The following is a 57,373-nucleotide window of genomic DNA, read 5'->3' as shown; positions in this document are numbered from 1 at the left end:
AAAAAGGCACCATAGACGCCGCCGAGTGGGTGGGCCCCTACGACGACCAGAAGCTCGGCTTCAACCGGGTGGCGCCGTATTACTACTACCCTGGCTGGTGGGAGGGTGGGCCGAACGTGGACTTGTTCGTCAACCAAAAGGCCCTCGCGGCGCTGCCCGACGAATACAAGACCATCCTCGAGGCGGCTTCGCTGTATCTGCACACCAACGTGCAGGCCAAGTACGACGCCTCGAACCCGGCCGCGCTCAAGCAGCTCGTCGCGGCCAAAACCAAAGTGCTGCCGTTTTCGCAGGCCATCATGGAAGCCTCATACAAGGCCTCGATGGAGGTGTTTGCCGAAAACGACGCCAAGAGCCCCGAGTGGCGCAAGATCTACGCTGACATGCGCGCCTTCCAGCGCGACCAGGTGCTGTGGTTCCGCTTTGCCGAGGCCTCGTTCGACGGCTTCATGTTCCGGCAAAAGCTCTGAATAGACCGGGGACGGGGGTTCAGCGGCGCGCTGCGCCAGTCGCACCCGCGGCGCGGCGCGCAGCGCGCGTACACACGTAGATCCCCCCGACGACGAGTGCCGTGCCTGCGGCCATCCATGGCGTAAAGGGCTCATCCAGAAGCCACACACCCATGAAGATGGTGGACAGCGGCCCCACCATGCCGATCTGCGCTGCCGCGCTCGCGCCTATGCGCTCTATGGCCATCATCATGAGCAGGATGGGCGCCGCAGTGCACAGCGTGGCGTTGAGCAGCGACAGCCACAGCACGGGCGTCGCGACGACGGCAGCCGCGAGCGGCCGCGTCAGCGCAAAGTGCAGCAGGCAGCACAGGCAGGCCACGGTGCTCGCCAGGCCCACGAGGCGCAGCGCGCCCAGCTGGCGTACCAGCGCGTCGCTGTGCACCAGGTACACGGCATAGCTGAGCGCGCTCAGCAGCACGAGCAGCGTGCCCCAGGCCACGTGCGCGCCCTGCACATGGGTTTCGAGGCCGAACACCAGCACCACGCCGCAGTAGCTGATGGCCATGCCCAGCAGTTGCCCCCAGCGAATGCCGCGGCCATAGACGATGCGCCCGAGCAGCATCACCAGCGTGGGGTTGAGGTAGAGGATGAGCCGCTCCAGGCCGGCGCTGATGTAGCGCAGCCCCTCGAAGTCCAGCAGGCTTGCGAGGTAGTAGCCTGTCACGCCGAGCGCGAGCACGCCCAGGCGCTCGCGCCCCGTCAGCCGCGGCCGGCCCCGGCCCGCCCACCAGGCCATCAGCACGAACAAGGGCAGCGCGAACAGCATGCGGTACATCAGCAGCGTGACGGCGTCGGCGCCGTGGCGATACGCGAGCTTGACGATGATCGCCTTGGCGCTGAAGCCAACCGCGCCGAGCAGCGCGAAAACGAAGCCGGATGCTATTTTATCGCTAGCTGCTTGCGCTTGCTGTATCTGGGCTGAGGGCACTTTTTGCTTCAGAATCGAATGGGATCGAGGGCAGCCTCTCAGTCCTCGACGAAGGCTTCTTCTCGCTTGTGCTTCACGGCCGGCAGCAGCACGATCACCAGCAGCAGCGCAGCCACGGCGAGCAGGCCCGCGGAGATGGGCCGCGTGACGAACACGCCCCAGTCGCCGCGCGAGAGCAGCAGCGCGCGGCGCAGGTACTCTTCCATCATGGGGCCGAGGATGAAGCCCAGCAGCAGCGGCGCAGGCTCGGCGCCGAGCTTGTGAAAAATGTAGCCAATGAGCCCGAACGCGCCCACCATCCATACGTCCCAGGTGGTGTTGTTGGTCGAATACACGCCGATCGCGCAAAACAGCACGATCGCCGGGAACAGCCAGCGGTAGGGCACGGTGAGCAGCTTGATCCACATGCCGATGAGCGGCAGGTTCAGGATCACCAGCATCGCGTTGCCCAGCCACATCGAGGCGATCAGCCCCCAGAAGAGCTCGGGGTTGTTGCTCATCACCTGCGGGCCGGGCTGGATGTTGTGGATGGTCATCGCGCCCACCATCAGCGCCATCACGGCGTTGGGCGGAATGCCCAGCGTGAGCAAGGGGATGAACGAAGTCTGCGCGCCCGCGTTGTTGGCCGACTCGGGCGCCGCGACGCCGCGGATGTTGCCCTGGCCGAAGGGCACCTCGCCCGGGTGCACACGCGTTTTTTTCTCGACCGTGTAGGCGGCAAATGCGGCCAGCAGCGCGCCCCCGCCGGGCAATATGCCCAGGGCCGCGCCCAGCGAAGTGCCGCGCAGCACGGCGGGAATCATGCGCTTGAAGTCTTCCTTGGTCGGAAACAGGCCATGCACCTTGGCGGCGAAGATTTCTCGGCTGCCCTCGGGGTGCGCAAGGTTGGCGATGATCTCGCCGTAGCCGAACACGCCCATGGAAATTGCCACGAAGCCTATGCCGTCGGTGAGTTCGGGGATGTCGAAGCTGAAGCGCGCCACACCCGAGTTCACGTCGGTGCCCACCAAGCCCAAGAGCAGCCCGAGCACGATCATGCCAATGGCCTTGAGCAGCGAGCCCGAAGCCAGCACCACGGCGCCGATCAGGCCCACCACCATGAGCGAGAAATATTCGGCGGGGCCGAACTTGAAGGCCACTTCGGTGAGCGGCGGCGCGAAGGCCGCGAGAATCACCGTGCCCACGCAGCCCGCAAAGAACGAGCCCAGCCCCGCCGCCGCCAGCGCCGGCCCGGCGCGGCCCTTGCGCGCCATCCGGTAGCCATCGATCGCCGTGACCACGGACGAAGATTCGCCAGGCAGGTTCACGAGAATCGCCGTGGTCGAGCCGCCGTACTGCGCGCCGTAGTAAATGCCCCCGAGCATGATCAGCGCCGACACCGGCGGCAGCGCGTAGGTGGCGGGCAGCAGCATGGCGATGGTCGCCACCGGGCCTATGCCTGGCAGCACGCCGATCAGCGTGCCCAACAGACAGCCTATGAAGCAGTAAATCAGATTTTGCGCCGTGAACGCGACGCCAAAGCCGAGCGCGAGGTTGTGAAAGAGTTCCATGATGTCCCCTGTTCAACCCGCGATGAAGCTGGGCCAGACCTGAAATTGCAGCTTCAGCGCCCAAACAAAGGCCGCATAACTGCCCACAGCCAGAATCGTCGCGAGGATTGCCACTTCGAGCGGCTTGAACCGGTCGCCCGCGAGGCTCGCGATGAAGACCAGCGCGTAGATCGCGACGATCAACCCCATGGGCGGGATGCCCAGGCTGGGCAGGCCGCCGAGCAAAATGCCAAAGGCGAAATTGGCCGCAAGGATGAAGCACAGCGGCCTCCAGGCCCAGCGGCCGATTGGGTCGCCGTCCTCGGTTTCGACCACGGTGGCCTTGAAGGTCACGATCGCGCCTATGAGTGCGAGGAGCACGCCCAGCAGCAGCGGAAAGTACCCAGGCCCCATGCGTGCGCCCGTGCCGATCTGGTAATGGGTCGATCCCCAGGCGAATGCCACACCGACCGCCATGAACATGAGGCCGGCAAAAAAGTCCCTCTGGCTTTTGATTCCCATGGACGCCTCCTTTTGTCTTTTGAACAAGCGCTCGATTGTGACGTTTTTGCGAGCATATTCGCGCATGAATTCACGCATTGGCGCGTGGACGACTGCCAAAAATGCCCGTGCCCACACGCACCATGGTGCTGCCCGCGTGGATCGCGGCTTCGAGGTCGGCCGTCATGCCCAGCGACAAGATGTCAAAGTCCTCCAACCCTGCCACGCCCTGCGCGCGGATATGGTCGAAAAGGCGCTTTGCGCTTAGATGGACTGCCAGTTGCGCTTCGAAATCGGGAGCTTGCTCGGGGATGCTCATGAGCCCGCGCACGCGCAGCTGTGGCAACTGCGCGACAGCCTGCGCGAGCGCCAGGGCCTCCTCAGGAGGCACGCCAGCCTTGGTCTGGCCGCCGTCGACGTTGACTTGTAGGCATATTTGCAACGCTGGCAAATGCGCGGGCCGCTGCGCCGCCAAGCGTTCGGCGGTCTTGAGGCGATCTATCGTTTGCACCCAATCGAAATGCTCGGCCACGAGGCGGGTCTTGTTGCTTTGGACGGGGCCTATGCAGTGCCATTGCAGCGCATCCAGGCCTGCTGCGCGCAGTGCCAGCACCTTGCTCACCCCCTCTTGAATGTAGTTTTCGCCGAACGCTCGCTGGCCTGCGGCGGCAGCCTCGGCCACGGCTTGCGGGCCGAAGGTTTTGGAGACGGCAAGCAGCGAAACCGTTGCCGGATCGCGTCCCGCAGCGGCGCAGGCCTTGGCAATGCGTGCGCGCACCCGTTGGAGATTGTCTGCAATCGTGGTCATAATGATCGCCAAGCCTACCAAAGCCTAACCAACGAGACTGAGGGAACCGTGGACATCACCCAGCTGCTTGCATTCACCGTCAAGAACAAAGCCTCCGACCTGCACCTGTCGGCAGGCTTGCCGCCCATGATCCGTGTCAATGGCGACGTGCGGCGCCTCAACGTCGATCCGCTGGACCACAAGGCGGTGCACGCCATGGTCTACGACATCATGAACGATGCGCAGCGCAAGACCTACGAGGAGTTCCTGGAGGTCGATTTTTCCTTCGAGGTCGAGGGGCTGGCGCGTTTTCGTGTGAACGCCTTCAACCAGTACCGTGGCGCGGCCGCGGCCTTCCGTACCATTCCGAGCAAAATCCTCACGCTCGAGCAACTCAATGCCCCGAAGATTTTTGGCGATCTGGCGCTCAAGCCGCGCGGCCTGGTGCTCGTGACCGGTCCCACGGGTTCCGGCAAATCGACCACGCTCGCGGCCATGGTGAACCACCTCAATGAGGCCGAATACGGCCACATCCTGACGATCGAAGACCCGATCGAATTCGTGCACGAGTCGAAGAAATGCCTGATCAACCAGCGCGAGGTCGGGCCGATGACGCTCTCGTTCGCGGCCGCCTTGCGTTCGGCGCTGCGCGAAGACCCGGATGCGATCCTGGTGGGCGAAATGCGCGACCTCGAAACCATACGCCTGGCCATGACCGCAGCAGAGACGGGGCACCTGGTGTTCGCCACGCTGCACACCTCGAGTGCCGCCAAGACCATAGACCGGATCATCGACGTGTTCCCGGCCGAAGAAAAGGAAATGGTGCGCGCGATGCTGTCCGAGTCGCTGCAGGCAGTGATCTCGCAGACACTGTGCAAGCTCAAGGACGGCTCGGGCCGTATCGCTGCGCACGAAATCATGCTGGGCACGAGCGCCATCCGCAACCTGATCCGCGAAGCCAAGGTCGCGCAGATGTATTCCACCATCCAGACCGGCAACAGCGTGGGCATGCAGACGCTCGACCAGAACCTGGCCGACCTCGTGCGGCGCAACATCATCAGCCCCGCCGAGGCCCGCAGCAAGGCCAAGAGCCCGGAAAACTTCCCGGGCTGACAAGACGCAGATACCCACCAAGAAGAAAGAACAAAGGAGCACCCATGAAAGGCATTCTCGGTCTGCTGCGATCGAAGGTTCGCGCAGGCCAGCCACAGAGCGATGCGGCGGATTCGACCTTGTTTTCCACCGCCTTTGCGAGCCAGGGCGCGACCGGGGCGCAGCTGGTGCCTTGGGAGGCCCGGGCCGTGGAAGTGGGGGCGCAGCGCCTGCCGGCGCGCCGCGGCGGCACGCTGCTGCAGTCCCTGTGGGCGCGCGACAAATACATGGGTTTGCTGGGGCAGGAGGCCGTGGAGCGCATGGAGCGCTTTTTCACGTTTGCCGTGGTGCCGCCCAACCGCGACGTGATCCGCCAGGACGAATATGGCAATTTCATGTTGGTGGTGCTGACCGGCACTATGGCCATCGATCGCGTGCAGCCCTGGGGCGAGCGGCTGCGCCTCGCGGAGAGCCGGCCTGGGGAAATCCTGGGCGAAATGTCGCTGCTCGACGGCGGCATCCGGTTTTCCAGCTGCACGACCCTCACCGATTGCGAGATCGCCGTGCTCGACGCCGAAGGCATGGACGCGATGATGTCCAGCGATCCGCAGCTTGCTGCGAGTCTGGTAGCGCTGCTGGCGCGCAGGCTCTCGCAGCGCATGCGCGTGGTCAGCGCCCGTTTGAGCGAGGTCCAGCGGTGATGTATCTGTGGTGGGACTTCGCAGGAGCGATGCATGGAACGTGATCAGGCCGGTAAATTCATCAATGACCTGCTCAAGCTGATGGTCAGCCGCAACGGCAGCGACTTGTTCATCACGGCCGATTTTCCGCCGGCAATCAAGGTCGATGGCAAGGTGACCAAGGTGTCGGCACAGCCTCTGAGTGCGGTGCACACGCTCACGCTCACACGCTCCATCATGAGCGACAAGCAGGTCGCCGAGTTCGAGCGCACCAAGGAGTGCAACTTCGCCATTTCGCCCGCAGGCATAGGGCGCTTTCGCGTCAACGCCTTCGTGCAGCAGGGCAAAGTGGGCATGGTGCTGCGCACGATTCCGCTCACGCTGCCGACCATAGACGGTCTCGGCGTGCCGCAGGTGCTCAAAGAGGTGGCGATGACCAAGCGCGGCCTGTGCATCGTCGTGGGCGCGACGGGCTCGGGCAAATCGACCACGCTCGCGGCCATGGTCGATTGGCGCAACGAAAACTCCTTTGGCCACATCATCACGGTCGAGGACCCGGTCGAGTTCGTGCACGTGCACAAGAACTGCGTCGTGACGCAGCGCGAGGTCGGGCTGGACACCGACTCCTGGGAGGCCGCACTCAAGAACACGCTGCGCCAGGCGCCCGACGTGATCCTGATGGGCGAGATCCGCGACCGCGAAACCATGGAGCACGCGGTGGCATTTGCGGAAACAGGCCACTTGTGCCTGGCCACGCTGCACGCCAACAGTGCCAACCAGGCGCTCGATCGCATCATCAACTTTTTCCCCGAGGAGCGGCGTGCTCAGTTGCTCATGGACTTGTCGCTGAATCTGCGCGCCATGATTTCTCAGCGCCTGATCCCCCGCGAGGATGGCAAGGGGCGCGCGGCGGCGGTGGAAGTGCTGCTCAATACGCCCTTGATCGCCGACCTGATCTTCCGCGGCGAGGTGGCCGAGGTCAAGGAGATCATGAAAAAAAGCCGCAACCTGGGCATGCAGACCTTCGATCAGGCGCTCTTCGATGCCTACGAGGCGCATGTCATCAGCTACGAGGACGCGCTGCGCAATGCCGACTCGCTCAACGACCTGCGTCTGCAGATCAAGCTCAACAGCCAGCGTGCCAAGTCGCCCGATCTTGCTGCGGGCACCGAGCATTTCGCCATCGTTTGATGTTTCCGCGCTTCCTTCGCCTGCGTCGGGTCGGCTCAGGCGCTTGTTCATCCTGAAAGTTTTTTAGCCCAAAAGTTTTCGTATGCCCAGCAGCATCCATCCGCGCAGCTATGACAGCATCGCCCCACGCAAGCTCGCTTTCCTTGGGCTGGGCGTCATGGGTTACCCCATGGCGGGCCATCTCGCGCGCGCCGGCCATGCCGTGACCGTTTACAACCGCACCGCGGCCAAGGCCCAGGCATGGTGCGAGGAGTTCGCCGACGCGCCCAGCAAACCCCGGCACGCCGCCACGCCCGGCGAGGCCGTCGCCGGAGCGAGCCTCGTGTTTTGCTGCGTAGGTAACGACGACGATCTGCGCTCGGTCACGCTCGGCGAGCAGGGCGCCTTTGCGGGCATGGCGCCGGGCGCGGTCTTCGTCGATCACACCACGGCCTCGGCCGAGGTGGCACGCGAGCTCCACGCGCAAGCGCGCGCGCAGGGGCTGCAGTTCGTCGATGCGCCCGTGTCAGGCGGTCAGGCGGGCGCGCAAAACGGCCAGCTCACGGTGATGTGCGGTGGCGATCCAGCGGCTTTCGACGCAGCTTTGCCCGTCGTGATGGCGTACGCGCGCGCCTGCACTTTGCTCGGGCCCGCGGGCTCGGGGCAGCTCGCGAAGATGGTCAACCAGATCTGCATCGCGGGCATCCTGCAGGGTCTGGCCGAGGCCATTGCATTCGGGCAGAACGCCGAGCTCGACATGCAGCAGGTGCTCGACGTGATCAGTAAGGGCGCGGCGCAGAGCTGGCAGCTCGAAAACCGCGGCAAGACCATGGTCGAGGGCAAGTTCGACTTCGGCTTCGCCGTCGATTGGATGCGCAAGGACCTGGGGCTGGTGCTGCAGGAGGCGCGGCGCAACGGCTCGCGCCTGCCGCTCACGGCGCTGGTCGATCAGTTCTATGGCGACGTGCAAAAAATGGGCGGCAACCGCTGGGACACTTCGAGCCTGATCCAGCGGCTGCGTTGATTTTTTGCGGGGCGCTGGGCCGGCTCACCCGGCTCAGCCGCCCGCAGCTGGCGCCGCCGTAGCGGGATTGGGCTGCGGCGGGGGTACGAGGCGCCGCAGCTCATCTTCCGAGACGATCTCGAACACGCGCACCACCTTGGCGACGCCGGACACCCCGCGCGCAATGTCGGTCACGCGCGCTGCTTCGCGCTGCGTCACCAGCCCCATCAGATAGACCACGCTGCGTTCGGTCACGACCTTGAACGCGCTCGATGACAGGTCGCGCGCATCGACGATGCCGGCGCGCACCTGGCCGGTGATCCAGGCGTCGTTCGAGCGCTGGCCCAGGGAAGAGTTGGACATTACCGCCAGATCGTTGACCACGGCGCGCACGTTCTCGACCAGCGCCACGGCCTGCTCCACGCGCTGGCGGTCTTGCTCGGTGGGCACTTCGCCGGTGATGAGCACGCGCCGGTTGAAGCTCGTGACGTTCACGTGGCCGCGTTCGCCCAGCAGCTCGTTCAGGCGGTTCACGGCGCGCAGCTCTATGCCTTCGTCCTCGAGCTGTGCGCCCGAAGTGCGCCGATCGGCCGCCACCATGCCGCCCATGGCTGCGCCGCCCAGCACCACCGGGGCGCAAGCGCTCAGGCCGAGTGCGAAAACCAGGGTCAAAACCTGTAGGGGCCGCTTCGCGCGTGCCCACGCAGTGTTTTTTGCTCTCAAGATGATTCTTCCTCGCCCAGCAATTGGGCATCTATGCCGTCGCAGAGGCAGTGCAGCACCAGGGTGTGCACCTCGCGCACGCGCGCGGGGCGGTCGTGCGGTACGGCGATCAGAACGTCGGTTTCGCGCAGCCGGGCTGCGATTGCACCGCCACTGCGCCCCGTGAGCAGCAGCACCATCAGCTCGCGTTCGTGCGCGGCCTCCAGCGCGGCCAGCAAGGCGGGCTCGTCGCCCGTCACGGACAGCATCAGCAATACGTCACCCAGCTGGCCGAGCGCGCGCACCTGGCGGGCAAAAGCAGCCTGCGGCTGTGCAGCGAAAGCGCTTTCGGCGCTCAGCAAGCCGGCGCCGGCCCCGAGCGCGAGCGCGGCGAGCTCGGGGCGCTCGCGTTCGAAGCCGGCCACGCACAGCGCGGCAAGTTGCTGTGCCGCCGCTGCCGAAGCGCCCAGACCGCAGGCCAGCACCTTGCCGCCGCCCGTAAGGCACGCGACGACGGCCTGCACGGCCGCGGCGATGGGTGCCGCCAGCGCCTGCGCCGCCTGGTATTGCAAGTCTGCCGCGTCGATGAAATGCTGCTGAATGCGCTGTTCGAGCATGCGCCGATGATAGCGCCCGGGGCTGTCAATACACCTGCGGCACGATCATTTCGGGCGGAGTCGGGTGGCGGATGTAGTCGGGGTTGTGGATGCGTGCGGGCAAGGCGACGGATTCGTGCTCGATCTCGCCGTAAGGCACCTGGGTCAGCAGGTGGTGGATGCAATTGAGGCGCGCTTTTTTCTTGTCCACGGCCTCGACCACCCACCACGGCGCCTCGGAGATGTGCGTGCGCTCGAGCATTTCTTCCTTGGCCTTGGTGTAGTCTTCCCAGCGCCGGCGCGATTCCATGTCCATGGGCGAGAGCTTCCACTGCTTGAGCGGGTCGTGGATGCGCATCAGAAAGCGACGGTGCTGCTCGTCGTCGGTGATGGAAAACCAATACTTGACCAGAATCGTGCCCGAGCGGATCAGCATTTTTTCGAACTCGGGCACGCTGCGGAAAAACTCTTCGAGCTCTTCGGGCGAGCAAAAGCCCATGACGCGCTCCACGCCGGCGCGGTTGTACCAGCTGCGGTCGAACAGCACGATCTCGCCGCCCGCAGGCAGGTGCTGCACATAGCGCTGGAAGTACCACTGGCTGTGCTCGCGCTCGCTCGGTGCCGGCAGTGCGGCGACGCGGCACACGCGCGGGTTCAGGCGCTGGGTGATGCGCTTGATCACGCCGCCCTTGCCCGCGGCGTCGCGCCCTTCGAACAGCACCACCACCTTGAGCTTCTTGGCGACCACCCAGTCCTGCAGCTTGACGAGTTCACCTTGCAGACGCAGCAGCTCGCGGAAGTAGGCGCGGCGGTCTTCGTCGAATTCCGTGGTGGCGGCGTCGGCGGCCTCGCGGATCAAGCTGTCCATGCGCTCGTCGTCGATCTCCATCTCGAGCTCTTCGTCGACGCTGTCTATCATGTCGGCGTGCAGGCGCCGTTCGTATTCCTGCTGGGCGTTGGTCTTGTCCATGGGGTCCTCGTGTTGCTGGGTGCGCTCCAGTGCGGGTGGCGGAGCAGCCTAACTGCGTGCGGTGACAGTGGCATGAAAATGCCCCATCCTGAGGCGGGATTTAGTGCGCATCGAACGCGCCCTGCAGCCATTGCAGGCCCTGCGGCTCCAGCAGTACCACGTCGAAGCGGCAGGGCGGCGGCGCGGGCAGGCGCAGCAGGTAGTGGCGCGCAGCGAACACGATGCGCCGCTGTTTGGCGCTGCCTATGCTGGCCGCGGCGCCGCCGTGGCTGGCGCTCGCGCGGCTGCGCACCTCGACGAACACCAGTGTGCCGTCGGGCGCGCGCATCACGAGGTCGATCTCGCCGCCGCCGCGCCCCGGCGTTCGATAATTGCGCGTCACGAGGCGCAGGCCCGCGGCCTGCAGATGGGCCAGGGCGCGGTCTTCGGCCATGTTGCCTTGCTGCCGCGTCGTGGCTTGCCGCGTGCTTGCGGCGGCCTTGCTGGGCGCGGCGGGATTTTTTCGGGGGAATGGCATTGAGTGCATCTTTCGCATCGGCGCTGGGCGCGGCGCACGCGGCAGCGGCTGCGCAGCATTATCCGCAGGGGGCGCTGTACGTGGTCGCCACGCCCATAGGCAACCTGGCCGACATCACGCTGCGCGCGCTGCACGTGCTGCAGCTGGCCGACCGTATCGCCTGCGAAGACACACGCCACACGCAGGCGCTGCTGCGCGCCTACGGCATCGACAAGAAGCCGAGCCAGCTGCTCGCGCTGCACGAGCACAACGAGGCCGAAGCCGCGCAGGCGGTATTGGCGCAGCTGCGCGAAGGCGAGCGCGTGGCCTACGTGAGCGACGCGGGCACGCCCGGCGTGAGCGACCCGGGCGCAAGGCTGGTCGCCGCGGTGCGCGCTGCGGGCCTGCGCGTGCTGCCGCTGCCGGGCGCGAGCAGCGTGACTACGGCGCTGTGCGCCGCGGGGGCCGTGGCGCCCGGCGCGGCGCAGGAGGGTTTCGTGTTCGCAGGCTTTTTGCCGACCAAGCCGAGCGCGCGCGCTGCCGCCGTGCAGCAGCTCGCGCACGAGGCGCGCTGCGTGGTGCTGCTCGAGGCGCCGCACCGCATCCTCGAGCTGGCGCAGGCGTTCGCGGCGCTGGGCGAGCGCCCCGTGACCCTGGCGCGCGAGCTGACCAAGCAGTTCGAGGAGATCGCCACCGTGCCCGCGCAGGGCCTGCCCGCCTGGTTTGCCGCCGCGCCCGAGCGCGCGCGCGGCGAATTCGTCGTGCTGCTGCACCCCGTCGCGCCGGGCGCACACGACGCCGGCATGGAAGCAGGCCAGCGCGCGCTGCGCCTGTTGCTGCCCGAGCTGCCGCTCAAGACCGCGGTGCGCCTGGCCGCGCAGCTCAGCGGCGCGCCGCGCAACGCGCTCTATGCGCAGGCGCTCGAATGGCAGGGGATGGAGGATTAACCCCAATTGTCCATTGGGCGGAATTGCCGGTGCGCGCGAGGTATGCCCCGTCATTGCGAGGGCCGTCAGGCCCGCGGCAATCCATGCGGCCTTCGATGCGGCGCCTGTGCCCCTTGCGGGACTGGATTGCCGCGCCCCTGCGGGGCTCGCAATGACGGGTGTTTCATCCGCGACCCAACTGCCGCACCAGCCGCCGCGCCCTCATGAACCATCTGAGTTGAACCGTCTCTGCATCGCCGGAATTTGCATCAAAACAGCCTCTAAAGCTTATCCATCAAGCGCAAGCAGCTATCAATCAAGGAGTTACCCGGCGCTGCCCAGCGACAGCCCCGCGTGCTCGCGCAGCGGGTGGAAGTGGATTTTGGGAAAGCGCTCCTGCGCCAGGCGCACGTCGTAGGGGCTGGTGCACAGGTAGGCCAGCGCGCCCGCGGCGTCGTGCGCCATGCGCGTGGGGTAGGCGGCTTCGAATTCGCGCAGCTCCTGCGCGCTGTCGGCGCTGATCCAGCGCGCGCTCGTGTAGGGGCAGCCTTCGAGGCGCACTTCGCAGTCGTACTCGGTGGCCAGGCGGTGCTGCACCACTTCGAACTGCAGCTGGCCCACGGCGCCCAGCAGCATGTTGCCGCCCATGTCGGGCTTGAAGACCTGGATCGCGCCTTCCTCGCCAAGCTGCAAAAGGCCCTGCTGCAGCTGCTTGGTGCGCAGCGGGTTTTTCAGCACCACGGTCATGAACATCTCGGGCGCGAAAAAGGGCAGGCCCGTGAACTGCAGGTTCGCGCCGTCGGTGATGGTGTCGCCCAGCTGCACGCCGCCGTGCGTGGTAAAGCCGATGATGTCGCCCGCGTAGGCTTCGTCCACGGCCTCACGGCGCTGGCTCATGAAGGTGACCACGCTGGTCGGGCGCAGCTCCTTGCCTGTGCGCTGCACCTTGAGCTTCATGCCCGGCGTGTAGCGGCCCGAGGCCACGCGCACGAAGGCGATGCGGTCGCGGTGGTTGGCGTCCATGTTCGCCTGCACCTTGAACACCACGCCCGAAAAGCCCTCGTCGTCGGGCTGTACGGTTTTTTCCACCGGCTGCTTGTTCACGATCAAGGTGCTCAGGCGCGGGCCGGGCGGCGGCGCCAGGTCAACCAATGCGTCGAGCACCTCCATCACGCCAAAATTGTTCACGCCCGAGCCAAAGAACACCGGCGTCTGCTTGCCGGCCAGAAAGGCCGCGTGGTCCCAGGCGGGCGAGGCGCCCACGGCGAGCTCCATGCTCTCCATGGCCTCGTCGAATTCGCTGCCGAAGCGCGCGCGCAGGCGCTCGGTTTCGCACAAAGGGATGGTTTCGAAGTCCTGCGGGCGCCGCTCGGAGCCGGCCTCGAACACCGTCATGCTTTGCGTGCGCAGATTGATGATGCCGCCAAAGCGCTTGCCCTGGCCCACGGGCCAGGTCATGGGCACGCAGGACATGCCGAGCTCGCGCTCGACCTCGTCGAGGATGTCGAGCGGCGCGCGCACTTCGCGGTCCATCTTGTTCACGAAGGTGATGATGGGCGTGTCGCGCTGGCGGCAGACCTCGATCAGCCGGCGCGTCTGCGCCTCCACGCCGTTGGCCGCGTCGATCACCATGAGCGCGCTGTCCACCGCTGTCAACACACGGTAGGTGTCTTCAGAGAAGTCCTTGTGGCCGGGCGTGTCGAGCAGGTTGATGACGTGCTCGCGGTAGCTCATCTGCATCACGCTCGAGGCCACCGAGATGCCGCGCTGCTTTTCGATCTCCATCCAGTCGCTGGTGGCGTGGCGGCTGGCCTTGCGGCCCTTGACGGCGCCGGCGATCTGGATCGCGCCCGAAAACAGCAGCAGCTTTTCGGTCAGCGTGGTCTTGCCCGCGTCGGGGTGGGAGATGATGGCAAAAGTGCGGCGGCGCCGCGTTTCTGAGGCGTAGGACACGGGGTTCTCGGGTGTGGGTGGGGCCCCGCGTGGCGCCGCAGAGGGCAGGCGGAGCAGGGCGACGCGCTGGTCGCAAGGGGCGCGATTTTACCGAGGCGCTGGCCCGCCCTGCAGCAAGCAGGCCCGCAAGCCCTGACTGGCCTGGCAGAGCCCAGGCCGCCACACCGTCTCAGCCCGCAAAGCGCGGCGCGCGCTTTTCGATGAAGGCGCGCACGGCCTCGTGGTGGTCGGCGGTGGTGTGGGCGAGCGCCTGGTAGCCGGCCGAGAGTTCGAGCAGCGATTCGAGCGAGCTGCGTTCGCCCTCGCGCAGCAGGCGCTTGGTCATGCGCAGCACGCCGCCGGGGTTGGCGGCGATCTTGCGCGCGAGCGCAAGCGCCTCGTCCAGCAGCTGCTCGTGCGGCACCACGCGCGACACCAGGCCGCAGGCCAGCGCCTGCTGCGCATTCAGCGCCTCGCCCGTGAAGGCCATTTCGGCCGCCTTGGACATGCCCACGGCGCGCGGCAGCAGCCAGGCACCGCCGTCGCCGGGGACGATGCCGACCTTGACGAAGCTCTCGGCAAAAGTGGCCTTTTCCGAGGCGATGCGGATGTCGCACATGCAGCTCAGGTCCAGCCCGGCGCCGATTGCGGGGCCGTTGACGGCGGCGATCACGGGCACGTCGAGGTTGTAGAGCGCCTTGGGCAGGCGCTGGATGCCGTTGCGGTACTCCTCGCGGATGGCCTCGGGTTGCAGGTCGGGGCTTTGGAAGCGCAGCATGTCCTTGACGTTGCCGCCCGAGCAGAACGCCGGGTCGGCCCCCGTGACGATGAGCACGCGCACGCTGCGGTCGAGCGCGATGTCGGCGCAGGCTTGCACGAATTCGGCCACGGCGTTGTTGCCGGTGAGCGCGTTGCGCGTCTCGGGCTGGTTCATGGTCAGCGTGACGATGGCGCCGTCGCGCGTGATCTTGAGGAAGGGGTTGCTCATGGTTTGGTAGCTGAAAGCGTTGATGGGTAAAGGGCTGAATGGTAAATACGTCTCAAGCCAGGTCGGTCACGGCGCGCAGCAGATCGAGGCTCAGTGCGTCGCCGCGCTCGAGCAGCGCCTGGCCGACCACGTCGTGCCAGTACGACTCGGAGCCCGCCGCCTGGCGCCAGTTGTGCAGGCGGCGCGTGTAAAGCTGCAGGTCGAATTCGGCCGTGAAGCCGATGGCGCCGTGGATCGAGTGGGCGAGCGCCGCGACTTCGAGCGCGGCCTCGCTGGTGCGCGCCTTGGCCACGGCGGCGTGCAGGCGCTCGGGCTGCACGCCGCGCGCGCGCAAGCCCAGCTGCGCGGCCATGCGCGCGGCGAAGCTGTGCTCGGAGATCACGGCGAGCTGGTGCTGTATGGCCTGGAACTTGCCGATCGGCTTGCCGAACTGTTGGCGCTCGTTCGCGTATTGCAGCGTGCGCGTGAACACGGCCATGAGCGCGCCCGCGATCTGCGCGGCGTAGAGCGCGGCCTGCAGTGTGCGCAGGTCGTGCGTGCCGGGCACGGGCGTGGCCGCGTCCCAGGCGCTGGCGGGCCACTGCAGCGTGGCGTCCAGGCAAAAGCCTGCGGGCAGGCGCTCGGCACCGGCCGTGGGCAGCAGCCGGCACGCGCCGCCACGGGCCACCAATACCCAGTCGGCGACTGCGCCCAGGCGCACGTTGGCGCAGCGCAGCACGCCGTCCGCGGCAGTGCCCGCAGCAGTAGCGGCACTGGCGGCACTGGCCTCGGCGAGCGTGATCGCGCCCCGGGGCCGCGCCACGCCGGCCGCCACGAGCAGGCCGCGTGCGAGCAGGGTTTCACCGAGCGGCAACGGCAGCGCGTGCGCGCCGCATTGCATGAGCACGCCTTGCACGTCGGCCAGGCACAGGCCCGCGCCGCCTGCAGCCTCGGGCACGAGCGCGTCGGCAAAGCCCGCGTCTTCGAGCTGCTGCCACAGCGCCGCGTGCGCGCCCCCGGCCTCGATCGCGCGCACTACCTGCGGCGTGCATTGCGCGCTCAGCAGCTGGTCAACGGCGTCGGAAAAAAGATCATCCATGGTTGGGCTCCCCTTGTGCATGGCGCCTCGGGCAAGGTGTCGAAAATGCTATCGAAAACATTGCAAAATCCATGAGGCTAAATATGCTTTCAGCGCTTGTTTGTTCAGCGCAAGCAGCTATCGATTCGATATGAAAATGTCTAAAAAACTACGGGCTTGATGGGTGCGCTCAGCGCAGCCCCAGGCCGCGCGCGATCATGCCGCGCAGGATGTCGCGCGTGCCGCCGCGCAGCGAGTAGCAGGGCGCCACCAGCGTCACGTAGTTGAGCGTCTGCAGCAGCTCGAGCGGCACCGCGTCGCTGTCGCTGCGCGCAAACAGGTCGTCGGCGATCGCGGCGGGAATGAGCTGTTCCACGCCCGTGCCCAGGTCTTTGACCAGCGCGGCCTCGACGACGGGGCTCTCGCCGCGCGTGAGCTTTTCCGTCACGGCGATCGAGAGCGCACGCAGCGGCGCGAGCTGGCTCATGATCTTGCCCGCGAGGCGCTGCGCCGCCGGCGTATGGCCCGCGGGCGTGCGCACATAGGCGAGCCAGGTGTCGAAGAGCACGATGCTCGAATACAGGCGCTCAGGGCCACTGCGCTCGAACGCGAGCTCGGCCGTGACCTGCTCCCAGCCCTTGCCTTCTTCGCCCACGAGTGCGTCGGGCGCGAGCTGCACATTGTCGAAAAACACCTCGCAAAAATGCTGGTCACCGGCCAGGTCGGTGATCGGGCGCACCGTGACGCCCGGCAGCGACAGATCGACGATGAGCTGCGACAGCCCCTGGTGTCTGTCCTGCGGCGTGCCGCTGGTGCGCACGAGTGCGATCATGTAGTGGCAGTTGTGCGCGTTCGTGGTCCAGATTTTTTGCCCGTTGAGCAGCCAGCCCTGCGCGTTGCGCTCGGCGCGCGTGCGCACGCTGGCCAGGTCCGAGCCCGAGCCCGGCTCGCTCATGCCGATGCAAAAAAAGGCCTCGGCGCGGCAGATTTTGGGCAGGTAGAACTGCTTTTGCGCCTCGCTGCCGTACTTGAGCAGCAGCGGGCCGCTTTGCCGGTCGGCGATCCAGTGCGAGCCCACGGGCGCGCCGGAGTTGAGGAACTCCTCCACCAACACGTAGCGCGCAAACGCGCTGCGCCCGGCGCCGCCGTATGCGCGCGGAAATGTGAGGCCCAGCCAGCCCTGGCGCGCGAGCGCACGGCTGAACGCCGGGTCGCAGCCCGTCCAGGACTTGGCGCGGATATGCGCGGGGACGTCCTTGAGCGCTTGCGTGAGAAATGCGCGCACCTGTGGGCGCAGCGCCTCGTCTTCGGGCGGAATCGCGGTGAGGTCCAAGGAGGAAAGCTGGTTCATGCCGGCACCTCGGGGTGGGAAAAGAAAGGCAAGAGGAAAGGCAAAAGCAAAAGCATGGCAGCTCCAAAAGGCAACGGCGTCGAATCTACCAAAGGTTTGTTAGGCGCTAGGAGCCTGTCGGACTTTGGAATCGTCGGCTGCGAATGCGCCGCAGAGGCCCATTTTTTACCGTCTTCTTGCCCCATAGCACCACTATGGGGCGGCGAATCCGGCAAAAACTGGTCTCGCTGGGGCGCATTCTCGCTTTCGACGCCCAAAGCCCGACAGGCTCCTAGCGAGATTGTGCCTGTTTGGCGGCACGGAGGCGATACCCTGCGCGGCCCACCATGGGCCTGGGCCCGGTTACAAAAGATCGCCGTCCACGTAAAACCAGCGACCGTTTTCGCACGCGAAACGGCTGCGCTCATGCAGGCGCACGCCGCGCCCGGACTCGCGGCAGCGTGCCACAAATTCGACTTCGGCCCGGCCTGCGGCCGTGAGGCGCTGGCTGCGCACCGTGAGGCCCAGCCAGCGGGTGGCGGGGTCGAGCTGGAGCTGCGCGGGGCGGGTGCTGGTGTGCCAGGTGGCCCGCAGGTAGTCGGCCCGCAGGCGCACGAAGGCGCTGTAACGCGAACGCATCAGGCTTTCGGGGTCCGGCGCTGGGCAGTCCTCGTGCTCGAGGTAGCGCCCGCAACAGGCGGAATAGGCCAAGGGGCGCAGCCTGTTATCGCGGCGGCCGCAAGGGCAAGGGGATGAATCGTGTGTTGTGGGCATGGGTATCAGAGAGCGGCTTGGGGGCGAAGGCTGCGCCGTAGCGGCCGATTTTCGCCTCGTGCGCCCGACCCAAACCAGGAGCCAGCCCGCACAGGAGGATGGCAAAAAAATTGTGGATAACTTTGGGGCAAGCTACAATCCGCAGCCCCACGCCGTTCCTCCTATCCACAGTTTCGAGCCCTGCCTGCAATGTCCGAGGAACCTCTTTCCAGCGCCGTCCACGACCGCTTCAATCTGACCGAATCCCCCGCAGATCGCCATGCCCCGCGCCTTGCCGAGTCTCCTGCCGAGCCCTTTACAGACGCGGCCGCTGCAGGCCAGGGTTTGTGGCAGGCCTGCCTGGAGCAGCTTGCGCAAGACCTGCCCGAGCAGCAGTTCAACACCTGGATCAAGCCCTTGACGGCGCAGATGGCCGAGGATTTTTCCCGGCTCACGCTGTTCGTCGGCAACCGCTTCAAACTCGACTGGGTGCGCGCCCAGTATGCGGGCCGCATCAGCGCGCTGCTCGAGGCCTTGTCGGGCCAGGCCATGGCGCTGGAGCTCGCGCTCGCGCCGCGTGAGGTGGTGGCGCAGTCGGTGGGGCGCCCGGTGCCGCGCAGCGCAGCCGCCGTGGCGCCCGCGTCGCAAGGGGTCCGGCCCGGCCTGGCCGAAGCGGCGCCGGCGGGCGCTGGCGAAAACCCCGACAGCCCCGAAGGCGCGGGTGGCACCGGCGGCGTCCAGCGCACGCGGCTCAACCCGGCACTGACTTTCGACACCCTGGTGGAGGGCTCGGCCAACCGCATGGCGCGCTCGGCAGCCCTGCACGTGGCCGCCCGGCCGGGGCATCTCTACAACCCCTTGTTCATCTACGGTGGCGTGGGGCTGGGTAAGACGCACCTCGTGCACGCGGTGGGCAACCAGCTGCTGCAGGAGCGCCCCGAGGCCAAGGTTCTCTACATTCATGCCGAGCAGTTCGTGTCGGATGTGGTCAAGTCCTACCAGCGGCGCACTTTCGACGACTTCAAGGCGCGCTACCACGGGCTCGATTTGCTGCTGATCGATGATGTGCAGTTCTTTGCCAACAAGGACCGCACGCAGGAAGAATTCTTCAACGCCTTCGAAGCGCTGCTGGCCAAGAAGAGCCACATCGTGATGACCAGCGACACCTACCCCAAGGGGCTGGCCAACATCCACGAGCGCCTGGTGTCGCGCTTCGATGCCGGGCTCACGGTGGCCATAGAGCCGCCCGAGCTCGAGATGCGCGTGGCCATTCTGATCAACAAGGCGCGCACCGAAGGGGCCGAGATGCCCGAGGAGGTGGCGTTTTTCGTGGCCAAGAACGTGCGCTCCAACGTGCGCGAGCTCGAAGGCGCACTGCGCAAGATCTTGGCCTATTCGCGCTTCAACCAGAAAGAAGTCTCCATCCAGCTTGCGCGCGAGGCGCTGCGCGACCTGCTGTCGATCCAGAACCGGCAGATTTCCGTCGAAAACATCCAGAAGACCGTGGCCGACTACTACAAGATCAAGGTGGCCGACATGTATTCCAAAAAGCGGCCCGCGAGCATCGCGCGGCCGCGCCAGATCGCTATGTACCTGGCCAAGGAGCTCACGCAAAAGAGCCTGCCAGAAATCGGCGAGCTCTTCGGTGGGCGCGACCACACCACCGTGCTGCACGCCGTGCGCAAGATTGCCGGCGAGCGCCAGCAGCTCACCGAGCTCAACCAGCAGCTGCACGTGCTGGAGCAAACCCTCAAGGGCTGATGGGCAAAGATTGGCTATTGGCTATTGTTGGGCTGCGGCCCCTGCCGGCAAAGCGGGCAAAATGCGGGGCTTTGCCGTGCAGGCGGCGGCAGCATGCCTGGGGCCGCCTTGGCGCGGCCGCCAGCGCCCGCCGGCACCCTTGCGCGCAGCGTTTCCACCATTGATGCAGAGGTAGACATGATCGTCCTGAAGGCCCCCCAAGACAAAGTGCTCGCGGTATTGCAAGCCGTCAGCGGCATCGTCGAGCGTCGCCACACCGTGCCCATCCTGGCCAATGTGCTGATCCGCAAGACGGGCGGCGCGCTGCAGCTCACGACCAGCGACCTCGAGGTGCAGATTCGCACCACCGCCGATCTCGGCGGCGACGCGGGCGACTTCACCACCACGGTGGGAGCGCGCAAGCTCATCGACATTTTGCGCACCATGCCTGCCGACCAGACGGTGAGCCTGGAGTCTTCGGGCGACGGCAAGCTGATCCTCAAGGGCGGCAAGAGCCGCTTCACGCTCGCCACGCTGCCGGCCGAGGACTTTCCGCTCGTGCAGGAGGCAGCGTTCGGCCCCGCGTTCAGCGTGCCGCAAAAGGTGCTCAAGGACTTGCTGCGCCAGGTCTCGTTCGCCATGGCGGTGCAGGACATCCGCTACTACCTCAACGGTATTTTGTTCGTGGCCGAGGGGCGGCAGCTCAGCCTCGTCGCCACCGATGGCCACCGCATGGCCATGGCCAGCGCCACGCTCGAAGTCGAGGTGCCCAAGCAGGAGGTGATCCTGCCGCGCAAGACCGTGCTCGAGCTGCAGCGCCTGCTCTCCGACGCGGGCGGCGAGCAGCAGCCGCAGATCGAAATGCAGTTTGCCGGCAACCAGGCGCGCTTCACCTTCGGCGGCATGGAGTTCGTGACCAAGCTCGTCGAGGGAAAATTCCCCGACTACCAGCGCGTGGTGCCGCGCAACCACCCCAACATCGTCGTGCTGGGCCGCGCGCCCCTGCTGGCCAGCCTGCAGCGCGTGGCCATCATGACCACCGACAAGTTCAAGGGCGTGCGCCTGAACATAGAGCCCGGCACGCTGCGCGTGGCCAGCAACAACAACGAGCAGGAAGAGGCCGTCGATGAGCTCGACATCGACTACGGCGGCGAATCCATAGAGATAGGCTTCAACGTGACCTACCTCATCGACGCGCTCTCCACGCTCGACGACGAGCTGTTGCAGATGTCGCTGCTCGACGGCAACAGCTCGGTGCTCATCACGCGGCCTGGACGCGATGACTTCAAGTACGTGCTCATGCCCATGCGCATTTGAAGCCCGCCCAAGCCCGTGATCTTTCGGCCCGCGATTGCTACCAACTACATAGCTTCTTGCGCTTGCTGAAGCTGCGCAAAAGGCATATTTGATGATGAAACCCATGGAAGCAGCGCCTTCCTTCGGACCCAAGGCCCCCATGACCGCTGAATCCACGCAACCCGATCCCGCCGCGCAGGGTGCCGGCGCACCTGCCGCGCAAGACGACGCTCGCGCCGGCGCCGATGCCGGCGACAGCTACGGCGAAGGCGCCATCACCATCCTCGAGGGCCTCGAAGCCGTGCGCAAGCGCCCCGGCATGTACATCGGCGACACCTCGGACGGTACGGGCCTGCACCACCTGGTGTTCGAAGTGGTGGACAACTCCATCGACGAGGCGCTGGCCGGCTTTTGCGACGACATCGTCGTCACCATTCACACCGACAACTCCATTTCCGTCATCGACAACGGCCGCGGCATCCCCACCGGCGTCAAGTGGGACGACAAGCACGAGCCCAAGCGCAGCGCCGCCGAAATCGCGCTGACCGAGCTGCACGCGGGCGGCAAGTTCAACCAGAACAGCTACAAGGTCTCAGGCGGGCTGCACGGCGTGGGTGTGAGCTGCGTCAACGCGCTGAGCCAGTGGCTGCGCCTCACGGTGCGGCGCGACGGCAAAAAGCACTTCATCGAGTTTCGCCGTGGCGTTCCCGTCGATGCCGTCGAAGAAGTCATCGACGGCGTGGCCGTGCGCAAGATGCGCGAGCTCGGGCCCACCGACAAGCGCGGCACCGAGGTGCACTTTTTGCCCGACCCGGAAATCTTCAAAGAGAACTTCGACTTCCACTACGAAATCCTCGCGCGGCGCCTGCGCGAGCTGAGCTTTCTGAACAACGGCGTACGCATCCGTCTGTGCGACGAGCGCACCGGCAAGGAGGACGACTTCTCGGGCGTCGGCGGCGTGCGCGGTTTCGTCGAATTCATCAACAAGGGCAAAACGCCCTTGCACCCTGCGCCGTTCTACGCCGCGGGCGAGCGCCCGGCCGAGGCCTATGGCGGCATCCCCGGCACGCACATCGGCGTCGAAGTGGCGATGCAGTGGAACAACAGCTACAGCGAGCAGGTGCTGTGCTTCACCAACAACATCCCGCAGCGCGACGGCGGCACGCACCTGACCGGCCTGCGCGCCGCGATGACGCGCGTCATCAACAAATACATCGAGGAAAACGAGCTCGCCAAAAAAGCCAAGGTCGAAGTCACGGGCGACGACATGCGCGAGGGCCTGTGCTGCGTGCTCTCGGTCAAGGTGCCCGAGCCCAAATTCAGCAGCCAGACCAAGGACAAGCTGGTGTCCAGCGAGGTGCGCGCACCCGTCGAAGACATCGTCGGCAAGCTGCTCGGCGACTACCTGCAGGAGCACCCCACCGACGCCAAGCTGATCTGCGGCAAGATCATCGACGCCGCGCGCGCGCGCGAGGCCGCGCGCAAGGCGCGCGAGATGACGCGGCGCAAAGGCGTGCTCGACGGCATGGGCCTGCCCGGCAAGCTCGCCGACTGCCAGGAAAAAGACCCGGCGCTGTGCGAGATCTACATCGTCGAGGGCGACTCCGCCGGCGGCTCTGCCAAGCAAGGGCGCGACCGCAAATTCCAGGCCATCCTGCCGCTGCGCGGGAAGATCTTGAACGTGGAAAAGGCGCGCTACGAAAAGCTGCTCACGAGCAATGAAATCCTCACGCTCATCACCGCGCTGGGCACGGGCATAGGCAAGGCCGGCGGCAGCGGCGGCGGCGACGACTTCGACGTCGCCAAGCTGCGCTACCACCGCATCATCATCATGACCGACGCCGACGTCGATGGCGCGCACATCCGCACGCTGCTGCTCACCTTCTTCTACCGCCAGATGCCCGAGCTGGTTGAGCGCGGCCACATCTATATCGCGCAGCCGCCGCTCTACAAGGTCAAGGCCGGCAAGGAAGAGCTCTACCTCAAGGACGGCGCCGCGCTCGAGAGCTTTTTGCTGCGCATCGCGCTGCACCAGGCCAGCGTGTTCACGGGCAGCGCCGGCGCGCGCACGCTCGCGAGCGACGAGCTCGCCGCGCTCGCGCGCAAGCACCAGGCCGCCGAGGGCGTGATCGCACGCCTGGGCGCCTTCATGGACGCCGAAGCGCTGCGCGCCGTGGCCGACGGCGTCGCGCTGAACCTCGACGACCTGGACGCCGCCGCGCATAGCGCCGCCACGCTGCAGGCCGCGCTGCGCGCGCTCAACCCCACGGGCGTGCCCGCCGAGGTCACGGCCGAATTCGACCCGCGCACCGACAAACCGCTGCTGCGCATCAGCCGCCGCCACCACGGCAACGTCAAGAGCAGCGTGATCACGCAGGACTTCGTGCACGGCGCCGACTACGCCGCACTGGCCGAAGCCGCGCACACCTTCCGTGGCCTGCTCGGTGAGGGCGCGAAAGTCATGCGCGGCGAGGGCGAGCGCCAGAAGGAAGAAAAAGTCAGCGACTTCCGCCAGGCCATGAAGTGGCTGCTGGCCGAAGCCGAGCGCACCACGAACCGCCAGCGCTACAAGGGCCTGGGCGAGATGAACCCCGAGCAGCTATGGGAAACCACCATGGACCCGGCCGTGCGCCGCCTGCTGCGCGTGCAGATCGACGACGCCATCGAAGCCGATCGCGTGTTCACCATGCTCATGGGCGACGAGGTCGAACCGCGGCGCGAGTTCATCGAGACGAACGCGCTGCGCGCGGCGAATATTGATGTTTGAACCTGTCGTGTCGGATGACACGGATAGTGAGATCCGTGCCAAGTTAGTGAGAGATTGCTGACGCAGTTGTTGAAAGATTCCCAGAGGTGACCGACATCACGATTTATCACAACCCTAAGTGCGGCACTTCGCGCAACACCCTGGCCATGATTCGCAACAGCGGTGTGGAGCCGCAGGTCATCGAGTACCTCAAGACACCGCCCAGCCGCGAAGAACTGTTGGCTTTGGTGGCAGCCATGGGCATCAGCCTGCGCGATGCGCTGCGCCAGAAGGGAACGCCCTACGATGAACTTGGCCTTGGCAACCCGGCACTGACCGACGCACAGTTGCTTGACGCCATTGAACAGCATCCCATCTTGATACAACGGCCCATCGTCAAGACACCGTTGGGTGTGCGCCTGTGTCGGCCGTCGGAGCTGGTGCTGGACATCCTGCCCAACCCACAACAGGGGCCCTTCACGAAAGAAGACGGCGAAGTCGTTGTGGGGAAGGGTGGTCAACATGTCTAAGTCCTCGACAAAGCCACTGACAGACTTGCCCGCAACTGCGCCTGAGCATTTTCGGGTGCCAGACCCAGAGCGGTTTGCCAACCCGGTCCGCTCCAACCATCCGCCACGCATCCTACTGCTGTACGGTTCGTTGCGGGAGCGGTCGTTCAGCCGATTGTTGGTTGAAGAGGCCGCTCGCCTGCTCCAGGCCATGGGTGCAGAGACCAAAATCTTCAATCCCAGCGGCTTGCCCCTGCCTGACGATGCGCCTGACAGTCACCCCAAGGTGCAAGAGCTGCGAAACCTGGCGCAGTGGGCCGAAGGCATGGTGTGGTGTTCGCCAGAGCGCCACGGTGCGATGACGGGCATCATGAAGGCGCAGATTGACTGGATTCCGCTCTCAGCAGGCGCTGTACGCCCCACGCAGGGCAAGACCTTGGCAGTGATGCAGGTGTGTGGCGGCAGCCAATCTTTTAACGCGGTGAACCAGATGCGGGTGCTGGGACGGTGGATGCGCATGCTGACTATCCCAAACCAGTCATCGGTAGCCAAGGCCTTTCAGGAATTTGATGCCAATGACAGGATGAAGCCGTCGAGCTACTACGACCGCGTGGTCGACGTGATGGAAGAGCTCGTGAAATTCACATGGCTGACGCGCGATGTGTCGCCGTACTTGGTGGACCGCTACAGTGAGCGCAAGGAAACGGCCGAGGAACTGTCCAAACGGGTTAATCTGACCAAGGCTACATGACACACTTGGGAGTAGGTTGAACCTGGGTCAATCTGCTGCGCGGTTGTCATCAGTAAACAAAGAGGGACCCATGGACTACGTCTTGCACTTGTTGGGTGGTGGCGCTGGCAACCTGGCTGCCTATTTGGCAGCGCATGTGCTGCTGTGCCTTGTGCCTGCGTTTTTTATCGCGGGAGCCATGGCTGCGCTGATACCCAAGGCCAGTATCACCCGCTGGCTCGGTCGCAACACGCCCGCGTATGTGTCCTACCCCGCTGCGGCCGCGGCGGGCTCGTTGTTGGCAGTGTGCTCCTGCACCATCGTCCCATTGTTCGGGGGCATTTATCGCAAGGGGGCGGGTATCGGACCCGCCATCACCTTCCTGTTCTTTGCGCCCGCCGGCAACATCATGGCGTTGGCGTACACCGGCAGTATCCTGGGTGTGGAGTTCGCATTCGCCCGTTTGTTGTTGTGCTTGCTCTTTGGCATCGGCATTGGTTTGTTGATGGCCATGCTGTTCTGGCGGGATGATGCCACCCACGATGCGCAAACCGACGCGCTCTTTGCCGAGAAGGCTAGCATCGGGACTGCAGCTACTGGATTGTTGCTCTCGATGGTGGCCCTGCTCATTGCCGGAACCCTCAAGCTGTGGCCGCTAACCAGCACAGTTGCCACCGTGACCCTGCCCCTGGGTTGGGCGGAGGCCTGGCAGGCCACATTGTTCAGTTGGGTGCCGTTCGACGCAGCCAAGGGCGAGGAAGGCGTGACTTTCCAGGGCTCCATGCTGATTGTGCTGTTGCTGGCCATTGCGCTGACCGCATGGAAAGGCTTGGAGGACATCATTGAAGGCCCCAACCGGTGGACATCGGTGACCCTGGGTTTGACTGCCGCCACCTTGTTGGTGGCGGCCTTGAAGTTCACCCCGCATACGGGTGGCTTGGAGATAGGTATCACCGGCCGGTTGTTCGCGGTGGCAGCCTGCCTATGGGCAGTCTGGCATTACGCCCGCACCCTTGAACCGGATGACCGGAACTCCTGGCTTTGGGAGTCGTGGCGTTTTGTGAAGCAGATTTTTGGTCTGCTGGTGGTGGGGGTCTTTATTGTGGGCGTGGTGCGTCAAATCATCCGACCTGAGTGGATTGAGACGCTGGCTGGCTCCAACAGCGTCACGGCCAACATGGTTGCCGTGGTGTTCGGCGTTTTCATGTACTTCCCCACGCTCGTCGAAGTGCCTGTCGCCAAGATGTTCCTGGACTTGGGCATGCACCCGGGTCCGCTGCTGGCCTATCTCATGGCCGACCCTGAGCTGAGCTTGCAAAGCATCCTGATGGTCATTGCCGTGATTGGTAGGAAGAAGACCTTCGCCTACGTTGGTCTGGTCGCCATGTTCAGCGTGGCTGCCGGTTTGCTTTATGGTTCGTGGGTCGATGGCATGTCCGTTTTACGACTCACGATGGGTTTGCTGGGCTTTGTTGCCGTGCTGGGTGCCTTGTTGATGGCGTTGCATCGCCGTCAGGCGAGAGCAGCCACAGACACTTGAAGATGTTTCACACAAGGAGAAGCGATGTTGAAAATCAAAATCCTGGGTTCTGGCTGTGCCAACTGCAAGAAGCTGGAGGCAGTTGCACGCGATGCGGCGTCCACTGTAGCGGTGGAGGCCGACTTCGAGAAAATCACCGACATGAAGGCCATCATGTCCTACGACATCCTGTCCACGCCAGCGCTGGTCATCAATGACAAGGTAGTCGCAAGCGGCCGCATCCCCACCAAGGCTGAAATCCAGCAGTGGCTGACAGCCTCCTGAACACCTACTTCGGCGGGGCGCCTGACCCATTGACATCGGACGTTTTGAGCCACTGAGTGTCTTAAGGTTGCCCAGCACTCAAGTCGTCGCACAAGCCGACACATCCAAATAGTGGCCGCACAAGTTCCGCTGCCTGGCCTTGGATTCGAACCTCCGAATCGTTTGCCATGAACATATAGATTTTTTGAGCGCTCGAATGACGCTATGGGTTACGGTCGCTGACCGTTCAGTGCCTTGATGGCAGCACACCGCCCGATGGAAAAATTTCTCAGTTTATGAGTCCATTTTTCTCGCTTTATGAGTCGCTGGCGGCGGTAACTCATTGATTTTCAAAGAGCAAAATTCTTATCTTTTGCGTCCACCTACACCAGTTTGTAGATGGCAGCCGAGGACGGGAAATGTATGGGCATATCTACCCGCTTTGCGATGCCGCCTCGTTCCTCAGCCAATCCCGGAAAGCGACGACCCTTGGCAAATTGGCGCACTCGGGGCGATAAACGACGTAATAAGCCAGTTCGGACTCGAACCGAACCTCCGCGAACAGCCGCACCAATCTGCCCGCAGCCAGGTCGTCATGCGCCATGACGCTGCGCGCAAGGGCCACACCGCGCCCCTCGATCGCCGCCTGTAAGACTGCCGCCGAGTTATTGATCTTCATGCCGCGCGAGGTGGTCAATCGAACGACGTTGGCCTTGGCGAACCATTTTTCCCATGTTGGGAAGCCCACGTCGCCGTCCATCGACAGATCGTGGATGAGCGTGACATCGCCAAGCTCCATCGGCGTTTGCAAATGCCCATGCTGTCGAAGCAGTTCAGGAGAGCAGACGGGGAAAACCTCCTCTCCCATAAGCTTCTCTGCCGTCAAACCCGGCCACATACCAGTTCCGTAGCGCACCCCCACATCCACACGCCGGGCTACGAAGTCGACCGGCTTGAGACTGGTTTCAAGGCGCACATCCGTATCGCGGCAGATAGCCTGGAACCGCTCGAAGCGCGGCAGCAGCCACTTGGCGGCGAATGCGGGACTGACGGTAATGGTCAACACGTCGCCAACGACGCCCTCTCGCAGCTTCTCCAGCCCCAAGGCCAGCCTGTCGAAGCCGGCCCGGACGTCAGGCAGAGCGCGCAATGCCGCATCCGTGGTCACAAGCCGGGCTTTGCCGCTCGTGCTTCTGATGAACAGCGGTGTGCCAAGCCAGTCCTCCAAGCCGCGAACGAGTTGGCCGACGGCCGCGGGCGTGACGTTGAGTTCCTGCGCAGCGGCCGAGAAGCTCTGGTGCCGGGCACTGGCTTCAAAGGCTCGAAGGGCGTTCAGATGGACGGGCGACTTCATAACGATAAAGAATTTCTTTCTATTGCAAACACTTTATCTCATTTGTCTTCAGCACGGAATCAGAGAAAAATTCATCAACATTGAGAAGACATTGCGGCTTGCAATCCAATGCGGTCATGTCCGGCAATAACTGGCACGCATAGGTTTTCTTGCAGATCAAGTCGGTCTCGATGAGCGGCGCCCTCGATCGGAGAAAAAGCGCGGGTAGTTGCATAGGTGCGGGCACGGGCATGAGCCGCCTGTCCCATGGTCTGTAACCGACGCCCATCAGTCGGTGGGCAAACAGGGAGTTCATATGAGCAATCAATTCAAGGGCAAGAAGCTGCTGGTCGTCGGCGGAACGAGCGGGATGGGCCTTCAGACGGCCCGGATGGTCATTGCTGAAGGCGGCAGTGCGGTGATCGTGGGCCAGCGCCCCGAGAAGACCGAGGCCGCGCGCAAGGAATTGGCTGCGCTAGGCCAAGTGTGGGCGCTGACCGCCGACCTGACCCGTGACGAGGATGTTGCCGCACTGCGCACGTCCATCGACGAGCAGCACCCCGACATCGACCTGCTGGTGAATTCTGCCGGTGTGTTTTTACCGAAGCCCTTCCTGGAGCACTCGGAAGCCGACTATGACCAATATATGAAGTTGAACAAGGCGTTCTTCTTCATCACGCAGAAGGTCGCCAGCAACCTTGTCGCCAAGGGCAAGCCCGGCGCCATCGTCAATATCGGCTCGATGTGGGCGAAGCAGGCCATTGCGGCGACCCCATCTTCGGCCTATTCGATGGCCAAGGCGGGCTTGCACTCCTTGACCCAACACTTGGCGATGGAGCTTGCGCCAAAGCATATCCGCGTCAACGCGGTGTCGCCGGCCGTGGTCGAAACGCCGATTTATGAGGGCTTCATCCCCAAGGCGCAGGTGCATGATGCGTTACAAGGATTCAACGGCTTTCACCCTATCGGACGCGTTGGCACGCCGCAGGACGTCGCGGAGGTCGTCGTCTTCCTGCTCTCGGACAAGACGAGCTGGGTGACCGGCGCAGTCTGGGACGTGGACGGCGGCGTGATGGCGGGGCGCAATTGAGGAAAATTGCGTATTCAGTGCGCGTGCTCGAAGCCCGCGCGCAACCCCCCAAGGAAGGCGCAAGGGGCATCATGGCTGCGGTTTTTCAGCGCAGCCGAGAATGTCCACTTCACCACGGAAGCGCTTTATGCTGATCAATGCCGACTTCTCACGCCGTGCCGTCGTGGTGCCCCGCCAGTACCAATGGGTTCCTTCGCCGCAAGGGGGCGTCGAGCGCGTGATGCTGGATCGCGTGGGAGCCGAGAAAGCGCGCGCAACCAGCATCGTGCGTTATGCACCGGGCTCCCACTTTCCTCCCCACCAGCATCCCGGCGGAGAGGAGATCCTCGTGTTGTCCGGCGTTTTCTCGGAAGACGGCAGGCACTACCGGGCGGGCTGGTATCTGCGCAACCCGCCCGGCTCCAGCCACCAACCTTCCAGCCAGGAGGGCGCCGTTATCTTCGTCAAGCTCCTGCAGATGCAGGCGCACGAACGACAAGCCGTGCGTATCGACACGCGGGCCGCATCATCCTGGCATAGCGAAAATGGCCGCGAGGTTTGTCCGCTGTTCTCGGACGAAGTGGAGCAGACCAGCCTGCAAAGACTGGCACCGGGTGAAGCCATAGTGACCGTGCCGGTGGAGGGGGCCGAACTGCTGGTACTGACCGGGAATGTGGTGGCGCAAGGGGAATCCTACGAGCGCGGAAGTTGGATACGCTTACCCGCAGGACAGTACCCCGAGTTCGTGGCCGGTACCCACGGAACGACCGTCTATCTCAAGATCGGGCGCCTTGGCGAAACGCCGATCAAGGTCTGATCATGCAAACAACACGCATCGCCATCGTGGGAGGCGGTCTTTCGGGCCTGTACGCAGCGTATTTGCTGGAGCAAAAAGGCGTCCATGACTATGTGGTTCTGGAGGCTCGGGACGTGTGGGGCGGGCGAATTGCATCTACGCCGGTAGCCGAGGGCGCCTCTCCCATGGATCGCTTTGACCTTGGGCCGACGTGGTTTTGGCCTGCCTACCAGCCGCAACTCGATCGGCTCATCGCCAGTCTGGGGCTGGAGCGCTTTGCACAGCCCGAAGACGGAGACATGCTTGTCGAGCACACGCAGAACGCGACACCAGCGCGCGTGCGCGGCTACGCCTGCGCACCGCCGTCCATGCGTTTGCTGGGAGGGATGGGCACGCTGGTTGATGCCTTGCGCCGGAGGCTGACTCCGGGAAATCTCCTGCTCGGCCAGCGCGTGCTCCGTCTGCGCAGCGATGGCCGTCAGGTGGAACTGGAGGCCGAGAACGCCCAAGGGCAGCCCAGCACCTACCGGGTCGAGCATGTGCTTCTGGCCGTGCCGCCGCGCCTGGCGCTGGCACGGATCGACTTCCTGCCAATGCTCCCCGAACCGCTGGTGCGCGCATGGCGCGGTACGGCGACCTGGATGGCGCCGCACGCCAAGTACCTTGTCCATTACGACGCGCCATTCTGGCGTGCGCAGGGGCTGTCTGGTGAAGCGCGCAGCAGCAGAGGGCCGCTGGCGGAAATGCATGATGCCTCGATGCCCGGTGGCGGTGCGGCGCTGTTTGGCTTCTTTGGCGTTCCGGCCCGTGTGCGCCGGGGTGTCCCCGAGGATGTATTGCGCACGCACTGCCGCGCCCAGTTGACGCGGCTGTTTGGCGAAGGTGCGGCAACCCCTCTGGCGGATTTCATCAAAGATTGGGCTGCCGATCCTTGGACGGCCACCGATGCGGATCAGGATGGCGCGGGCCAGCACGCGGAAGCGCCGGATGCGTCGGTGCCCGAAGGCCCCTGGCAGAACCGAATCATGGGCATCGCCAGCGAGTGGTCACCGCAGTTTCCAGGCTACGTCGCCGGAGCTGTCGAGGCGGCAGCGGATGGCGTCAACACACTTTTGGAACCACGGAAGGTCTGCCTGACCCCCTGGCAAGTTTGCAGGGACATGCAGCCCCCACGCTGAAATTCTGCACGCCTTGCGCTATTCTGCTGGGCCACTAGATGCCGCGCGGCTGTGCAGGCTGTGCCGCACTTTGCTTTGATCTTCGCTTTGATTACACCCCTCTCGGAGTCCACCACCATGATCCAACTTACCGTCAACGGCCAGCGGCATCAGGTCGATGTCGCGCCCGATACCCCGCTGCTGTGGGTGCTGCGCGACACCTTGCAGCTCACCGGTACCAAATACGGCTGCGGCCAGGCGCTGTGCGGTGCCTGCACGGTGCACATCGACGGCGTGCCTTCGCGCGCCTGCATGACGCCCGTGTCCGCCGCTGCAGGGCACAAGGTCAGCACCGTAGAGGCGATGGAGCAAGATCGCATCGGCCGCGCCGTGCAGGCGGCCTGGCGCAAGCTCGACGTGGTGCAGTGCGGCTACTGCCAATCGGGCCAGGTGATGAGCGCCGTGGCGCTGCTGGCCACCAACCGCAAGCCCAGCGACGCCGACATCGACAGCGCCATGGCCGGCAACCTGTGCCGCTGCGCGACCTACCAGCGCATCCGCGCCGCCATCCACGAAGCCGCGAAAAGCCTGGCCTGAAGGAGATCACCATGCCCGACACCACCATCCACAACCTGAGCCGCCGGCGCTTCGTGCAGGGCACTGCCGCGGGCCTGACGCTGGGCTTCAGCCTGCCTGGCGCGCTGGCCGCAGGCGCTCCCAAGGCAATAGCTGCCAGCGCAGGCGCAGCAAGCGCTGGTGCCAATTTTGAGCCCAATGCCTTCGTGCGCATCGGCAGCGACGATACGGTCACGGTGATTTCCAAACACCTGGAAATGGGCCAGGGCACCTACACGGGGCTCGCGACCATCCTGGCCGACGAGCTCGACGCCGACTGGGCGACGGTGCGCGTGGAAGGTGCGCCCGCCGACGCCAAGCGCTACAACAACCTGCTGTGGGGCCCGGCGCAGGGCACGGGCGGCAGCACGGCCATGGCCAACTCGTGGGAGCAAATGCGCAAGGCCGGCGCCACGGCGCGCGCCATGCTCGTGGCCGCCGCCGCGCGCCAGTGGCAGGTGCCGGCCGAGCAGATCCAGGTGCGCCAGGGCGTGGTGAGCCACCCCGCCAGCGGCCGCAAGGCGCGCTTTGGCCAGCTCGCGCAGGCGGCAGCGGCCGAGGCCGTGCCGGGCAACGTGCGCCTCAAAGACCCGAAGGATTTCACGCTGATCGGCAAGGTCGCGCCGCGCAAGGACACGGCCGAAAAGGTCAACGGCAAGGCGCGCTTCACGCAGGACGTGCACCTGCCCGGCATGCTCGTGGCTGTGGTCGCGCACCCGCCGCGCTTTGGCGCCACCGTCAAGTCGTTCGACGCGGGTCGCGCCAAGGCCGTCAAGGGCGTGGTCGATGTGGTGCAGATTCCGCAAGGCGTGGCCGTGCTCGCGCGCGACACCTGGAGCGCCAAGAAAGGGCGCGACGCGCTCTCGGTCACCTGGGACGAAAGCGCCGCCTTCAAGCTCGGCAGCGAGGAAATCCTGGCGCGCTACCGCGAGCTCGCGAAAAAACCCGGCGCCGTGGCGCGCAGCGAAGGCCAGGTCGAGCCCGCGCTGGCGCAGGCTGCCAAGGTGCTGACGGCGGAGTTCGATTTTCCGTATCTGGCCCACGCCGCCATGGAGCCCATGAACTGCGTGGTGCAGTTCGACGGCCAGCAGTGCGAGGTGTGGAACGGCGAGCAGATGCACACGGGCGACCAGTACGCGCTCGCGGCGCTGTTCGGCATCGCGCCTGAAAAGGTCATCATCCACATGCTCTACGCGGGCGGCAGCTTTGGCCGGCGCGCGAGCAAGAGCGCCGACTACGTGCTCGAGGCCGCGCAGATCGTCAAGGCCACGGGCGGGCGCGCGCCGGTCAAAATGGTCTGGCTGCGAGAGGACGACATGCGCGCCGCCTACTACCGGCCGCTGAACCATCACCGCCTCGAAGCGGCGCTCGATGCGCAAGGGCGCCTCGTGGCCTGGCGGCACCGGCTCGTGGGTCAGTCGATCATGAAGGGCTCGGCCATGGAGCCCATGATGGTCAAGAACGGCATCGACGCGACCTCGGTCGAGGGCGCCTCCAGCCTGCCCTACGCGATCCCGAACCTGCAGGTGGAGCTGCACACGCCCGAGGACATCCCCGTGCCGGTGCTCTGGTGGCGCTCGGTGGGCTCGACGCACACGGCGTATTCGACCGAGGTTTTCCTCGACCAGGTGGCCAAGGCCGCGGGCAAAGACCCGGTGGCGCTGCGCCTGGAGCTGCTCGCCGCGCATCCGCGCCACGCGGGTGTGCTCAAGCTCGCTGCCGAAAAAGCCGGTTGGGGCCAGCCACTCGCCCCGGGCAAGGCCGGCGAGCGCCGCGGGCGCGGCGTGGCCGTGCACGAATCCTTCCGCTCCTACGTGGCGCAGGTGGTCGAAGTCACGGTGGCAAAGGACGGCAGCCTGAAGGTGGACCGCGTGGTCTGCGCGGTCGATTGCGGCGTGGCCATCAACCCCGACAACGTGCGCTCGCAGGTCGAGGGCGGCATCGGCTTTGCCCTGTCGGCCGCGCTGTATGGCGAAATCACGCTCAAGGAAGGGCGCGTGGAGCAGGGCAACTTCGACCAGTACCCGATTCTGCGCATCAACGAAATGCCCAAGGTCGAAACCCACATCGTTCCCTCGGCCGCAGCGCCCACGGGCATGGGCGAGCCACCCGTACCCCCGCTCGCCCCCGCACTGGCCAACGCCATCGCCGCGGCCACAGGCAAGTGGCTCACGCGGCTGCCGCTGCGCACGGGCGAGCTGGCGGCTTGATGGGGCTGCCTGGTCTGACAAGTTGATGTGACCGATGCGGACGCAGCCATTCCTGTGCCTTGGCGGTTCGGGCCGTTTCGTCCCGCTAGGCGCACACCATGCCTGAGCCAGCGCCCGCCGCCGGCGCCATCGCCGGCGTGCTGCTCGCCGCGGGCATGGGGCGGCGCTTTGGTGGCGACAAGCTGCTGCACGCCTTGCCCGACGGCCAGCCGATGGCGCAGGCCGCGGCGCGTGCGCTGGTCGCCGCACTCGCGCCGGTGGGCGGCACCTGCGTCGCCGTGGTGCGCCCGGGCCAGACCGCGCTCGCGGCCCTGCTCAGCCAAGCAGGTTGCACCGCCATCGAATGCCCCGAAGCCGCGCAGGGCATGGGCCACAGCCTGGCCTGCGGCGTGCGCGCGACGGCGCAGGCGCGCGGCTGGCTCGTCGCGCTCGCCGACATGCCGCGCATCGCCCCCCCGAGCTACGCCGCCGTGCGCGACGCCCTGCTGCGCGGCGACGCACGCACCATCGCCGCGCCGAGCTGGCAGGGGCAGCGCGGGCATCCGGTGGGCTTTGGGCGGCACTGGTTCGAGGCGCTGAGCCACCTGCAAGGCGACGAGGGCGCACGCGCCGTCCTCGCGGCTGCGCGCGGCGCGATCACGCTGTGCCCGGTGGACGACGAAGGTGTGTTGCAGGACGTCGATCGGCCTGGGGATTTGGCGGTTTTTGGGCGGTAGTGGAGTGCGCCAGCAGAAATTGGGGTCAGATTCCAATTATTGCTTTTCTTGTCACGCCAGGAAAGTAAGGGTTATCCATAGGAGCCTGTCGGACTTTGGAATCGTCGGCTGCGAATGCGCCGCAGCGGCCCATTTTTTACCGTCTTCTTGCCCCATAGCACCACTATGGGGCGGCGAATCCGGCAAAAACTGGCCTCGCCGGGGCGCCTTCTCGCTTTCGACGCCCAAAGCCCGACAGGCTCCTAGGAATCGCAGCAGAGCCAATGGATGTATCATCCCACTCCATAATGTCCGGACATTCAAATGTCCGTTTTTCGAGAGCACATCCAAGGAGCCAAAAACTCATGCAGGGCACGCGCCACAAGGCCAGTTTGGGCCGTTATTTCGAGGACTTCGCGGTGGGGGATGTGTACGAGCACTTCCCGGGTCGCACCATCACCGAGGCCGACAACATCCAGTTCAGCCTGCTGACCATGAACCAGCACCCCATGCACTGCGACCATGCGTTTGCGGCAAAGAGCGAATTCGGCAAGCCGCTGGTCAACAGCGGGCTCACGCTGGCCATTGTGCTCGGCATGACCGTGGCCGATGTGAGCGGCAAGGCGATCGCCAACCTCGGCTGGAAGGAAATCCAGCTCGTCGCGCCCGTGCACCCCGGCGACACGGTCTATGCCGAGAGCGAGGTGCTCGAAAAGCGCGCATCGCAATCGCGCCCCACGCAGGGCATAGTGACCGTGCGCACCACGGGCAAGAAGGCCGACGGCACCGTGTTCATGACCTTCGTGCGCTCGGCGCTGGTTCCTAAGCGCGGGCACGGCGTCGAAGACAAATTGTGAGCGCCTCACGCTTGCTGTACCTGGGCTAATGCCCGATTGGAGCCGTCAAAATGCATTTCGAACTGAACCCGCAGCAAGTCGAGCTGCGCGACGCTGCGCGCAAGCTCGCGCAAGAGGTGTTCAAAGACAAGGCAGCGCGCTGGGACCGCGAGGAGGCCTTCCCCGAGGAGAACAAAAAACTGCTGTGCGAGCTCGGCTACACGGGCCTGAGCGTCGATCCCAAATACGGCGGCGCGGGCCTGGGGCTGGTCGATACCTACCTCGTGATCGAGGAGATCGCCAAGGTTGACTTGGCCACGGCCCTGATCGTGCACGAGCAGAACGTCTCGCCACGCATCATCGCCACCTACGGCCCCGAGGCCATGCGTGCCAAGCTGGTGCCCAAGTTCGTGAGTGGCGAGCTCGAGTGCAGCATTGCCTGGACCGAGCCGCAGGCCGGCTCCGACGCAGCCTCGGTGAGCACGACCGCGGTGCGCGAGGGCGACGAGTACGTCATCAACGGGCAAAAGGTCTTCACCACCTACGGTGACCGCGCGCACCTGCACCTCGTGTACGCGCGCTTCGGTCCCTCGAAGGGCGCGCGCGGCGTGGGCACGATTCTGGTGCCCAAGGACAGCCCGGGCCTCACGGTGCGCAAGCTCCCCTACAAAATGGGCGTGCGCGGCGCGAGCGAGAACGAGCTCTTTTTCGACAACGTGCGCGTGCCGGCCGAGAACGTGGTCACGCTGGGCGACCCGCAGAATTCCAAGGGCTTCGTCGCGCCGCTGACGGTCTATAACGCCACGCGCGTGGGCATGGGCGTGATGGCGCTGGGCGTGGCCGAAGGCGCCTTCGAGCTCGCGCGCGACTACATGAAGGTGCGCAGCCAGTTCGGCCAGCTGCTCAGCGAGATGCAGGGCCTGCGCTGGCTGATGGCCGACATGTGGATAGAGATCGAGGCCGCGCGCTCGCTGTGCTACCGCGCGCTCGCGGCCATAGACGCGGGCAAGCCAGACCCCTGCCTGTCGTCGGTGGCCAAGGTGCAGGCGACCGAGATGGCGCTCAAAACCACGCTGCAATGCCAGCAGATGTTCGGCGGCTACGGCTACTTCGGCCTGCTGCCGCTCGAGCGCATGGTGCGTGACGTGCGCATGCTGACCATCACAGGCGGCACGAACCAGACGCAGAAGAACGCGATCGCAAATCACATTTTTGGTAATTAAATTGCCATTTAGCGCTTGATATACCTGCGTAAGCAGCTTCTTTTATAGGAGCATCCGCAGGTCTTTTCCCTGTTTTTGAAAGGCTCCCCGCCATGACGGCATCTTCTTCCACGGCCAGCCCCACCATCGCCGAGCGCCTGGCCGAATTCACTGCGACGCAAGACGGCGCGGCGATCCCGGCGCCGGTGCGCGAGCGCGCCCGGTATTTGATCCTCGACGCCGTGGGCATCGCCTACGCCTCCACGCATTACGAATTTGCGCAGCGCGCGCTCTCGGCGGTGCGCGACTTGTCCGCGGGGCTCGGGCAGGTGCCGGTGATCGGCCTGCCCGCGCGCCTGCAGCTGCGCGACGCGATGCTGATGAACGGCATCCTGATCCACGGCCTGGACTATGACGACACGCACTCGGCCGGCGTGATCCACGCCACTTCTGCCTGCCTGCCCGCGGCGCTCGGCGCGGGCGCGCAGGCCGGGCGCAGCGGCGCGGACCTGCTCACGGCCTACATCATCGGCATGGAGGCGGGCACGCGCCTGGGCGCCGTGGCCAAGGGCGGCTTTCACCAGGTGGGCTTTCACCCCACGGGGCTGATAGGCGCGTTTGCCACCACGCTGGTGTGCGGGCGCCTGTACGACCTGAGCGCGCCGCAGCTCGCGATGGCGCAGGGCATCACGCTGAGCACGGCCTCGGGCAGCATGGAATTCCTCAACGACGGCGCCTGGACCAAGCGCATGCACCCCGGCTGGGCCGCGGCGGCGGGTTTGACTTCGGTGACGCTTGCGCGCCACGGCTTCGTCGGCCCGCGTGCCACCTACGAGGGGCGCTTCGGCCTGTTCCAGAGTCACCTGGGCCGCTGGGCCGAGGGCATGGACATGGCGCTCGCCACCGCGGGTCTGGGCACGCAGTGGGAGCTCATGAATGTGGCCGTCAAGCCCATCCCGGCCTGCCACTTCACGCACGCCTGCGCCGATGCCGCGGCGCACCTGCGCGCGCAGCACGGGCTCACGGCGCCGCAAATTCGCTCGGTGCGCGCGCTCGTGCCGCAAGAGGTGGTGAAGACGGTGTGCGAGCCCGTGGCGACGAAAAAGCGCCCGCAAAACAGCTACGACGCGCAGTTCAGCATCCCCTACATCGTCGCCACGGCGCTGCTGCGCGGCAGCTTCGGGCTCGAACACCTGGAGGACGCGGCGCTGGCCGACCCCGAGGTGCTCGAGCTGGCGCAGCGCGTCGAATACGAGGTCGATCCGAACTCGCCGTTCCCCAAGTATTACTCGGGCGAGGTCATCGTCACCACCACCGACGGGCGCGAGCTGCGCGAGCGCCAGGAGGTCAACCGCGGTTCGGCCGACCGGCCCCTGAGCGCCGCCGACATCGAACAAAAGTTCATGGAAAACGCGCGCCTCGTCGTCTCGCCGCAGCGCGCCGCGCAATTGCGCGACCTGGTGCTGGGCATGGAAGCGCTGGACGCGCGGCAGCTCGCCGAAGGCCTGGCCGCGCGCGGCTGAAACCCCCTTCGACTCTCTGAAAGACCCTTCATGAACGCAGCACAGCAAGAAAGCGAAAAACTGATCCTCGACAGCCTGGACAAATTCATCGAGGCCGAGGTCAAGCCGCACGCGCACCGGCTCGAGATCGCCGACGAGTACCCGCACGAGATCGTCGAAAAGATGAAGCAGATGGGCCTGTTCGGCTGCATCATCGATACCGAATACGGCGGCTTCGGCCTCTCGACCTCGACCTATGCGAAGATCGTCGAGCGCCTCGCGACGGTGTGGATGTCGCTCTCGGGCATCGTCAATTCGCACCTCATCATGTCCATGTGCGTGCAGCGCCACGGCACCGAGGCGCAAAAGCGCGCCTTTTTGCCGCGCTTTGCCACGGGCGAGCTGCGCGGCGGCATCGGTCTGACCGAGCCCGACTGCGGCACCGACCTGCAGGCCATACGCACCGTAGCGGTGCGCGAGGGCGACCATTACGTGGTCAACGGCGCCAAGACCTGGATCACCAACAGCGGCGAGGGCAACTGCATTGCGCTGCTCGTCAAGACCGACCCCAAGGCCGACCCGCCGCACAAGGGCATGAGCCTGTTCATCGCCGAAAAAGGCCCGGGCTTCAAGGTCGTGCGCAAGCTCGACAAGCTCGGTTACCGTGGCATAGACACCTGCGAGCTGTTGTTCGAAAACTACCGCATCCCCGCCGACCGGCTGATCGGCGGCGTGGAAGGGCGCGGGCTGCAGCAAATCCTTGCGGGGCTGGAGCTGGGGCGCATCAACGTGGCGGCGCGCGGCGTGGGCGTGGCGCGCGCGGCGCTGCAGGACGCCGTGGCCTACGCGCAGGTGCGCAAGACCTTTGGCAAGCCGATCTGCGAGCACCAGGCGATACAGCTCAAGCTCGGCGAAATGGCCACGCGGCTCGAAGCCGCGCGCCTGCTGGTCGAATCCGCGGCGCGCGCCTACGACCGCGGCGAGCGCTGCGACATGGAAGCTGGCATGGCCAAATACTTCGCCACCGAGGCGGCCATGGAAAACGCGCTCGAGAGCATGCGCATCCACGGCGCCTACGGCTACTCCAAGGAATACAACGTCGAGCGCTACTTCCGCGATGCGCCCTTGCTGCTGATCGGCGAGGGCACGAACGAGATGCAGCGCATCATCATCGCCAAACAGCTGATCGCGAGGAACCCCGCATGAGCCTGCCCCTGCGCGGAGTGCGCATCCTCTCGTTCGAGCAGTACGGCGCGGGCCCGTTCGGCACCCTGCACCTGGCCGACCTCGGCGCCGAAGTGATCAAAATCGAAAACCCCAGCGACGGCGGCGACGTGGGCCGCCTGGTCGGGCCGTTTTACTTCGGGCCGGGCGACAGCCACTTCCACGAAGCCTTCAACCGCAACAAGAAAAGCCTCACGCTCAACCTCAAGCAGGACGAGGCGCGCAGCGTGCTCGCCGACCTCGTGCGCAGCGCCGACGCAGTGTTCGACAACCTGCGCGGCGACCTGCCGCAAAAGCTCGGGCTGACCTACGCGCAGCTCGCGCCCTACAACCCGCGCATCGTCTGTGCGCACCTCTCGGCCTACGGGCGCACGGGCTCGCGCACCGCCTGGCCGGGCTACGACTACCTGATGCAGGCCGAAGCCGGCTACCTGTCGGTGACGGGCGAGCCCGACGGGCCGCCCGCGCGTTTTGGTCTCTCGATCATCGACATGATGACGGGTGTGACGGCCGTCACGGGCCTGCTCGCGGGCATCATCGAAGCGCGCAGCACGGGCCGCGGGCGCGACATCGACGTGAGCCTGTTCGACGTGGCCATGGGCAACCTCAACTACGTCGCTGCCTGGTATCTGAACGAGGGCCACAAGGTCGGACGCGCGCCGCGCTCGGCCCACCCCTCGCTCACGCCCAGCCAGCTCTACCGCACGCAGGACGGTTGGATCTTCATCATGTGCAACAAAGAGAAGTTCTGGCCCGCGCTGTGCGCCGCCATCGACCGCCCCGACTGGGCCGCGCACCCCGATTACGCCAACTTCGCGGCGCGGCTCGCGCACCGCGAACAGCTCACCGAGGCGCTCGACGCGGTGCTTGGCACGGCCAGCACCGAACAGTGGCTCGCACGCTTTGCCGGCAAGGTACCCGCCGCGCCGGTCTATGACGTGGCGCAGGCGCTGGACAACCCCTTCGCGCACGAGCAGGGCCTGATCCTCGAAGCGCCGCACCCCGCGCGCGGCAGCATACGCACCGTGGCCTCGCCGATCCGCTGCCCTGGCGAGGCGCCGCTGGTCGGCATCGCGCCCACGCTGGGCGAGCACACGCAGGCGCTGCTCGCCGAGCTCGGCTACGACGCGCAGCGCATCGCGCAGCTCGAAGAAAAAGGGGCGGTGTGAGCGCTGCGAGCGGCGGCGCCAGCCGCTGCGCCGGCGCAAGCGGATAGGATCGCGTCCGTAACGCCGCGACTGTTCGCGAAGCCGCCACGCCCGCCACGCCCGCCACGCCGAAACCGCGCATGACCATTCTCCCCCCGCCCGACGCCGCTACCGAAAACGCAGCGCCCGCCGCAGACGCCGCGCCCGCGCCGCTGCTCGCGAGCCCGCCGCAGTACCTGCTCGTGGCGCAGCGCCTGATGGCCGACATCCAGTCGGGCCGCTACCCCGTGGGCAGCCACTTGCCCACCGAAATGGAGCTGTGCGCGCAGTTCGGCGTGAGCCGCCACACCGTGCGCGAAGCCGTGCGCCAGCTGCAGGAGCGCGGCCTGGTGTTGCGCCAGCGCGGCGTGGGCACGCAGGTCAAGGCCAGCCGCGCCGAAGGCCGCTACGTGCAATCGACGGCCACGCTGGTTGACTTGCAGCAATACGCCGAGGACACGCGCCTCGTGACCACCGAGGCCGAAGACGTGATCGCCGACGCGGCGCTCGCGCAGCTGCTGCAATGCGCGCCGGGCCAGCGCTGGCTCAAGGTCACGGGCTACCGCTATGCGGGCGACAACCCGCTGCCCATCGCCTTCACGCAGATCTACATCCACGCCGCCTACAGCAGCATCCGCACGCTCATAGGCACGCAAAAAGTGCCCGTGCACACGCTGATCGAAAGCCAGTGGGGCGTGCGCATCCACGAAGTCGCGCAGGAGATCGACGCCGTCACGCTCGACGCCGCCGCCGCCGCGCGCCTGCAGGTCGAGCCCGGCTCGGCGGGCCTGCTCGTCACGCGCCGCTACCTCGGCCCGCAGGGCCGCCCCATCGAGGTGGCCGTCAACCTGCACCCGGCGGATCGCTTTTCGTACCGCATGAGTTTGCGGCTGCAGCTGGCGGGGAGGTAGCTGAGCGCGGACGAAGAGAGCAGGTGCGCTGGGCCTTTTGCGGCCAGGCTCCTAGGAGCCTGTCGGATTTTGGAATCGTCGGCTGCGAATGCGCCGCAGCGGCCCATTTTTTACCGTCTTCTTGCCCCATAGCACCACTATGGGGCGGCGAATCCGGCAAAAACTGGTCTCGCTGGGGCGCATTCTCGCTTTCGACGCCCAAAGTCCGACAGGCTCCTAGACTTACGCAAACAAGGATGCAGCGAGGTGTTTTGCCCGGGGCGAACGCCTTAACCCCCATTTGCGTAAGTCGTGTTTGCTTGACATGCTTGCTAACATGGGTTGGGCCAATGGCTGGCGTCCAAATGTTGGTCAAAATCGGTACGTAACCAAGATACAGAAAGCACAAGCAGCAATGGTATTGATAGCAACCATCGCCGCCACCCTCGTGGCAGGCATAGGCAGTGTGTGGCTCGCGGCGCTGCTGCTGCGCGCGGGGCGGGGCGCGGGGCAGGGCGGGGCGGGGCCGCAGAATTTGCTGAGCCTGGCTGCGGGCGGGCTGCTGGCGACAGCGTTCATGCACCTGTTGCCCGAAGCCTTCGAGAGCCAGGCCGACGCGCACGCGCTCTTTGCCACGCTGCTCGTGGGCGTGGTGTTTTTCTTTTTGCTCGACAAGGCCGAGCTCTGGCACCACGGGCACGAGCACGGCCTCGCGCACGCGCACGGCCAGCCGCAGGCGCACGGGCACGACCATACCCACGACCCTGCGCACGCGCAGGCGCACGAGGCGGGCCACGGCGGGCGTGCCGCGGGCGGCTGGGCGGTGCTCACGGGCGACAGCGTGCACTGCTTCGGCGACGGCATGTTGATCGCCTCGGCCTTCGTGGCCGACCTGCGCCTGGGCGTCATCGCGGCGCTGTCGGTGCTCGCGCACGAGGTGCCGCACCACATGGGCGACCTGGTGGTGCTGGGCCAGTCGAGCGCAAGCCGCTCCGTGGCGCTGCTCAAGGTGTCGCTCGCGGGCGCCGTGACCGCGCTGGGCGGCGTCGTGGGCTATTTTTTGGTCGATCGCTTGCAGGATGGCCTGCCGTACTTTCTGGCGGTGGCGTCGAGCAGCTTCATCTACGTCGCGCTCGCCGACCTGATCCCGCAGCTGCAAAAACACCTCACGCTGCGCCAGACCGCAGGCCAGGTGTTCTGGCTGCTCGCCGGCATGGCGCTCGTGACGCTGGTGAGCGCCGGGGTGCATGTGCATTGAGTTTTTTCCCGCCACCTACCTGCTCTCACCCGCCCTCCAGCTCCGCGCGCACCGCCGCCAGCTGGCGGCGTGAGACGGCCAGTGGCTCGACGAGGCCCTGCAGGCGCACGGCCCAGCCTTCGCCTTCTTGGGGGTCGAAATGCTTTTCCAGCGCGCGGATGGCGCGGCGGGCGACCAAGGCGTTGCGGTGGATGCGCAGGAACTGCGTGGGGTACTTGCGCTCGAGCTCGCTCAGGGCGCCGTCGAGCACGTAACTGCGCGTGCTGGTGCGCACCGTGACGTACTTTTGCTCGGCCTTGAAATACAGCACCTCGGCCAGCGGCAGGCGCTCGGTGCGGCCGCGGTCCTGCAGCAGCAGGGTTTCGCCGGTGCTGGCGGTGGGCGGGGTGGTGGTGGACTGGCCCGCGAGGCGCTGCGCCTTGGCCAGCGCTTGCTGCAGGCGCTCGCGTCGCACGGGCTTGGTGAGGTAGTCCACGGCGTCGAGTTCGAAGGCGCTGAGTGCATGGTCGGGGTGCGCGGTCACGAACACGAGCGCGGGCGGGTGGGGCAGTGCCTTGAGGCGTTGCGCAAGCTGCAGGCCGTCCAAGCCCGGCATGTGGATGTCGAGCAGCACCAGGTCGAAGCCGCGCCCGCCCGTGGGCTGCAGCAGGGCCAGCGCCTGCGCGGCGCTCTCGGCCTCGGCCACGGTGTGGGCGCTGCAGTGGCCTGCACCGCTTTCGCCGCAGTCGGTCAGCAGAGTGCGCAGGCGGCTGCGCGCCAGGGCTTCGTCGTCAACGATCAGGATGTGCATGGGACTGCTCGTTGGATGGCGGCGGGGTGGCTTCGGGCGTGGGCGTGGGCGTGGGCGTGGGCGTGGGCGTGGGCGCGTGCGTTTGCGCCCGGCGCGGTGCTGGCCGTGGCTGCCGTAGCGGCTGCCGTGGCGCGGGCAGGGTGATGCAGACCTCGTACAGGCCGTCCTGCACGCCGGCGCTGAAGCTCGCCTGCAGGTCATGCAGCAGCGCGAGGCGTGCGCGCACGTTGGCCAGGGCCATGCCGTGGCCGCGGCGCTGCGCGGCGGGGGGCGCTGCAGGCGGTGCGCTGGCGGGCGCGGGCAGGGTGTTGGTGATGCGCACGCGCACGCGGCTGCCGCGCAGCTCGGTTTGTATGCGCAGCTTGCCGCCGCGTGGGCTGGGCTCCACGCCGTGCTGGATGGCGTTTTCGACCAGCGGTTGCAGCAGCAGGGGTGGCAGGCGTGCGGCGTCGGCACGCGGGTCCAGCTGCCATTGCACCTGCAGGCGCGGGCCGAAGCGCACGGCCTCCACGTCGAGGTAGTGGCGCGCCAGCCGCAGCTCCTCGGCCAGCGTGACCGATTCGCCCTGCTCGGCGAGCGCGTGGCGAAACAGCTCGCTCAGGTCTTCGAGCAGCGTCTCGGCTTTGGCCGGTTCGGCGCGCACCAGGGCGATGGCGCTGTTGAGCGTGTTGAACAGAAAGTGCGGGCGGATGCGCGCCTGCAGCTCGGCCAGGCGCGCCGCCGTGGCGGCCGGCGTGCGCCCGCGGGCGCGCAGCACGAGCGCCGTGACGAGCAGCGCCGCAAGCAGCGCGCCGCTGGCCGCGCTCGCGAGCCAGGGCGGCGCCGTGCCCCCGCCGGCCACGCCAGCCAGCGCCAGCATGGCGCAGGCCATCAGGCCCGCGAGCGCGCCCAGCAGCACGCCCGCAGCGTATTGCCCGGCGGTGGCCAGGCGCTGCAGCGTTTTCTTGAGGCTGCAGGCCGTGAGCAGCCAGGCCAGCGTGGCCGGCAGCGCGCCGCCGGTGAGCAGCATCAGGCGCAGCAGCCACTCGCGCGCGCTGCCCGCGCCAAACAGCGCGCCCACGCCGAGCACGGTTTCGACGAAAAGCACGGCGCGCAGCACCAGGCCGACTTCGCAGGCGTCGAAGACCAGCACGGCCGCATGGGCCGATTTGCCGCGCGCAGTTGCGGGTGGGTTTGCTGGTGGGCCTGGCATTTCGAGGTTTTTTATGCGTTTGTGACTGTTACGTCAGCGTAAGCAGCTCCCGATACAGGAGCATTTTGCGGCGTCGATAAAATCTGCGGCTCTGGCATTTGCGGCTCTCGCACTTGCGGCATCCGGCGGCGCCGGTTGTGTCATTCAACGGATTATTGCCTCCCCATGCCCACGTCCCCCAGTCCCCATTCTTCCCCCGCGCCCGCCTCTGCGAACCAGCTCGACACCAAGGCGCAGGCGTGGTCGGCGCTGTTTTCCGAGCCCATGAGCGAGCTGGTGCAGCGCTATACGGCCAGCGTGTTTTTCGACCAGCGCCTGTGGCAGGCCGACATCCAGGGTAGCCTCGCGCACGCCGAAATGCTCGCCGCGCAGGGCATCCTGAGCGCGCAAGACCTGGCCGACATCGAGCGCGGCATGGCGCAGATCCGCGCCGAGATCGAATCCGGCAGCTTTGCGTGGAAGCTCGAGCTCGAAGACGTGCACCTGAACATCGAGGCGCGCCTCACGCAGCTCGTGGGCGACGCGGGCAAGCGCCTGCACACGGGCCGCAGCCGCAACGACCAGGTGGCCACCGACGTGCGCCTGTGGCTACGCGGCGAGATCGACCTGATCCTCGGCCTGCTCGCCGAGCTGCAGCGCGCGCTGCTGGCCGTGGCCGAGCCGCATGTCGAAGTGATCCTGCCCGGCTTCACGCACCTGCAGGTGGCCCAGCCCGTGAGCTTTGCGCACCACATGCTCGCTTATGTGGAGATGTTCGCGCGCGACGCCGAGCGCATGCAGGACGTGCGCCGGCGCGTCAACTGCCTGCCGCTGGGCGCGGCGGCGCTCGCGGGCACGAGCTACCCGCTAGACCGCGAGCGCGTGGCGCGCACGCTGGGCATGGTGGATGCGCAGGGCCGCCCCTGCGTGTGCCAAAACAGCCTGGACGCCGTGAGCGACCGCGACTTTGCCATCGAATTCAGCGCCGCCGCGAGCCTGTGCATGGTGCACATCAGCCGCCTGAGCGAGGAGCTGATCCTCTGGATGAGCCAGAACTTCGGCTTCATCCAGATTGCCGACCGCTTCACCACGGGCAGCTCCATCATGCCGCAGAAGAAGAACCCCGACGTGCCCGAGCTCGCACGCGGCAAGACGGGGCGCGTGGTGGGGCACCTGATGGGCCTGGTCACGCTCATGAAGGGCCAGCCGCTCGCCTACAACAAGGACAACCAGGAAGACAAGGAGCCGCTGTTCGACACCGTTGACACGCTCAAGGACACGCTGCGCATCTTCGCCGAGATGGTGGGCGGCCAGACCGACCCGGCCACGGGCGCCCGCAGCGGCGGCATCCGCGTCAACGCGCAGGCCATGGAGCAGGCGGCGCTGCGCGGCTACGCCACGGCGACCGACCTGGCCGACTACCTGGTCAAAAAAGGCCTGCCGTTTCGCGACGCGCACGAAACCGTGGCGCATGCCGTCAAGGAGGCGATGGCACGCCAGCTCGACCTGGCCGCGCTGCCGCTCGAGGTGCTGCAGGGCTTTCACCCCGCGATCGGCCCCGACGTCTATGAGGTGCTGAGCCTGCGCGGCTCGCTGAACGCGCGCAACACGCTGGGCGGCACCGCGCCCGCGCAGGTGCGCGCGCAAATCGCCCGACATCGCGCGCGGCTTGGTATGTAAGGGCTAGCCATGCTTGCCTTCCTGCGCCGCTTTTGCTTTTTCGACAGGTCGGCGCAGGCGGGGCGTGCAGACGCCACTGCCGCCGCGGTTGGCGCTGCGCCGCGCGGTGCGCGCGCCCGCGCGTTTTGGCTGTGCGCACTGGGCTTGCTGGCGGCGCCGGGCGCGCAGGCGCTGCAGGTCAAGAGCTTCGTGCCGCAAGGCGAGGTGGCGCGCGTGCGCCAGGTGGTGGTGCAGTTCGACCGCCCGGCCGTGGCCTTTGGCGACGCAGCCGCGCCGGCCCCGCTGCAGTTGAGCTGCAGCGACGCGGCGGCGGCCCAGGGCGCGGGGCACTGGAACAACGAGCGCGAATGGGCGTTCGACTTCGGGCGCGATCTGCCGCCCGGCGTGCGCTGCACGGCCACCTTCAGACCGGGGTTCAAATCGGCCTCTGGCGAAGAACTGACGGGCACAAGAAGCTATCAATTCAATACCGGCGGGCCGTTTGTGCAGCGCATTTTGCCGGGCACCTACCAGGACGTGGACGAGGAGCAGTATTTCGTGCTGCAGCTCAACGGCCCGGCCACGGCGCAGAGCGTGCAGCAGCATGTCTGGTGCGCGCTCGAAGGCGTGGGCGAGCGCGTGGACGTGCAGCCCGTCGTGGGCAAACCGCGCGCCGAACTGCTGCACGCACTCGGGCTCGAAAGGGCCGCGGCGCAGCAGCCGCAGCAGTACCTCACGCTGGCCTGCAAGCGTCGCCTGCCCTCGGGCACGCGCATGCAGCTGGTGTTCGGCGCCGGGGTGGCCACGCCCAGCGGCGTCGTCAACCGTGTGGAAAAGCGCTTCGACTACCGCGTGCGCGCGCCCTTTGAGGCGGAATTGCGCTGCGAGCGCGAAAACGCCCAGGCGGCCTGCCTGCCGATACGGCCGCTCACGCTGGTTTTCAACGCGCCCGTGCCGCGCAAGCTCGCGGCGGCCATCACGCTGCGCTCGGCAACCGAAGTGCGCCGCCCGACTTTCGACGAAGGTGGCGCGGGCGAGGGCAGCGCGCAGGATGGCAGCGCCGCGACGCGCGACGATCTGGTGCAGCGCGTGCAGTTTGCCGCGCCGCTGCCGCCACAGACACATTTCACGCTGCAGCTGCCCAAAGAGTTTCACGACGCCGCGGGCCGCCCTTTGCGCAACGCCGCGAGCTTTCCGCTCGCCGTGGCCACGGGGCCGCTGCCGCCGCTGGCCAAGTTTGCCGCGGCGCCGTTCGGCGTGATCGAGCGCTACGCCGAGGGCACGCCGGCGCGCGGCGAGCAGGACAAAGTACCCGCGCTGCTGCCCGTGACGCTGCGCAATGTCGAAGCTGCGCTGCGCGCGCAAGACCTGCGCGTGCCGCAGCCGACGCAAGGGCCGGCGCAGGGGGCGACGCAGGGGGCGACGCAGGGGGCGACGCAGGGGCAGGCACAGAACCGCGTGCGCACGCTGCAGCCGCGCAGCGACGCCGACATCATCGCCTGGTACCGCAAGGTGCTGCGCTACAACCAGTTCAGCGTGCCGCGCAGCCAGGCGCAGCGCGACGTGCGCGGGCCGCTGCCGCCGGTGCTCGACAGGGACGATGCGCAGCGCGTGCAGACGCGCATGCTCTCGCTGCTCGACGGCCAGCGCGGCGTGCGCGAGCTCGAACTGCCGCGCCCCGCGAAGTCCGCGCTGCGCCCCTTCGAAGTCGTGGGCATTCCGCTCGCGCCAGGTTTTCACGTGGTGGAGATCGCCTCGTCCGTGCTCGGCGGAGGGCTGCCAGGAGCCCGCCGGACTTTGGGCGTCGAAAGCGAGAATGCGCCCCAGCGAGGCCAGTTTTTGTCGGATTCGCCGCCCCATAGTGGTGCTATGGGGCAAGAAGACGGTAAAAAATGGGCCGCTGCGGCGCATTCGCAGCCGCCGATTCCAGAGTCCGGCGGGCTCCTAGACGCTCGCTATGGCGCGCAGCGGCGCATGGTGGTGCGCACCTCGGCGCTCGTCACCAACCTGGGCGTGCACTTCAAGCTCGGGCGCGACAACGCGCTCGCCTGGGTGACCGCGCTGGACAAGGGCCAGCCCGTGGCCGGTGCGCAGGTGCGTGTTTCTGACTGCCAGGGCCGCGCGCTCGCCACGGCGCGCACCGACGCGCAGGGCGTGGCGCGCCTGACGGGTCTTTCGCCCGAGCCGCCGTCCTGCCACCGCAGGGGTGATGAAGCCGACGAGGACGACGATTCCTACGAGGGGGGCGAGGGCAGTGCGAGCGGTTACTTCGTGAGCGCGCGCGTGCAGGACGCCGCGGGCGGCGGCGAGGACATGGCCTTCGTCTGGAGTGGCTGGCAGCGCGGCATAGAGCCCTGGCGCTTTGGCGTACCCACGAGCAGCGACGCGCAGCCCGACCTGCGCGCGCACACCGTGTTCGACCGCACCCTGCTGCGTGCGGGCGAGACGGTGTCCATGAAACACCTGCTGCGCACGCAGACCCGCGCGGGCTTTGGTCTGCCTGAACGCAACCCCGACACGCTGGTCATCACCCACCTGGGCAGCGGCCAGCAATACCAGCAGCCGCTCACGTGGTACCGCACGGCCACGGGCGGGCGCAGCGCGCTCAGCAGCTTCCAGATACCGCCCGCGGCCAAGCTCGGGCGCTACGCGGTGGAGCTGCGCAGCTCGGCGGCCAACGGGCGCACGCTGGAGGCGGGGCAGTTCCGCGTGGAGGAGTTCCGCCTGCCGGTGTTCGCGGGGCAGATTGCGCCCGTGCCCAGCCCGCCGCTGGTGCGCCCGCGCACCCTGCCCGTGGCCGTGCAGCTGCACTACGTGGCCGGCGGCCCGGCGGCGCAGTTGCCGCTGCGCGTGTCGGCGCTGCTGCGCGACAAGGCGGTGCAGTTTGGCGCCTACGAGGCTTTCAGCTTCCGCCCACCGCGCCCGCGCGCGGCGCACGCCGGTGTGGACGCGGACGCGGCGGACCTTGCGGACGAAGGCATGGAGGGCGTGGACGACGACGGCGGCAGCAGCGGCAGCCTGCCCCAGGCGCGTGTGGTGGCCGACAAGCTGCCGCTCACGCTCGACGCGCAAGGTGCGGGCAAGCTCACGCTCGAAAAGCTCCCCGCACTGCGCGCGCCGCAGGAGCTGCTGCTCGAAGCCAGCTACGCCGACCCCAACGGCGAGCTGCAGACCCTGCGCAGCACGCACGCCCTCTGGCCCGCGCGCGTGCTGGCCGGCATCAAGGCCGAAGGCTGGGTGTCGGCGCGCCAGAAACTGCCCTTGCAGGCGCTCGCGCTGGGGCTGGACGGCAAGCCGCAGGCCGGCGTGCTGCTGCAGGTGCAGGCCATACTGCACACCACCACGAGCACGCGCAAGCGCCTGGTGGGCGGCTTTTACAGCTACGACAACCGGCGCGAAAGCAAAGACCTGGGCACGGTCTGCAGCGGCAAGAGCGATGCACGCGGCCTGCTGCTGTGCGCGCCGCTGCTGGAGCAGGCCGGCGAGGTCGAACTCGTGGCCACGGCCACCGACCGCGAGGGCAACACCAGCGAAGCCGCGACCTCGGTCTGGATCACGCGCCACGGCGAGCTCTGGTTCGGCGGCACCGACCACGACCGCATGGACGTGCTGCCCGAGAAAAAGAGCTACCAGCCCGGCGAGACCGCGCGCTTTCAGGTGCGCATGCCGTTTCGCGAGGCCACGGCGCTCGTGAGCGTGGAGCGCGAAGGCGTCCTCCAAACGCAGGTGCTGCAGCTCAGCGGCAAAGACCCGACCGTGCGCCTACAGGTGCGCCCCGAGTGGGGCCCCAACGTGTATGTGAGCGTGCTCGCGCTGCGCGGGCGCCTGTACGAAGTGCCCTGGTACAGCTTTTTCACCTGGGGTTACCGCAGCCCGCGCGCCTGGTGGCACGCCTTCTGGTCGCAGGGGCGCGAATACCAGGCGCCCAGCGCGCTGGTGGACCTGAGCAAGCCGTCCTTCCGCCTGGGCATGGCCGAAATCCAGGTCGGTGCGCGTGCGCACCAGCTCCAGGTGCAGGTGCAGGCCGACAAAGCCAGCTACCCCGTGCGTGGCAAGGCGCAGGTGCGCATCGCCGCCACGCTGCCCGACGGCAGGCCCGCCGCACACGCCGAGGTCGCCGTGGCCGCGGTCGATAGGGCGCTGCTCGAACTCATGCCCAACACCAGCTGGAACCTGCTCGACGCCATGCTGCAGCGCCGCAGCTGGGGCGTGCAGACGGCCACCGCGCAGATGGAGATCGTAGGCCGGCGCCACTACGGCAAAAAGGCCGCGCCCGCGGGTGGCGACGGCGGTGGGCACAGCAGCACGCGCGAGCTGTTCGACACGCTGCTGCTGTGGCAGCCCGCCGTGCAGCTCGACGCCCAAGGCCAGGCCACGCTCACGGTGCCGCTCAACGACGCGCTCAGCACTTTCGAGGTCGTCGCCGTGGCCGATGCGGGCACGGGCCTGTTCGGCACGGGCAGCACCCGCATCCGCAGCGCGCAGGACTTGCAGATCATCAGCGGCCTGCCGCCGCTCGTGCGCGCGGGCGACCAGTTTCGCGCCCAGCTCACGCTGCGCAACACCACGGCGCGCGCCATGCAGGTCGAAGTGACGCCGCGCGCCACGCTGCTCATGCTCGACAAGCAGACCGTCGCCATTCCCGCCGGCGCGGCACGAGAGATCGCGTGGAACGTCACCGCGCCGGCCGCGCTCGCATCCTTGCGCGCCGGCGCGCTGCTGTGGGAGGTGGCGGCGCGCGACCGCATCTCGGGTGCGCAGGACGCGCTCAAGCTGAGCCAGCGCGTGCTGCCCGCAGTGCCGCTGGCGGTGCAGCAGGCGACGCTGGTGCAGTTGGGCGGCAGCTTGCAGACCTGGCAGACCGAGGTCGCGCCGCCGGCCGGCGCGCTGGCCGACCCCGCCAACCCGGCAGGCGCCCGGCGCGGCGGCGTGGAACTCGCGCTCGTGCCGCGCCTGGCCGAAGGTCTGCCCGGCGTGCGCGCCTGGTTTGCCGACTACCCCTTCGTCTGCCTCGAGCAGAAGGTGAGCAAGGCCGTGGGGATGCGCGACGGCAGGCTCTGGCAGACCGTGCTCGCGCAGCTGCCCAGCTACCTCGACGACGACGGGCTCGCCAACTACTTCCCGCCGCAAAGTGGCAGTGCCAACCGCGGCAGCGACACGCTCACGGCCTACCTGCTCGCGGCCACGCACGAAGCCGCGGGGCTGGACCCCGTGTTCGCGCTGCCCGACGCCGTGCGCGCGCCGCTCGAGCGCGGACTGATCGCCTTCGTCGAAGGGCGCATAGAGCGCAACTTCTGGAGCCCGCGCAAAGACCTGGACATGCGCAAGCTCGCCGCCATCGAAGCCCTGTCGCGCTACGGCAAGGCGCAGGCGCGCATGCTCGAGAGCGTGCGCATCGCCCCCAACGAATGGCCCACGCACAGCGTGATCGACTGGCTGAACATCCTGCGCCGCGTGCCCGAGCTGCCGCAGCGCGCGCAGCGCCTGAGCGAAGCCACGCAAATCCTCAAGGCGCGCTTGGCGTACCAGGGCAGCAAGCTCGTCTTCAGCTCCGAGCAGGACGACTACTGGTGGTGGCTGATGCAAAACGGCGACGTGAACGCCGCGCGCCTGCTGCTCGCCGTGCTGAACGACCCGGCGTGGCAGGCCGATCTGGGCCGCCTGGCCAACGGCTTCATCGCGCGCCAGCAGGGCGGCGCCTGGCACACCACCACGGCCAACCTCTGGGGCGGGCTCGCGCTCGAAAAGTTCAGCGCCAGGTTCGAGTCTGCGCCCGTCAGCGGGCACACGCGCGCCATGCTGGGCCCGCGCACGGCCAGCGTCGATTGGGCCCGCGTGGCGCGCGCCACGCCCGGCGACGCCGCAGGCACGCCGCACCAGCCCAGCCCGGCAGGCGCCAGGGCGCAGCTCGGCGCGCCAGCCGCGCCCGAGGGCCTGAAGAACAACCGCATGTTCCTGCCCTGGGGCAAGGCCGAAGGCCCGCAGCGCCTGAGCGTGGTGCACCAGGGCACGGGCAGGCCCTGGCTCACGCTGCGCGCGCTCGCCGCCGTGGAGCGCACGGCGCCGTTCAGCGCCGGCTACACCATCCGCAAGACCGTGACCCCGATCGATCTGGCCCACAAGGCGCTGCCGGCAGGCCGCTACACGCGCGGCGACGTGCTGCGCGTGACGCTGGAGATCACCAGCACGGCCGACATGAGCTGGGTGGCCATCACCGACCCCATCCCGGGCGGCGCGAGCATCCTCGGCAGCGGCCTGGGGCGCGATTCCGAAATGCTCACGCAGGGCGAAAAGCGCTCCGGCCCCGGCTGGCCCGCGTTCGAGGAGCGCAGCTTCGAGGCGTTCCGCAGCTATTACGAGTACCTGCCCAAAGGTACGGTGAAGCTCGAATACACGCTGCGCCTGCACAACGTGGGCGACTTCGCCCTGCCGCCCACGCGCGCCGAGGCGCTGTACGCGCCCGAGATGTTCGGTGAACTGCCCAACCCCCGCCTGCGCGTGGAGGCGGCGCGCTGAGGGGTGGTCATGGTGGCGCTCATGGTGGCCACGGTGCGCAGGCGCGGCTGGTTTCACGGCTGCAGGCGTGGCGCTGCAGCTGCCGTGCTCGCGTGGCTGTGCGCACAGGCCGCCCACGCCCTGCCCAGCTTCGACGAGGTCAAAGGCAGCTTTCGCCCCTCCGACACCGTGCTGCTCTCGCGCGAGGGCGAGGAGCTGCAGCGCCTGCGCACCGACGCGAGCGTGCGCCGTGGCCAGTGGGTGGCGCTGGCCGACATGTCGCCCGCGCTGCGCGAGGCGCTGGTGCGCAGCGAGGACCAGCGCTTTTACGCGCACAGCGGCGTCGATTGGCGCGCCGTCTCGGCGGCGGCCTGGGGCAACCTGTGGCACCAGCGCACGCGCGGCGCAAGCACCATCACCATGCAGCTCGCGGGACTGCTCGACGCCGACTGGCGCGCCGGCCCCGGCGGGCGCACGCTCGCGCAGAAAGTCGGCCAGGGCGTGGCGGCGCAGCGGCTCGAAAAAAGCTGGCGCAAGGACCAGATCCTCGAGGCCTATCTGAATCTGGTGCCGTTTCGCGGCGAAATCGTGGGCATAGACGCGCTCAGCCGCAGCCTGTTCGGCAAGGCCGCGCAGGGGCTGGACGCGCGCGAGGCCGCCATTGCCGCGGCGCTGGTGCGCGCGCCCAATGCGCGTGCCGAGCTGGTCGCGCGGCGTGCCTGCACGGTGCTGCAGGCGCTGCAGGCGCTGCTGCCGCAGGGGCCGCAGGGGCCGCAGGGGCCGCAGGGGCCGCAGGGGCCGCAGGGGCCGGGGCAGACCGGCAGTGCCCGGCAAGGCAGGCCCCCAAGCGACGCCCGCAGCGACGTTCAGGCCAGCCCCCAGAGCGTCTGCGCCGGGCTGGACGCCTACACCGCGGCCATGTTGCAGCGCCGCGCCTGGGACGCGAGCGCGGGCGTGGCGCCGCACTTCATGCGCTACCTGCTGCGCACGCTGCGCGCGCAGCCCGCAGGCCGTGCCGGGGCGCAAGAGCAGGGCGCCGCCGTACCCGTGCCCGTACCCACACCTGCGCCCACAGTCACGTCCACGCAGTTGCGCAGCAGCCTGCGCGCCGGGCTGCAGCGCTTTGCCGTGCAGACCCTGACGCAGCAGCTGCGCGAGCTGCAGGGGCGCGGCGTGGAGGACGGCGCGGTGCTGGTGCTGGACAACGCGAGCGGCGCGGTGCTTGCCTGGGTGGGCTCGTCGGGCACGCTGAGCCAGGCGGCCGAGGTCGATGGCGTGCAGGCGCTGCGCCAGCCGGGCTCCACGCTCAAGCCTTTTTTGTACGCGCAGGCGCTCGCGGAAAACCGCCTGACCGCGGCCTCGCTGCTCGACGATGCGCCCACGGCCATCGCCACGCCGGGGGGCTTGTACGTGCCGCAGAACTACGACCGGCGCTTTCGCGGCTGGGTGTCGGTGCGCACGGCGCTCGCGGCCTCGCTCAACGTGCCCGCGGTGCGCACGCTGGTGCTCGTGTCGCCCGACGCCTTCCACCAGCAGCTGCGCACGCTGGGGCTGCCGCTGCGCGAGAGCGGTGGCTACTTTGGCTACAGCCTTGCGCTGGGCAGCCCCGAGGTGTCGCTGCTGCAGCTGACCCAGGCCTACCGCACGCTGGCGCTGGGCGGGCGCACGGGGCCGCTGCGGCTGCAGCCGGCGGCCAGCGCGCAGCAAGCCGCAGGCCTGCAGCGCGTGCTCGATGGCCGCGCGGCCTTCATCGTGGGTGACATCCTCAGCGACGGCAATGCGCGCGCGCCCACCTTCGGCACCGACAGCGTGCTGGCCACGCGCTTTTGGACGGCGGTCAAGACAGGCACGAGCAAGGACATGCGCGACAACTGGGCGCTGGGCTGGTCGCAGCGCTACACCGTGGGCGTGTGGGTGGGCAACGCGAGCGGCGCCGCCATGCACGAGGTGAGCGGCAGCAGCGGCGCCGCGCCTGTCTGGGCGGCCCTCATGCGCTACCTGCACGCGCACGAGCCCAGCCGCGCCCCGGCGCCGCCACCGGGTGTGCGGCGGGTGGCGGTGCGCTTTGCCGCGCCGGGTACAGCACTTGATGCGGCGCCCGAAGCCGCGCGCGAGGAGTGGTTCATCGCAGGCACCGAGCAGGCCGTTTTTGCTATTGATACAGGAGCTTGTCACGCAGATGGGAAAAGCGCCAGAGGCCCAAAAGGCTTGAAGAATTCCATGCCAACGGCATGCGGCCCATCGGGACAGGCCACGGCGCGCATCACCGCGCCCACGCCGGGCAGCATCATCGCGCTCGACCCCGACGTCCCACCCGCGCGCCAGCGTCTGCAGCTGCGCGCCGCGGGCCCGGGCAGTGCGCGCGCGCAGTGGCGCCTCGACGGCAAGCCGCTGGGCCGCGGCGCGCGCGTGTCCTGGCTGCCCTGGCCGGGGCGGCATGTGCTGCAGCTGGCCGACGCGCAGGGCGGCGTGCTCGACGAACTGCGCTTCGAGGTGCGCGGGGCCGAGGTGCGCGCCGGGCACTGAAAGCAGCAAAAGAGGCCGGTTCTTACAATCTACCCCCTAGGAGCCTGTCGGGCTTTGGGCGTCGAAAGCGAGAAGGTGCCCCGGCGAGGCCAGTTTTTGCCGGATTCGCAGCCCCATAGTGGTGCTATGGGGCAAGAAGACGGTAAAAAATGGGCCGCGGCGGGGCATTCGCAGCCGACGATTCCAAAGTCCGACAGGCTCCTAGGAGCCTGTCGGGCTTTGGGCGTCGAAAGCGAGAAGGTGCCCCAGCGAGACCAGTTTTTGCCGGATTCGCAGCCCCATAGTGGTGCTATGGGGCAAGAAGACGGTAAAAAATGGGCCGCTGCGGCACATTCGCAGCCGACGATTCCAAAGCCCGACAGGCTCCTTGGCTTGTGCAAGCACCGTGGCGCCGGCGCCATGGCGAGTCCTATTGCTCTGCGCCTGAATCTGCATCGCCCGTTTTTCCCGCATGTCTTCCTTGCTGCGCTTTCTCTCCCGCCGCCTCGTGTGGCTCGCCGTGTTCGTTTCGCTGGGCATCGGCGGCTTGTTTGCGCGCGCCATCTGGACCATGCACGCGGACGCGCTGGCGTATGCCGAACGTAGCAACGCGAACCTCGCGCGCGCGCTCGAGATCGGCATCGTGCGGGGGCTGGAGACACTGGACGAGGCGCTGCAGAACGTGGTGTTCGAGCTCGGGCGCTCCAATGTCATGGCACTGCCGCCCGACATGCGCCAGCGCGTGCTGTTCGGCAACCTGCTGCGCGCGCAAAACATCGACGACGTGCTGGTCACCGACGAGCGCGGCCACGCCGTGCTCGATGCCCGCGGCGTGGTGCCGCGCCAGATTCAGGTGGCAGACCGCGAATATTTCCAGGCCATGCGCACGGGCCTGTACCGCGGGCTCTACGTGGGCCGGCCCATCGTGGCACGCACCACGCAGCAACTGAGCCTGCCGCTCGCGCGCGCCTACTACAACCCCGACGGCAGCTTTGCCGGCGTGGTCGTGGGCGTGATTCCGCTGCGCTACTTTCAATCCATCTTCAGCGAGGTGGAGCTGGGGCCTGACAGCGGCATCAACCTGATCACGCTCGAGGGCACCTTTCTGGCGCGCTTCCCTTACGATGGCACGGGTGTGGGCAAGAGCGTGGCTGGGAGTGAGAGCATGCGCTACGTGCAGTCGCGCCGCAGCGGCACCCTGCTCGAGCACACGCCGTTTGATGGCGCATACCGCTTATATACATTCCGCCGCGTCGGCGCCTATCCGCTCGTCGTGGGCGTGGCCCAGTCGCACGACACCATCCTGCAGCCCTGGCGGCGCAATGCCTGGACGCTGGGCGCTTTTGCCGTGCTGCTCATGGGGGGCAGCATTGGCCTGGCCTGGCTCTTCACGCGGCAGTTGAGCGCGCGCGAGCGCATCGCCGCGCAACTGCGCGAGGCCGAGCACCAGCTGCGCACCATTCTCGACAACGTGCCTTCGTTGATTGGCTATTGGGATGCCGACTTGCACAACCGCTTCATCAACCATGCCTGCGAGGACTGGTTTGGCGTTCCGCCCGCGCAGGTGGCGGGCATGCACCTGAGCCGCTTGATTGGCAAACAGTGGATGGCGCAGTACCAGCGCTACATCGACCAGGCCTTGCAGGGGCACAGGCAGGTGTTCGAGTATTCCATGGGCAATGCGCCCGACGAGGAGCGCCATTACCTCGCGGTCTGCATCCCCGACGTAGAGGACGGCGCAGTGCGCGGATTTTTCGTGCAGGTGACCGACATCACCGAACGCAAGCGCATGGAGGACGAGCTGTTCGAGGAGAAAGAACGCATGCGCCTGACGCTGCAGGCCATCGCCGACGCCGTGGTCTGCACCGACGCGCAGGGCCGCGTCACCTACGTGTCGCATCCCTGACGATTGTATAGACTCCCGCCGCTACCCCCTGTTCATGGCTCGTGCCGTTTTGCAAGCCCTGATTGAGGAACATGAGCAAGCCAGCAAAGGAGCCCGTACACCATGATGATCGCCTTG

The 57,373-nt window shown here is 67.0% G+C and carries 48 protein-coding genes (1 of these 48 cut by a window edge); 30 read left to right on the top strand and 18 right to left on the bottom strand.

Annotated elements, in window-relative coordinates:
* Positions 1–470: the 3' end of a TRAP transporter substrate-binding protein gene (locus tag FK527_RS04200; RefSeq protein WP_144730189.1), read on the top strand. It extends 613 nt beyond the left edge of the window; 470 of the gene's 1,083 nt are visible here — the last part of the coding sequence; the start codon falls outside the window, past its left edge; the stop codon is at positions 468–470.
* Between the two features lie 19 nt (positions 471–489).
* On the opposite strand, the gene FK527_RS04195 is transcribed toward FK527_RS04200, so the two are convergent.
* The 4 genes from FK527_RS04195 to FK527_RS04180 all read right to left on the bottom strand — a co-directional run bounded on the left by FK527_RS04195 (position 490) and on the right by FK527_RS04180 (position 4,278).
* Positions 490–1,440, bottom strand: coding sequence for a DMT family transporter (locus FK527_RS04195; RefSeq protein WP_144730186.1), 951 nt, complete (start codon positions 1,438–1,440; stop codon positions 490–492).
* A gap of 38 nt (positions 1,441–1,478) precedes the next feature.
* Positions 1,479–2,990, bottom strand: coding sequence for a tripartite tricarboxylate transporter permease (locus FK527_RS04190; RefSeq protein WP_144730183.1), 1,512 nt, complete (start codon positions 2,988–2,990; stop codon positions 1,479–1,481).
* Positions 2,991–3,002: 12 nt separating this feature from the next.
* On the bottom strand, positions 3,003–3,491 hold the full coding sequence (locus FK527_RS04185) for a tripartite tricarboxylate transporter TctB family protein (RefSeq protein ID WP_144730180.1): 489 nt from the start codon (positions 3,489–3,491) through the stop codon (positions 3,003–3,005).
* A 70-nt stretch (positions 3,492–3,561) separates the two neighbouring features.
* Positions 3,562–4,278 (bottom strand): YggS family pyridoxal phosphate-dependent enzyme, encoded by a 717-nt coding sequence (locus FK527_RS04180; protein WP_144730177.1) that lies wholly within the window; start codon positions 4,276–4,278, stop codon positions 3,562–3,564.
* Between the two features lie 48 nt (positions 4,279–4,326).
* Between FK527_RS04180 and FK527_RS04175 the strand changes: the two genes are divergently transcribed.
* The 4 genes from FK527_RS04175 to FK527_RS04160 all read left to right on the top strand — a co-directional run bounded on the left by FK527_RS04175 (position 4,327) and on the right by FK527_RS04160 (position 8,223).
* The gene (locus FK527_RS04175) at positions 4,327–5,370 is read left to right on the top strand and encodes a type IV pilus twitching motility protein PilT (RefSeq protein ID WP_144730174.1); all 1,044 of its coding nucleotides are present in this window, start codon (positions 4,327–4,329) and stop codon (positions 5,368–5,370) included.
* A gap of 44 nt (positions 5,371–5,414) precedes the next feature.
* A complete protein-coding gene (locus tag FK527_RS04170; protein ID WP_144730171.1) occupies positions 5,415–6,050 on the top strand; it encodes a cyclic nucleotide-binding domain-containing protein in 636 nt (211 codons plus the stop codon).
* A gap of 33 nt (positions 6,051–6,083) precedes the next feature.
* Positions 6,084–7,220 carry a PilT/PilU family type 4a pilus ATPase gene (locus tag FK527_RS04165; RefSeq protein WP_144730168.1) on the top strand — a complete coding sequence of 379 codons (1,137 nt, stop codon included), beginning with the start codon at positions 6,084–6,086 and terminating at the stop codon, positions 7,218–7,220.
* An 82-nt stretch (positions 7,221–7,302) separates the two neighbouring features.
* Complete coding sequence (locus tag FK527_RS04160) at positions 7,303–8,223, top strand: NAD(P)-dependent oxidoreductase (protein WP_144730165.1); 921 nt, start codon at positions 7,303–7,305, stop codon at positions 8,221–8,223.
* 33 nt (positions 8,224–8,256) lie between these two features.
* On the opposite strand, the gene FK527_RS04155 is transcribed toward FK527_RS04160, so the two are convergent.
* The 4 genes from FK527_RS04155 to FK527_RS04140 all read right to left on the bottom strand — a co-directional run bounded on the left by FK527_RS04155 (position 8,257) and on the right by FK527_RS04140 (position 10,987).
* A complete protein-coding gene (locus FK527_RS04155; protein ID WP_246072667.1) occupies positions 8,257–8,874 on the bottom strand; it encodes a BON domain-containing protein in 618 nt (205 codons plus the stop codon).
* Between the two features lie 47 nt (positions 8,875–8,921).
* Positions 8,922–9,521 carry an SIS domain-containing protein gene (locus FK527_RS04150; RefSeq protein WP_144730162.1) on the bottom strand — a complete coding sequence of 200 codons (600 nt, stop codon included), beginning with the start codon at positions 9,519–9,521 and terminating at the stop codon, positions 8,922–8,924.
* 25 nt (positions 9,522–9,546) lie between these two features.
* Entirely contained in the window at positions 9,547–10,470 is a 924-nt protein-coding gene (gene ppk2 / locus FK527_RS04145) for a polyphosphate kinase 2 (RefSeq protein ID WP_246072666.1), read from the bottom strand.
* A 100-nt stretch (positions 10,471–10,570) separates the two neighbouring features.
* A complete protein-coding gene (locus FK527_RS04140; RefSeq protein WP_144730157.1) occupies positions 10,571–10,987 on the bottom strand; it encodes a YraN family protein in 417 nt (138 codons plus the stop codon).
* On the opposite strand from FK527_RS04140, the gene rsmI reads away from it, so the two are divergent.
* A complete protein-coding gene (gene rsmI / locus FK527_RS04135; RefSeq protein WP_144730154.1) occupies positions 10,987–11,913 on the top strand; it encodes a 16S rRNA (cytidine(1402)-2'-O)-methyltransferase in 927 nt (308 codons plus the stop codon). The two genes, FK527_RS04140 and rsmI, sit on opposite strands and share 1 nt — an antisense overlap.
* A gap of 303 nt (positions 11,914–12,216) precedes the next feature.
* Here rsmI and FK527_RS04130 read toward each other — a convergent pair whose 3' ends face one another.
* The 6 genes from FK527_RS04130 to FK527_RS04105 form a co-directional block, all read right to left on the bottom strand.
* Positions 12,217–13,845, bottom strand: a complete 1,629-nt coding sequence (locus FK527_RS04130; RefSeq protein ID WP_144730151.1) for a peptide chain release factor 3 — start codon at positions 13,843–13,845, stop codon at positions 12,217–12,219.
* 169 nt (positions 13,846–14,014) lie between these two features.
* Positions 14,015–14,812 (bottom strand): crotonase/enoyl-CoA hydratase family protein, encoded by a 798-nt coding sequence (locus FK527_RS04125; protein ID WP_144730148.1) that lies wholly within the window; start codon positions 14,810–14,812, stop codon positions 14,015–14,017.
* A 52-nt stretch (positions 14,813–14,864) separates the two neighbouring features.
* Positions 14,865–15,890 (bottom strand): acyl-CoA dehydrogenase family protein, encoded by a 1,026-nt coding sequence (locus FK527_RS04120; RefSeq protein WP_144730145.1) that lies wholly within the window; start codon positions 15,888–15,890, stop codon positions 14,865–14,867.
* 169 nt (positions 15,891–16,059) lie between these two features.
* Positions 16,060–17,220 carry an acyl-CoA dehydrogenase family protein gene (locus FK527_RS04115; protein WP_144730142.1) on the bottom strand — a complete coding sequence of 387 codons (1,161 nt, stop codon included), beginning with the start codon at positions 17,218–17,220 and terminating at the stop codon, positions 16,060–16,062.
* Complete coding sequence (locus FK527_RS04110) at positions 17,217–17,477, bottom strand: hypothetical protein (protein WP_144730139.1); 261 nt, start codon at positions 17,475–17,477, stop codon at positions 17,217–17,219. The genes FK527_RS04115 and FK527_RS04110 overlap by 4 nt, the downstream gene beginning before the upstream one ends.
* Positions 17,478–17,562: 85 nt before the next feature.
* The gene (locus FK527_RS04105) at positions 17,563–17,973 is read right to left on the bottom strand and encodes a YchJ family protein (protein WP_144730135.1); all 411 of its coding nucleotides are present in this window, start codon (positions 17,971–17,973) and stop codon (positions 17,563–17,565) included.
* A 189-nt stretch (positions 17,974–18,162) separates the two neighbouring features.
* Between FK527_RS04105 and dnaA the strand changes: the two genes are divergently transcribed.
* The 7 genes from dnaA to FK527_RS04070 all read left to right on the top strand — a co-directional run bounded on the left by dnaA (position 18,163) and on the right by FK527_RS04070 (position 26,777).
* On the top strand, positions 18,163–19,713 hold the full coding sequence (gene dnaA, locus FK527_RS04100; RefSeq protein ID WP_144730132.1) for a chromosomal replication initiator protein DnaA: 1,551 nt from the start codon (positions 18,163–18,165) through the stop codon (positions 19,711–19,713).
* Positions 19,714–19,890: 177 nt separating this feature from the next.
* The gene (gene dnaN, locus FK527_RS04095; RefSeq protein ID WP_144730129.1) at positions 19,891–21,009 is read left to right on the top strand and encodes a DNA polymerase III subunit beta; all 1,119 of its coding nucleotides are present in this window, start codon (positions 19,891–19,893) and stop codon (positions 21,007–21,009) included.
* Between the two features lie 139 nt (positions 21,010–21,148).
* Positions 21,149–23,755, top strand: coding sequence for a DNA topoisomerase (ATP-hydrolyzing) subunit B (gene gyrB / locus FK527_RS04090; protein ID WP_144730126.1), 2,607 nt, complete (start codon positions 21,149–21,151; stop codon positions 23,753–23,755).
* An 86-nt stretch (positions 23,756–23,841) separates the two neighbouring features.
* Positions 23,842–24,264 carry an arsenate reductase (glutaredoxin) gene (arsC, locus tag FK527_RS04085; RefSeq protein WP_144730123.1) on the top strand — a complete coding sequence of 141 codons (423 nt, stop codon included), beginning with the start codon at positions 23,842–23,844 and terminating at the stop codon, positions 24,262–24,264.
* Positions 24,257–24,994, top strand: a complete 738-nt coding sequence (arsH, locus tag FK527_RS04080; protein ID WP_144730120.1) for an arsenical resistance protein ArsH — start codon at positions 24,257–24,259, stop codon at positions 24,992–24,994. Before arsC ends, arsH begins: the two co-directional genes overlap by 8 nt.
* A gap of 70 nt (positions 24,995–25,064) precedes the next feature.
* Positions 25,065–26,513: a permease gene (locus FK527_RS04075; protein WP_144730117.1), complete on the top strand. Its 1,449-nt coding sequence runs from the start codon at positions 25,065–25,067 to the stop codon at positions 26,511–26,513.
* A gap of 24 nt (positions 26,514–26,537) precedes the next feature.
* Positions 26,538–26,777: a thioredoxin family protein gene (locus tag FK527_RS04070; RefSeq protein WP_144730114.1), complete on the top strand. Its 240-nt coding sequence runs from the start codon at positions 26,538–26,540 to the stop codon at positions 26,775–26,777.
* Positions 26,778–27,189: 412 nt separating this feature from the next.
* On the opposite strand, the gene gcvA is transcribed toward FK527_RS04070, so the two are convergent.
* Positions 27,190–28,110: a transcriptional regulator GcvA gene (gcvA, locus tag FK527_RS04065; protein ID WP_144730111.1), complete on the bottom strand. Its 921-nt coding sequence runs from the start codon at positions 28,108–28,110 to the stop codon at positions 27,190–27,192.
* Positions 28,111–28,405: 295 nt separating this feature from the next.
* On the opposite strand from gcvA, the gene FK527_RS04060 reads away from it, so the two are divergent.
* From FK527_RS04060 to FK527_RS04035, 6 genes are all read left to right on the top strand, one after another.
* Positions 28,406–29,179 (top strand): SDR family NAD(P)-dependent oxidoreductase, encoded by a 774-nt coding sequence (locus FK527_RS04060; protein WP_144730108.1) that lies wholly within the window; start codon positions 28,406–28,408, stop codon positions 29,177–29,179.
* Positions 29,180–29,306: 127 nt separating this feature from the next.
* On the top strand, positions 29,307–29,975 hold the full coding sequence (locus FK527_RS04055; RefSeq protein ID WP_144730105.1) for a cupin domain-containing protein: 669 nt from the start codon (positions 29,307–29,309) through the stop codon (positions 29,973–29,975).
* Positions 29,976–29,977: 2 nt separating this feature from the next.
* On the top strand, positions 29,978–31,132 hold the full coding sequence (locus FK527_RS04050) for a flavin monoamine oxidase family protein (RefSeq protein ID WP_186298380.1): 1,155 nt from the start codon (positions 29,978–29,980) through the stop codon (positions 31,130–31,132).
* A gap of 117 nt (positions 31,133–31,249) precedes the next feature.
* Positions 31,250–31,708, top strand: a complete 459-nt coding sequence (locus tag FK527_RS04045; protein ID WP_144730102.1) for a (2Fe-2S)-binding protein — start codon at positions 31,250–31,252, stop codon at positions 31,706–31,708.
* 11 nt (positions 31,709–31,719) lie between these two features.
* On the top strand, positions 31,720–33,936 hold the full coding sequence (locus tag FK527_RS04040; protein ID WP_144730099.1) for a xanthine dehydrogenase family protein molybdopterin-binding subunit: 2,217 nt from the start codon (positions 31,720–31,722) through the stop codon (positions 33,934–33,936).
* 98 nt (positions 33,937–34,034) lie between these two features.
* Positions 34,035–34,652: a nucleotidyltransferase family protein gene (locus FK527_RS04035; protein WP_144730096.1), complete on the top strand. Its 618-nt coding sequence runs from the start codon at positions 34,035–34,037 to the stop codon at positions 34,650–34,652.
* A gap of 51 nt (positions 34,653–34,703) precedes the next feature.
* On the opposite strand, the gene FK527_RS04030 is transcribed toward FK527_RS04035, so the two are convergent.
* Positions 34,704–34,928: a hypothetical protein gene (locus tag FK527_RS04030; protein WP_144730093.1), complete on the bottom strand. Its 225-nt coding sequence runs from the start codon at positions 34,926–34,928 to the stop codon at positions 34,704–34,706.
* A gap of 68 nt (positions 34,929–34,996) precedes the next feature.
* Here FK527_RS04030 and FK527_RS04025 point away from each other — a divergent pair, with 68 nt between their 5' ends.
* From FK527_RS04025 to FK527_RS03995, 7 genes are all read left to right on the top strand, one after another.
* Positions 34,997–35,488 (top strand): MaoC family dehydratase, encoded by a 492-nt coding sequence (locus tag FK527_RS04025; protein WP_144730090.1) that lies wholly within the window; start codon positions 34,997–34,999, stop codon positions 35,486–35,488.
* 50 nt (positions 35,489–35,538) lie between these two features.
* Positions 35,539–36,690 (top strand): acyl-CoA dehydrogenase family protein, encoded by a 1,152-nt coding sequence (locus FK527_RS04020; RefSeq protein WP_144730087.1) that lies wholly within the window; start codon positions 35,539–35,541, stop codon positions 36,688–36,690.
* Between the two features lie 92 nt (positions 36,691–36,782).
* The gene (locus tag FK527_RS04015) at positions 36,783–38,192 is read left to right on the top strand and encodes an MmgE/PrpD family protein (RefSeq protein ID WP_144730084.1); all 1,410 of its coding nucleotides are present in this window, start codon (positions 36,783–36,785) and stop codon (positions 38,190–38,192) included.
* 30 nt (positions 38,193–38,222) lie between these two features.
* Positions 38,223–39,377, top strand: a complete 1,155-nt coding sequence (locus FK527_RS04010; protein WP_144730081.1) for an acyl-CoA dehydrogenase family protein — start codon at positions 38,223–38,225, stop codon at positions 39,375–39,377.
* Positions 39,374–40,564, top strand: coding sequence for a CaiB/BaiF CoA transferase family protein (locus FK527_RS04005; protein ID WP_144730078.1), 1,191 nt, complete (start codon positions 39,374–39,376; stop codon positions 40,562–40,564). The genes FK527_RS04010 and FK527_RS04005 overlap by 4 nt, the downstream gene beginning before the upstream one ends.
* A 119-nt stretch (positions 40,565–40,683) precedes the next feature.
* A complete protein-coding gene (locus FK527_RS04000; protein WP_144730075.1) occupies positions 40,684–41,493 on the top strand; it encodes a GntR family transcriptional regulator in 810 nt (269 codons plus the stop codon).
* A gap of 394 nt (positions 41,494–41,887) precedes the next feature.
* Complete coding sequence (locus tag FK527_RS03995) at positions 41,888–42,730, top strand: ZIP family metal transporter (RefSeq protein WP_144730072.1); 843 nt, start codon at positions 41,888–41,890, stop codon at positions 42,728–42,730.
* A gap of 25 nt (positions 42,731–42,755) precedes the next feature.
* Here FK527_RS03995 and FK527_RS03990 read toward each other — a convergent pair whose 3' ends face one another.
* Positions 42,756–43,520, bottom strand: a complete 765-nt coding sequence (locus FK527_RS03990) for a LytR/AlgR family response regulator transcription factor (protein ID WP_144730068.1) — start codon at positions 43,518–43,520, stop codon at positions 42,756–42,758.
* Complete coding sequence (locus FK527_RS03985; RefSeq protein ID WP_144730065.1) at positions 43,501–44,712, bottom strand: sensor histidine kinase; 1,212 nt, start codon at positions 44,710–44,712, stop codon at positions 43,501–43,503. The genes FK527_RS03990 and FK527_RS03985 overlap by 20 nt, the downstream gene beginning before the upstream one ends.
* 165 nt (positions 44,713–44,877) lie before the next feature.
* Here FK527_RS03985 and argH point away from each other — a divergent pair, with 165 nt between their 5' ends.
* From argH to FK527_RS03965, 4 genes are all read left to right on the top strand, one after another.
* Positions 44,878–46,371: an argininosuccinate lyase gene (gene argH, locus FK527_RS03980; protein ID WP_144730062.1), complete on the top strand. Its 1,494-nt coding sequence runs from the start codon at positions 44,878–44,880 to the stop codon at positions 46,369–46,371.
* A 9-nt stretch (positions 46,372–46,380) separates the two neighbouring features.
* Positions 46,381–52,866 carry an alpha-2-macroglobulin family protein gene (locus FK527_RS03975; RefSeq protein ID WP_246072665.1) on the top strand — a complete coding sequence of 2,162 codons (6,486 nt, stop codon included), beginning with the start codon at positions 46,381–46,383 and terminating at the stop codon, positions 52,864–52,866.
* Between the two features lie 9 nt (positions 52,867–52,875).
* Complete coding sequence (locus FK527_RS03970; protein ID WP_425460402.1) at positions 52,876–55,371, top strand: transglycosylase domain-containing protein; 2,496 nt, start codon at positions 52,876–52,878, stop codon at positions 55,369–55,371.
* Positions 55,372–55,822: 451 nt separating this feature from the next.
* A complete protein-coding gene (locus tag FK527_RS03965; protein WP_144730058.1) occupies positions 55,823–57,256 on the top strand; it encodes a PAS domain-containing protein in 1,434 nt (477 codons plus the stop codon).
* Positions 57,257–57,373: the final 117 nt, after the last annotated feature.

It is taken from the genome of Extensimonas perlucida (assembly GCF_007655255.1).
Taxonomy (GTDB): Bacteria; Pseudomonadota; Gammaproteobacteria; order Burkholderiales; family Burkholderiaceae_C; genus Extensimonas; species Extensimonas perlucida.
The sequence above is the reverse complement of the archived record's forward strand: the minus strand, read 5'-3'. Positions and strand labels throughout refer to the sequence as shown.

Bases quoted from the DNA above. Each gene is read 5' to 3' on its own strand.
- FK527_RS04030 (WP_144730093.1), bottom strand. From the start codon at position 34,928: ATGATACATCCATTGGCTCTGCTGCGATTCCTAGGAGCCTGTCGGGCT.
- FK527_RS04160 (WP_144730165.1), top strand. From the start codon at position 7,303: ATGCCCAGCAGCATCCATCCGCGCAGCTATGACAGCATCGCCCCACGC.
- FK527_RS04140 (WP_144730157.1), bottom strand. From the start codon at position 10,987: ATGCCATTCCCCCGAAAAAATCCCGCCGCGCCCAGCAAGGCCGCCGCA.
- FK527_RS04180 (WP_144730177.1), bottom strand. From the start codon at position 4,278: ATGACCACGATTGCAGACAATCTCCAACGGGTGCGCGCACGCATTGCC.
- FK527_RS04005 (WP_144730078.1), top strand. From the start codon at position 39,374: ATGAGCCTGCCCCTGCGCGGAGTGCGCATCCTCTCGTTCGAGCAGTAC.
- FK527_RS04190 (WP_144730183.1), bottom strand. From the start codon at position 2,990: ATGGAACTCTTTCACAACCTCGCGCTCGGCTTTGGCGTCGCGTTCACG.
- FK527_RS03970 (WP_425460402.1), top strand. From the start codon at position 52,876: ATGGTGGCGCTCATGGTGGCCACGGTGCGCAGGCGCGGCTGGTTTCAC.
- FK527_RS04020 (WP_144730087.1), top strand. From the start codon at position 35,539: ATGCATTTCGAACTGAACCCGCAGCAAGTCGAGCTGCGCGACGCTGCG.
- FK527_RS04165 (WP_144730168.1), top strand. From the start codon at position 6,084: ATGGAACGTGATCAGGCCGGTAAATTCATCAATGACCTGCTCAAGCTG.
- argH (WP_144730062.1), top strand. From the start codon at position 44,878: ATGCCCACGTCCCCCAGTCCCCATTCTTCCCCCGCGCCCGCCTCTGCG.
- dnaN (WP_144730129.1), top strand. From the start codon at position 19,891: ATGATCGTCCTGAAGGCCCCCCAAGACAAAGTGCTCGCGGTATTGCAA.
- FK527_RS04015 (WP_144730084.1), top strand. From the start codon at position 36,783: ATGACGGCATCTTCTTCCACGGCCAGCCCCACCATCGCCGAGCGCCTG.
- FK527_RS04185 (WP_144730180.1), bottom strand. From the start codon at position 3,491: ATGGGAATCAAAAGCCAGAGGGACTTTTTTGCCGGCCTCATGTTCATG.
- FK527_RS04120 (WP_144730145.1), bottom strand. From the start codon at position 15,890: ATGGATGATCTTTTTTCCGACGCCGTTGACCAGCTGCTGAGCGCGCAA.
- arsH (WP_144730120.1), top strand. From the start codon at position 24,257: ATGTCTAAGTCCTCGACAAAGCCACTGACAGACTTGCCCGCAACTGCG.
- FK527_RS04010 (WP_144730081.1), top strand. From the start codon at position 38,223: ATGAACGCAGCACAGCAAGAAAGCGAAAAACTGATCCTCGACAGCCTG.
- FK527_RS04115 (WP_144730142.1), bottom strand. From the start codon at position 17,220: ATGAACCAGCTTTCCTCCTTGGACCTCACCGCGATTCCGCCCGAAGAC.
- FK527_RS04150 (WP_144730162.1), bottom strand. From the start codon at position 9,521: ATGCTCGAACAGCGCATTCAGCAGCATTTCATCGACGCGGCAGACTTG.
- FK527_RS03995 (WP_144730072.1), top strand. From the start codon at position 41,888: ATGGTATTGATAGCAACCATCGCCGCCACCCTCGTGGCAGGCATAGGC.
- FK527_RS03965 (WP_144730058.1), top strand. From the start codon at position 55,823: ATGTCTTCCTTGCTGCGCTTTCTCTCCCGCCGCCTCGTGTGGCTCGCC.
- FK527_RS04000 (WP_144730075.1), top strand. From the start codon at position 40,684: ATGACCATTCTCCCCCCGCCCGACGCCGCTACCGAAAACGCAGCGCCC.
- FK527_RS04125 (WP_144730148.1), bottom strand. From the start codon at position 14,812: ATGAGCAACCCCTTCCTCAAGATCACGCGCGACGGCGCCATCGTCACG.
- FK527_RS04070 (WP_144730114.1), top strand. From the start codon at position 26,538: ATGTTGAAAATCAAAATCCTGGGTTCTGGCTGTGCCAACTGCAAGAAG.
- FK527_RS03985 (WP_144730065.1), bottom strand. From the start codon at position 44,712: ATGCCAGGCCCACCAGCAAACCCACCCGCAACTGCGCGCGGCAAATCG.
- FK527_RS04040 (WP_144730099.1), top strand. From the start codon at position 31,720: ATGCCCGACACCACCATCCACAACCTGAGCCGCCGGCGCTTCGTGCAG.
- FK527_RS04170 (WP_144730171.1), top strand. From the start codon at position 5,415: ATGAAAGGCATTCTCGGTCTGCTGCGATCGAAGGTTCGCGCAGGCCAG.
- gcvA (WP_144730111.1), bottom strand. From the start codon at position 28,110: ATGAAGTCGCCCGTCCATCTGAACGCCCTTCGAGCCTTTGAAGCCAGT.
- FK527_RS04105 (WP_144730135.1), bottom strand. From the start codon at position 17,973: ATGCCCACAACACACGATTCATCCCCTTGCCCTTGCGGCCGCCGCGAT.
- FK527_RS04045 (WP_144730102.1), top strand. From the start codon at position 31,250: ATGATCCAACTTACCGTCAACGGCCAGCGGCATCAGGTCGATGTCGCG.
- ppk2 (WP_246072666.1), bottom strand. From the start codon at position 10,470: ATGGACAAGACCAACGCCCAGCAGGAATACGAACGGCGCCTGCACGCC.
- FK527_RS03990 (WP_144730068.1), bottom strand. From the start codon at position 43,520: ATGCACATCCTGATCGTTGACGACGAAGCCCTGGCGCGCAGCCGCCTG.
- FK527_RS04050 (WP_186298380.1), top strand. From the start codon at position 29,978: ATGCAAACAACACGCATCGCCATCGTGGGAGGCGGTCTTTCGGGCCTG.
- FK527_RS04025 (WP_144730090.1), top strand. From the start codon at position 34,997: ATGCAGGGCACGCGCCACAAGGCCAGTTTGGGCCGTTATTTCGAGGAC.
- FK527_RS03975 (WP_246072665.1), top strand. From the start codon at position 46,381: ATGCTTGCCTTCCTGCGCCGCTTTTGCTTTTTCGACAGGTCGGCGCAG.
- FK527_RS04055 (WP_144730105.1), top strand. From the start codon at position 29,307: ATGCTGATCAATGCCGACTTCTCACGCCGTGCCGTCGTGGTGCCCCGC.
- FK527_RS04075 (WP_144730117.1), top strand. From the start codon at position 25,065: ATGGACTACGTCTTGCACTTGTTGGGTGGTGGCGCTGGCAACCTGGCT.
- FK527_RS04060 (WP_144730108.1), top strand. From the start codon at position 28,406: ATGAGCAATCAATTCAAGGGCAAGAAGCTGCTGGTCGTCGGCGGAACG.
- dnaA (WP_144730132.1), top strand. From the start codon at position 18,163: ATGTCCGAGGAACCTCTTTCCAGCGCCGTCCACGACCGCTTCAATCTG.
- gyrB (WP_144730126.1), top strand. From the start codon at position 21,149: ATGACCGCTGAATCCACGCAACCCGATCCCGCCGCGCAGGGTGCCGGC.
- FK527_RS04035 (WP_144730096.1), top strand. From the start codon at position 34,035: ATGCCTGAGCCAGCGCCCGCCGCCGGCGCCATCGCCGGCGTGCTGCTC.